Origin of the sequence: Georgenia ruanii (genome assembly GCF_009193175.1) — a bacterium.
Lineage (GTDB): Bacteria > Actinomycetota > Actinomycetes > Actinomycetales > Actinomycetaceae > Georgenia > Georgenia ruanii.
This window is the reverse complement of the sequence record NZ_VUKE01000028.1, coordinates 1-46,300: the sequence shown is the minus strand read 5'-3', so window position 1 is coordinate 46,300 and position 46,300 is coordinate 1. Positions and strand designations below refer to the sequence as shown.

Annotated in this window: 38 protein-coding genes and 2 pseudogenes; 29 read left to right on the top strand and 11 right to left on the bottom strand. The window is 74.3% G+C overall.

Annotated elements, in window-relative coordinates; all coding sequences use genetic code 11:
• From GD880_RS19315 to GD880_RS19305, 3 genes are all read left to right on the top strand, one after another.
• Positions 1–1,148 (top strand): Re/Si-specific NAD(P)(+) transhydrogenase subunit alpha (locus GD880_RS19315; protein ID WP_152233232.1); only part of this gene is annotated, 1,148 nt, incomplete at its 5' end.
• Between the two features lie 3 nt (positions 1,149–1,151).
• Positions 1,152–2,600: a Re/Si-specific NAD(P)(+) transhydrogenase subunit beta gene (pntB, locus tag GD880_RS19310; RefSeq protein ID WP_152233231.1), complete on the top strand. Its 1,449-nt coding sequence runs from the start codon at positions 1,152–1,154 to the stop codon at positions 2,598–2,600.
• 62 nt (positions 2,601–2,662) lie between these two features.
• The gene (locus GD880_RS19305; protein WP_152233230.1) at positions 2,663–2,896 is read left to right on the top strand and encodes a FeoA domain-containing protein; all 234 of its coding nucleotides are present in this window, start codon (positions 2,663–2,665) and stop codon (positions 2,894–2,896) included.
• A 134-nt stretch (positions 2,897–3,030) separates the two neighbouring features.
• Here the strand turns inward: GD880_RS19305 and GD880_RS19300 are convergent, their stop codons facing one another.
• A complete protein-coding gene (locus GD880_RS19300) occupies positions 3,031–3,957 on the bottom strand; it encodes a LysR family transcriptional regulator (protein ID WP_152233229.1) in 927 nt (308 codons plus the stop codon).
• 99 nt (positions 3,958–4,056) lie between these two features.
• On the opposite strand from GD880_RS19300, the gene GD880_RS19295 reads away from it, so the two are divergent.
• The 8 genes and pseudogenes from GD880_RS19295 (at position 4,057) to GD880_RS19255 (ending at position 16,120) form a co-directional block, all read left to right on the top strand.
• Entirely contained in the window at positions 4,057–5,229 is a 1,173-nt protein-coding gene (locus tag GD880_RS19295) for an NAD(P)/FAD-dependent oxidoreductase (RefSeq protein WP_152233228.1), read from the top strand.
• 74 nt (positions 5,230–5,303) lie between these two features.
• Complete coding sequence (hglS, locus tag GD880_RS19290; protein WP_152233242.1) at positions 5,304–6,611, top strand: 2-oxoadipate dioxygenase/decarboxylase; 1,308 nt, start codon at positions 5,304–5,306, stop codon at positions 6,609–6,611.
• Complete coding sequence (gene amaB / locus GD880_RS19285) at positions 6,608–8,140, top strand: L-piperidine-6-carboxylate dehydrogenase (RefSeq protein ID WP_152233227.1); 1,533 nt, start codon at positions 6,608–6,610, stop codon at positions 8,138–8,140. Before hglS ends, amaB begins: the two co-directional genes overlap by 4 nt.
• A gap of 16 nt (positions 8,141–8,156) precedes the next feature.
• Complete coding sequence (locus tag GD880_RS19280) at positions 8,157–9,290, top strand: Glu/Leu/Phe/Val family dehydrogenase (protein WP_152233226.1); 1,134 nt, start codon at positions 8,157–8,159, stop codon at positions 9,288–9,290.
• A gap of 107 nt (positions 9,291–9,397) precedes the next feature.
• A complete protein-coding gene (locus tag GD880_RS19275; protein WP_452176759.1) occupies positions 9,398–10,372 on the top strand; it encodes an ornithine cyclodeaminase family protein in 975 nt (324 codons plus the stop codon).
• Between the two features lie 220 nt (positions 10,373–10,592).
• A pseudogene (locus tag GD880_RS19270) lies at positions 10,593–11,765 on the top strand (pyridoxal phosphate-dependent aminotransferase).
• 105 nt (positions 11,766–11,870) lie between these two features.
• Positions 11,871–14,837, top strand: a complete 2,967-nt coding sequence (locus GD880_RS19260; protein ID WP_152233223.1) for an FAD-binding and (Fe-S)-binding domain-containing protein — start codon at positions 11,871–11,873, stop codon at positions 14,835–14,837.
• Positions 14,838–14,947: 110 nt separating this feature from the next.
• On the top strand, positions 14,948–16,120 hold the full coding sequence (locus tag GD880_RS19255; protein ID WP_152233222.1) for a restriction system modified-DNA reader domain-containing protein: 1,173 nt from the start codon (positions 14,948–14,950) through the stop codon (positions 16,118–16,120).
• Between the two features lie 87 nt (positions 16,121–16,207).
• Here GD880_RS19255 and GD880_RS19250 read toward each other — a convergent pair whose 3' ends face one another.
• The 3 genes from GD880_RS19250 to GD880_RS19240 form a co-directional block, all read right to left on the bottom strand.
• Positions 16,208–17,347, bottom strand: coding sequence for an alpha/beta hydrolase (locus GD880_RS19250; protein WP_152233221.1), 1,140 nt, complete (start codon positions 17,345–17,347; stop codon positions 16,208–16,210).
• 101 nt (positions 17,348–17,448) lie between these two features.
• The gene (gene metX, locus GD880_RS19245; protein ID WP_152233240.1) at positions 17,449–18,588 is read right to left on the bottom strand and encodes a homoserine O-acetyltransferase MetX; all 1,140 of its coding nucleotides are present in this window, start codon (positions 18,586–18,588) and stop codon (positions 17,449–17,451) included.
• A 194-nt stretch (positions 18,589–18,782) separates the two neighbouring features.
• Positions 18,783–20,123, bottom strand: coding sequence for a bifunctional o-acetylhomoserine/o-acetylserine sulfhydrylase (locus GD880_RS19240; RefSeq protein WP_152233220.1), 1,341 nt, complete (start codon positions 20,121–20,123; stop codon positions 18,783–18,785).
• Between the two features lie 403 nt (positions 20,124–20,526).
• Between GD880_RS19240 and GD880_RS19235 the strand changes: the two genes are divergently transcribed.
• A complete protein-coding gene (locus GD880_RS19235) occupies positions 20,527–21,906 on the top strand; it encodes a C40 family peptidase (protein ID WP_152233219.1) in 1,380 nt (459 codons plus the stop codon).
• Positions 21,907–22,007: 101 nt separating this feature from the next.
• Here GD880_RS19235 and GD880_RS19230 read toward each other — a convergent pair whose 3' ends face one another.
• Entirely contained in the window at positions 22,008–22,529 is a 522-nt protein-coding gene (locus GD880_RS19230; protein WP_152233218.1) for an inorganic diphosphatase, read from the bottom strand.
• A 153-nt stretch (positions 22,530–22,682) separates the two neighbouring features.
• On the opposite strand from GD880_RS19230, the gene dacB reads away from it, so the two are divergent.
• The 17 genes and pseudogenes from dacB to GD880_RS19150 all read left to right on the top strand — a co-directional run bounded on the left by dacB (position 22,683) and on the right by GD880_RS19150 (position 40,323).
• The gene (dacB, locus tag GD880_RS19225; protein WP_152233217.1) at positions 22,683–24,053 is read left to right on the top strand and encodes a D-alanyl-D-alanine carboxypeptidase/D-alanyl-D-alanine endopeptidase; all 1,371 of its coding nucleotides are present in this window, start codon (positions 22,683–22,685) and stop codon (positions 24,051–24,053) included.
• A gap of 17 nt (positions 24,054–24,070) precedes the next feature.
• Positions 24,071–25,132: a zinc-dependent metalloprotease gene (locus GD880_RS19220; protein ID WP_152233216.1), complete on the top strand. Its 1,062-nt coding sequence runs from the start codon at positions 24,071–24,073 to the stop codon at positions 25,130–25,132.
• A gap of 94 nt (positions 25,133–25,226) precedes the next feature.
• Positions 25,227–26,279, top strand: coding sequence for a tRNA lysidine(34) synthetase TilS (tilS, locus tag GD880_RS19215; protein WP_152233215.1), 1,053 nt, complete (start codon positions 25,227–25,229; stop codon positions 26,277–26,279).
• A gap of 10 nt (positions 26,280–26,289) precedes the next feature.
• Positions 26,290–26,844, top strand: a complete 555-nt coding sequence (gene hpt, locus GD880_RS19210) for a hypoxanthine phosphoribosyltransferase (protein ID WP_152233214.1) — start codon at positions 26,290–26,292, stop codon at positions 26,842–26,844.
• A gap of 164 nt (positions 26,845–27,008) precedes the next feature.
• Positions 27,009–29,060: an ATP-dependent zinc metalloprotease FtsH gene (ftsH, locus tag GD880_RS19205; protein ID WP_152233213.1), complete on the top strand. Its 2,052-nt coding sequence runs from the start codon at positions 27,009–27,011 to the stop codon at positions 29,058–29,060.
• Positions 29,061–29,161: 101 nt separating this feature from the next.
• Positions 29,162–29,737 carry a GTP cyclohydrolase I FolE gene (folE, locus tag GD880_RS19200; protein ID WP_152233239.1) on the top strand — a complete coding sequence of 192 codons (576 nt, stop codon included), beginning with the start codon at positions 29,162–29,164 and terminating at the stop codon, positions 29,735–29,737.
• Positions 29,738–29,843: 106 nt separating this feature from the next.
• A complete protein-coding gene (folP, locus tag GD880_RS19195; RefSeq protein WP_452176758.1) occupies positions 29,844–30,710 on the top strand; it encodes a dihydropteroate synthase in 867 nt (288 codons plus the stop codon).
• Positions 30,707–31,105 carry a dihydroneopterin aldolase gene (gene folB / locus GD880_RS19190; RefSeq protein WP_226909836.1) on the top strand — a complete coding sequence of 133 codons (399 nt, stop codon included), beginning with the start codon at positions 30,707–30,709 and terminating at the stop codon, positions 31,103–31,105. Before folP ends, folB begins: the two co-directional genes overlap by 4 nt.
• Positions 31,102–31,695: a 2-amino-4-hydroxy-6-hydroxymethyldihydropteridine diphosphokinase gene (gene folK / locus GD880_RS19185; protein ID WP_152233212.1), complete on the top strand. Its 594-nt coding sequence runs from the start codon at positions 31,102–31,104 to the stop codon at positions 31,693–31,695. The genes folB and folK overlap by 4 nt, the downstream gene beginning before the upstream one ends.
• A complete protein-coding gene (locus tag GD880_RS19180) occupies positions 31,695–32,180 on the top strand; it encodes a DUF3180 domain-containing protein (protein ID WP_152233211.1) in 486 nt (161 codons plus the stop codon). Before folK ends, GD880_RS19180 begins: the two co-directional genes overlap by 1 nt.
• Positions 32,181–32,402: 222 nt before the next feature.
• A complete protein-coding gene (locus GD880_RS19175; RefSeq protein ID WP_152233210.1) occupies positions 32,403–32,924 on the top strand; it encodes a PH domain-containing protein in 522 nt (173 codons plus the stop codon).
• 5 nt (positions 32,925–32,929) lie between these two features.
• A complete protein-coding gene (locus GD880_RS19170; RefSeq protein WP_152233236.1) occupies positions 32,930–34,519 on the top strand; it encodes a PH domain-containing protein in 1,590 nt (529 codons plus the stop codon).
• 16 nt (positions 34,520–34,535) lie between these two features.
• Positions 34,536–35,429, top strand: a pseudogene (locus tag GD880_RS21280) (Rossmann-like and DUF2520 domain-containing protein); the annotation flags it as partial.
• 207 nt (positions 35,430–35,636) lie between these two features.
• On the top strand, positions 35,637–36,407 hold the full coding sequence (panC, locus tag GD880_RS21275) for a pantoate--beta-alanine ligase (protein WP_452176760.1): 771 nt from the start codon (positions 35,637–35,639) through the stop codon (positions 36,405–36,407).
• Entirely contained in the window at positions 36,407–36,913 is a 507-nt protein-coding gene (gene panD, locus GD880_RS19160; protein ID WP_226909835.1) for an aspartate 1-decarboxylase, read from the top strand. Before panC ends, panD begins: the two co-directional genes overlap by 1 nt.
• A 194-nt stretch (positions 36,914–37,107) precedes the next feature.
• Complete coding sequence (lysS, locus tag GD880_RS19155) at positions 37,108–38,655, top strand: lysine--tRNA ligase (protein WP_152233208.1); 1,548 nt, start codon at positions 37,108–37,110, stop codon at positions 38,653–38,655.
• 162 nt (positions 38,656–38,817) lie between these two features.
• On the top strand, positions 38,818–40,323 hold the full coding sequence (locus GD880_RS19150; protein ID WP_152233207.1) for an MFS transporter: 1,506 nt from the start codon (positions 38,818–38,820) through the stop codon (positions 40,321–40,323).
• 144 nt (positions 40,324–40,467) lie between these two features.
• Here the strand turns inward: GD880_RS19150 and GD880_RS19145 are convergent, their stop codons facing one another.
• The 6 genes from GD880_RS19145 to GD880_RS19120 all read right to left on the bottom strand — a co-directional run.
• Positions 40,468–41,163, bottom strand: a complete 696-nt coding sequence (locus tag GD880_RS19145) for a uridine kinase family protein (RefSeq protein WP_226909834.1) — start codon at positions 41,161–41,163, stop codon at positions 40,468–40,470.
• Between the two features lie 312 nt (positions 41,164–41,475).
• Complete coding sequence (locus tag GD880_RS19140; protein ID WP_152233206.1) at positions 41,476–42,318, bottom strand: SMP-30/gluconolactonase/LRE family protein; 843 nt, start codon at positions 42,316–42,318, stop codon at positions 41,476–41,478.
• A gap of 71 nt (positions 42,319–42,389) precedes the next feature.
• Complete coding sequence (locus GD880_RS19135) at positions 42,390–42,791, bottom strand: CBS domain-containing protein (protein ID WP_152233205.1); 402 nt, start codon at positions 42,789–42,791, stop codon at positions 42,390–42,392.
• A gap of 168 nt (positions 42,792–42,959) precedes the next feature.
• The gene (gene glpK, locus GD880_RS19130) at positions 42,960–44,483 is read right to left on the bottom strand and encodes a glycerol kinase GlpK (RefSeq protein WP_152233204.1); all 1,524 of its coding nucleotides are present in this window, start codon (positions 44,481–44,483) and stop codon (positions 42,960–42,962) included.
• A gap of 107 nt (positions 44,484–44,590) precedes the next feature.
• On the bottom strand, positions 44,591–45,328 hold the full coding sequence (locus GD880_RS19125) for an MIP/aquaporin family protein (RefSeq protein WP_152233233.1): 738 nt from the start codon (positions 45,326–45,328) through the stop codon (positions 44,591–44,593).
• Between the two features lie 318 nt (positions 45,329–45,646).
• Positions 45,647–46,300: glycerol-3-phosphate dehydrogenase C-terminal domain-containing protein (locus GD880_RS19120; protein WP_319593280.1), on the bottom strand; the 654-nt coding region annotated here is incomplete at its 5' end.

Sequence of the window (46,300 nt, the reverse complement as noted above, 5' to 3'; positions counted from 1 at the left end):
CGAACGTCGCGGGCTACCGGGCGGTGATCGAGGCGGCGCACGAGTTCGGCCGGCTGTTCACGGGCCAGGTCACCGCGGCGGGCAAGGTCCCGCCGGCGCGGGTGTTCGTGGTCGGCGCGGGGGTGGCTGGCCTGGCCGCGATCGGGGCGGCCGGGGCGCTCGGCGCCGTCGTGCGCGCCTTTGACGTGCGCCCGGAGGTGGCCGAGCAGGTGGAGTCGATGGGCGCGCAGTTCGTGACCGTCGAAGATCCGGCGATGGAGGCCGCAGCGTCGTCCGACGGCTACGCGAGGGAGATGACCGCCGCGCAGGCGGCGGCCACGGCCGCGATGTACGACACGGAGGCCCGGGCCGCCGACATCGTCATCACCACCGCGCTGATCCCGGGCCGCCCCGCGCCGCGGCTGATCACCGCCGAGACGGTGGCGGGCATGCGGCCGGGGTCGGTGATCGTCGACATGGCGGCGGCCTCCGGCGGCAACGTCGAGACGACCGTGGCCGACGAGCGGGTCGTGACCGAGAACCAGGTGACGATCCTGGGCTACACCGACCTCGCGGGCCGGCTCGCCGCCCAGACCAGCCAGCTCTACGGCACCAACGTCGTCAACCTGGTCAAGCTGCTCACCCCGGGCAAGGACGGCCGGCTCGTCCTGGACCTCGGCGACGTGGTCCAGCGGGGCATCACCGTCACCCGCGACGGGGAGTCCATGTGGCCGCCCCCGCCGGTCCAGGTCTCCGCCGCCCCCGCCGCCCCCGCCGCGCCGCCGGTCACCGGGATCGCGCCGGCGGCCCCCACACCGCCGCCGGACCCCAGGCGCCGGCTGTACGGCGCGGGGTTGGCGGCCGTGGCCTTCGCCGCCCTGGCGACCGCGTCCCCGCCGGCCTTCCTGAGCCACTTCACGGTGTTCGCCCTGGCGGTGGTGGTGGGTTACTACGTGATCTCCAAGGTCCACCACGCCCTGCACACCCCGCTGATGAGCGAGACCAACGCCATCTCCGGGATCATCGTCGTCGGCGGGATCCTCCAGGTCGGCAGCGACAACCCGGTCGTCGCGGCGCTCGCGGTCGTCGCGGTGCTGGTGGCCTCGATCAACATCTTCGGCGGCTTCTTCGTGACGCTGCGCATGCTCGACATGTTCCGGAAGGCCTGACCCGTGACCGATCTCCTCGCCTCCGAGCGCCTGGCCGGCCTCGCCCAGGCGGCCTACATCATCGCCGGCGTCCTGTTCATCCTGGCCCTGGCCGGCCTGTCGAAGCACGAGACCGCCAAGCGCGGCAACGTCTTCGGCATGACCGGCATGGCCATCGCCCTGATCGCGACGGTCGTGCTCGCGCTGCGCCAGACCGCGCTGCCCGGCTTCTCATCCTCGGTGCCGCTCACGCTGGTGCTGATCGCCGCCCCGATTGCGGTCGGTGCGGTCATCGGCATCTGGAAGGCGCGCACGGTCGAGATGACCGGCATGCCCGAGCTGATCGCGGTGCTCCACAGCTTCGTCGGCCTGGCCGCGGTGCTGGTGGGCTACAACTCCTTCCTCGGGGAGGTCACCGGCCCGGCCGGCAGCGGGATGGCGACCATCCACGCCGTCGAGGTGTACCTCGGGGTGTTTATCGGGGCCGTCACCCTCACCGGATCTGCCGTGGCCTACCTCAAGCTCAGCGCGAAGATGAGGTCCGCGCCGCTGGTGCTGCCCGGACGGCACTGGCTCAACCTCGCCGTCCTGCTCGTCTCGGCGGGCCTGCTGGTCTGGTTCGTCCTCGACGACGAGGGCGCCGCGCTCGTTCCCCTCGCGGTGATGACGGTGCTCGCGCTGTGGCTCGGCTTCCACCTCGTCGCCGCGATCGGCGGCGGCGACATGCCGGTGGTGGTGTCCATGCTCAACTCCTACTCCGGCTGGGCGGCGGCCGCGGCCGGCTTCATGCTGAGCAACGATCTGCTGATCATCACGGGCTCCCTCGTCGGGTCCTCCGGTGCGATCCTCAGCTACATCATGTGCAAGGCGATGAACCGCTCCTTCGTCAGCGTCATCGCCGGCGGCTTCGGCTCCGACGGCGCCGTCGCCGGCGTGGCACGCGACTACGGCGAGCACCGCGAGGTCCAGGCAGGCGAGGTCGCCCAGCTCCTCGCCGACGCGAAGTCGGTCGTGATCACCCCGGGGTACGGCATGGCGGTCGCCCAGGCGCAGTACCCCGTCGCCGAGATGACCCGCAAGCTGCGGGACAAGGGCGTCGAGGTCCGCTTCGGCATCCACCCGGTCGCCGGCCGCCTGCCCGGGCACATGAACGTCCTGCTCGCCGAGGCCAAGGTGCCCTACGACATCGTCCTGGAGATGGACGAGATCAACGACGACTTCGGCGCCACCGACGTCGTGCTCGTCATCGGCGCCAACGACACCGTCAACCCCGCCGCCCTGGAAGAGCCCGGCTCCCCGATCGCCGGCATGCCGGTCCTGCAGGTCTGGAACGCCAAGGAGGTCATCGTCTTCAAACGCTCCATGGCCACGGGCTACGCCGGCGTCCAGAACCCCCTGTTCTTCAAGGACAACACCCGCATGCTGTTCGGCGACGCCAAGGAACGCGTCGAGGACATCGTCAAGGCCGTCTGACCCCGGGTGAGAGCGGGACCATCGTCCCCCCAAGCCATGCCGGACGTTCCTAGCCTCGATCCATGAGGCTCTCGCAGTGCCGTGAGTGCGCCGAGGTGCGGGTGGTCGGCGTGGCCGGCGGGGCGGCCCTGCCGCCCCTGCTCAGGGTCGGGCTGCGTCCCGGCGTGCGCCTGCGGGTCACCGGCCGCGCCGCCTTCGGCGGGGTGGCGGTGGCCGTGGCCGGGGCCCGGATGGTCCTCGACGCCGCGACCGCCCGCCGGGTCGGCGTCGCGCTGATCCCGCAGCACGTGCGCTGATCAGGACAGCTGGTGCAACCCGCCCCAGCGGGGCACTGCGGTCTCGGGCAGCGCGCACAGGCCGATGGCAGACCGCCCGGCCGGCGTGCCTCCCGGCTCCGAGGCGCGCAGCGCGGTTGATGACCGAAGCAACGTCAAGACCGGTGACCGATGACAGGCACGGCCTGCGCGGCGACCTTTCTGATCACCTCGGTGACGGCGGCCACGGACCGTCGGGCGGATCCACCCTCGGGCTGCACCAGCACCAGGTGCCGCTCGACGCGCGCCTCGAGCTCGCTCAGGCACAGGGCGTCGGCCCGGGTGAGCCGCAGCATGAGCGGCGTCGCCAGCGCCACCCCGAGCCCCTGAGCCACCAGGGCCAGCGAGGTTGCGGTGTCGTTGACCTCGTGAACGGCCCGCGGCTCGAAACCGGCCTGCCGGCATGCGGAGCGGACGGCCAGGCCGAAGTGGGTGTGGGCGGGCGGGAGGATCCAGTCCAGGTCGGCGGCGTCGGAGAGCGCGACCCGTTTCGGCAGCGTGGCCGGACGTGCCGTCACCAGCGAGAACGTCTCCCGCTGGACCAGCTCGAGCGCCGTACCGCGCTCACGGGGGATGAGCGCGCTGGGATAGTCCAGGCCGAGGCCGAGGTCCACGTCGCCGCGAGCGACGGTGGACGTGATGTCGTCCACGGCGATCTCGTAGCTCTCCAGCGCCACGTCCGGAAGGCGGCTGGCGAGCTGCTCGACGATCGCGGGGAGCAAGCTCGCCGCCACGGTCGCGAACATCCCTAGGCGCACGGTGCCGGCGACCTTTCCGGACGTGTCATTGACCTGCTGGAGCGCCACGCGTTGGTCTTCGAGGAGGCGAGCGGCACGGGTGGCGAGGAGAAGGCCCGCGTCCGTCGGCACGACGTTACGGCCTCGTCGCGTCAGCAGCGCAGCGCCGACGGCGGACTCGAGCGTGGCGAGATGCTGCGACACGGCCCCGGTGCTGTAACCGAGCTTCTCCGCGGCCGCTGTCATCGTGCCGCGTTCGACCAGCGCGCAAAGCGATCGGAGCGCGGGCCACGGCAAGTCCACCATCCAGATAACTTAGACGATTCCGTCGACAAACTATCCATAGATCTTAATAGCGCTCACTCTGCAGAATGGGGGCCGCCGGAGGTTCGACGAAGGAGTCGCATGGCAGACACGGCGCATCAGCGGGGACCCCTGCCTCCTCACGCGGAGGTGGTGATCGTCGGTGGCGGCGTCATCGGCTCCTCTGTGGCGTTCCACCTCGCCGAGGCAGGGGTGGGCGTGCTGCTCCTCGAGCGCGATGCGCTCGCGTCGGGCAGCTCGGGCAAACCCATCGGTGGCGTGCGCGCCCAGTTCTCCGACCCCCTCAACGTTGCGCTCGGCGCAAGGAGCCTGACCCGTTACGCCGACTTCGCCAGCCGGCCGGGCGGCGACATCGGGCTGCGCCGGGTGGGATATCTCTTTCTCCTGCCGACCGACGCCGACGTCGAGCTTTTCAGGCACAGCGTGGCGATGCAGAACGCCCAGGGTGTGCCCAGCCGGATCATCGACATGGACGAGGCGCTGCGGCTTTGCCCCTATATCGACCGTTCGAGGTATGCGGCGGCCGCCTATTCTCCGGAGGACGGCTGGGCGTACCCGGAACGCGTGGTCGCCGGCTATGTCACCGCTGCGCAGCGGCTCGGCGCCCAGGTGCGCACCGGATGCGCCGTGGAGGAGATCGTCGTCGCGAACGGCGGCATCACCGCTGTCGTCACCTCGCGCGGCACGGTGTCGACCGGCGCCGTGGTCTGCTCGACCGGCGCATGGTCCGAGCGGATCGGCCAGATGGTCGGCGTCGACCTGCCGGTGGTGCCCGTGCGGCGCCAGATCGCCTTCAGCCCGCCACTCTCGCCCCGGCCGCCCGTCATCCCGTTCACCATCGACTTCGGCACCACCCTCTACTTCCACAACGCCGGCGAGGGCCTGCTCATGGGGATCGCCGACCCGGCGCAGGCGGTCGGCTTCGAGCGCGGATACGACGAGACCTGGCTCCCCCTGCTCCACGACTCCGCAGCCCGCTGCTGCCCGTCCCTCGCCGACATGGAGGTCGAGCGCGGCTGGGCTGGTCTCTACGAGATGACCCCGGACCACAACGCCCTCCTCGGAGAGGCCGCGTCGGTCGACCGCTTCCTGTACGCCACCGGCTTCTCCGGCCACGGGTTCGTCCAGGCGCCGGCGGTGGGTGAGGTGGTCCGCGACCTCTACACCGGCCGCGCTCCGTTCGTCGACGTCTCACCCTTCAGTGCCGATCGCTTCAGCCGCAGTGCCGCCGTGTCCGAAGCCAACATCATCTGACCGAGGAGGACTGTCCCGTGGTCGACGTCCCGCCGTGGCAGCTGCGTGCTGCCTTCGCCCGCAGCCTCTCCGACATGTACGGCACGGAGGTGCCCGCCTACACCACCCTGCTCGACGTCTCCCACCAGGTGAACGCCGACGTCGTCGCCCGGCTCGGCGCGGACGCCGAGCGCCTGGGCAGCATCGGCCGGGTCACCGCTGAGAGGCACGGCGCCATACGCGTGGGTACGCCCAGGGAGATGGCCCAGCTCGCGCGGATCTTCGGCGCCATGGGGATGTATCCCGTGGGCTTCTACGACCTGCGAGAGGCGGCGAGCAGCGCGGTCCCGGTCATCTCGACGGCCTTCCGTCCGATCGACGCCGAGGAGCTCGCGCTCAACCCGTTCCGGGTGTTCACGTCGATGCTGGCCCCGTCCGACCGCCGCTTCTTCTCCCCCGACCTCCAGCGTCGGCTGGAGACCTTCCTCGGCAAGCGCGAGCTCTTCCCGCCCGAGCTGCTCCGGCTCGCCGACCGTGCTGAGGCCGACGGGGGCCTGAGCGGCGCGGACGCCGAGCGCTTCCTCGAGCTGGCCACGGCATCCTTCGAGCTGTCGGCCGAGCCCGTGGACCGCGCCTGGTACGACGAGCTGGAGGCCGTCTCCGCCGTGGCCGCGGACATCGGCGGAGTCACTACCACGCACATCAACCACCTCACCCCGCGGGTGCTGGACATCGACGACCTCTACGCCCGCATGGAGCAGCGGGGCATCCGGATGATCGACGACATCCAGGGGCCCCCGCGCTGGGAGGGTCCCGACGTGCTGCTGCGCCAGACGTCCTTCCGGGCGCTGGAAGAGCCGCGCACGTTCCGGATGCCGGACGGTTCCGTCGAGATGGGATCGCTCCGGGTGCGTTTCGGCGAGGTGGAGGCGCGCGGCATCGCACTCACGCGGAAGGGCCGCGCGCTCTACGACGACGCCGTCGCTGCGGCGGACGAGCGCTCACGCGGGCTGAGCGCAGCGGAGCGACAGGACACCGCCCGCGAGGTCTGGCGCCGAGCGTTCCCCACGAGCGAGGCCGTCCTCGCCGCCCAGGGGCTCGCCTACTTCACCTACCGGGCCGACGGCGAGGACGTCGTCGCCGAGCCCATCGTCTACGAGGACTTCCTGCCGCGCTCCGCGGCGGGAATCTTCCAGTCCAACCTCACAGCAGAGGGTTCCAAGGACACCAGCCAGGAGGGCGCCGCGTTCGACGCTGACTGGATGGCCGGCGCGCTCGAGCGCGACCTGCACGACCCCTTCGAGCTCTACGCCAGGCAGAGCGAGGCGTCGCTGCGTGAGGTCGCCCAGCAGCACGGCACCACACCGGATGAGATCGTCTCGAACCTGGAGGTCCGAGCATGACCACGACATCGATCACCCACGACCTCGCTGCCACGGCGCTGGCGGCGCTCGAGCGCATCGGCGCGTCCGTCCCGACCGCCGGTGACGGCCCCACGCTGCACGCCCGGTCGCCCCTGACAGGGCAGAACCTGCTCGAGCTTCCCGCGGCCAGCGTGGCGGACGTCGACAGCGCCGTCCGTGCGGCCCACCGGGCGTTCCTCACCTGGCGCTCGGTGCCGGCACCGGTGCGGGGGGGGCTGGTCAAGCGGCTCGGCCAGCTGCTCACCGACCACAAGGCCGACCTGGCCGAGCTCATCACCATCGAGGCCGGCAAGATCACCTCCGAGGCGCTCGGCGAGGTCCAGGAGATGATCGACATCTGCGACCTCGCCGTCGGGCTCTCCCGCCAGATCGGCGGTCGCACCATGCCGTCCGAGCGTCCCGGGCACCGGCTCATGGAGACCTGGCACCCGCTCGGTGTCGTCGGCGTCATCAGTGCCTTCAACTTCCCGGCCGCCGTGTGGTCCTGGAACACCGCGGTCGCGCTCGTGTGCGGCGACCCGGTGGTCTGGAAGCCGTCAGAGATGACACCGCTGGTCTCGATCGCGTCCGCGGCGCTCCTGGACCGTGCCATCGCCGACAGCGACGCGCCCCGTGACCTCCACCGCCTCGTCCTGGGCGCGCGTGACGTGGGCGAGGCGCTCGTCCAGCACCGGCACGTGGCCTTGGTCTCGGCGACGGGCTCCGAGCGGATGGGAGCGCAGGTCGGTCCCCTCGTCGCGGCCCGCAACGGCCGCTACCTGCTCGAGCTGGGCGGCAACAACGCCGCCGTCGTCGCGCCGACGGCGGACCTGGACCTCGCCGTGCGAGGCATCGTGTTCGCCGCTGTCGGGACCGCCGGGCAGAGGTGCACCACGATGCGTCGGCTCATCGTCCACGAGGACATCGTCGATGACGTCGTCGCCCGCCTGGCGACGGCGTATCGCGGCTTGCCCGTCGGTGACCCTCGGGCCGAGGGCACCCTCGTCGGGCCGCTCATCAACGCCGCCTCGCGAGACAGGATGCGTGCCGCGCTCGAACGGGCGGTGGACGACGGTGGCACGGTCGTCGTGGGAGGCGAGACGGTCGAGGTGCCGGCGGCCCCCGGGGCCGTCTACGTGAGCCCGGCCCTGGTGCGCATGCCGCACCAGAGCGCGCTCGTCACGGAGGAGACCTTCGCGCCGATCCTGTACGTGATGACCTATCGGACGCTGGACGAGGCGATCGAGATCCACAACGGCGTGCCGCAGGGCCTGTCGTCGTCGATCTTCACGAGGGACCAGCGCGAGGCGGAGCGGTTCCTCTCCGAGGCGGGGTCCGACTGCGGGATCGTCAACGTCAACATCGGCACCTCCGGGGCTGAGATCGGCGGCGCGTTCGGCGGCGAGAAGTCCACCGGCGGCGGGCGGGAGTCCGGTTCCGATGCCTGGCGTGCCTACATGCGCCGCGCGACGAACACCGTCAACTACTCCGACGAGCTGCCCCTCGCGCAGGGCGTCAACTTTGCCTGACTCGAGAGGGAGATCCGTGTTCGAGCTGATGGACGAGTGGGGCCCCGAGAAGGTGGTCTGCGTCTCCGACCGCCGCACCGGGATGCAGGGCGTCCTGGTCATCGACAACACCGCACGGGGTATGGGCAAGGGCGGCACCCGCATGGCCCCGGACGTCACCGTGCAGGAAGTCGCCCGCCTGGCCCGCACCATGACCTGGAAGTGGGCGGCGCTCAACCTGTTCTTCGGAGGCGCCCAGGCGGGGATCCGGTACGACCCGGCCTCGGCGTCCAAGCCGGACGCACTGCGGGCCTTCGCCCGCGCGCTGTCCAACGAGGTACCGGCCGAGTACGTCTTCGGTCTCGACATGGGGCTGACTGAGCAGGACGCCGCCATCCTGCTCGATGAGACCCGCACCCGCAGCGCTGCGGTCGGCACGCCGGAGGCGCTCGGCGGGCTGGCCTACGACCGGCTCGGGGTCACCGGCTTCGGCGTCGCCGAGGCAGCCGACGCCGCCGCCGAGGCGCTCGGTATCACGCTGCGCGACGCACGCGTCGTCGTCCAGGGCTTCGGGGCGGTCGGTGCGCACGCGGCCCGGCGGCTCGCCGACCTCGGCGCCACGGTCGTGGCCGTGTCCTCGGCGCGGGGCGTCCTGCACGAGCCGGACGGTCTCGATGTGGACCGGCTTCTGCGCCTGCGGGACGAGCACGGTGACGACTGCGTCCTGGCATACGGCACGTCCGTCGGCGCGCTCGGCAGCGAGCTTCTCCTGCCCTGCGAGGTGCTGATCCCCGCAGCGACGCAGGACGTCATCGATGCCGACGTCGCCGGCAGGATCTCCGCCCGGCTCGTGGTGGAGGGTGCCAACATGCCGACCGACGCCGCGGCACAGGAGGTGCTCCGCGCCCGGGGCGTCGCCGTCGTTCCCGACTTCATCGCCAACGGCGGGGGCGCCGTCGCGGCGGGATTCGCCATGGACGCGCGGCACTCGCCGTTCCCCGTGCAACCGGAGCCCGTCTTCGAGGCCGTGTCCCGCTCGATCCGGGCGAACACGGCGGAGATCCTGGGCCGGACGCTCGCCGGCACGCGCACGTCGCACGCGGTCGCGCGTGAACTTGCCCAGGAGCGAGTCCGTCAGGCGACGAAGCTGCGCACCGGCCTCCTGGTCTGAGAGGGAACGGTCACCGGTGCCCGCCCGTCTGCCGCCATCCATAATTCGCTGACAGAAATGTCCCATTCCTTGAATGATTCCGTCTGACAATGTTGTCGAGAAATGGAATGTCAATGAGACCTGCAGCTGCCGCAAGAGACGGCGCGACAAGCGTTCGCATGTACTCGTCGGCCGACATGGCCGCGAGCGCCTCTGTGGTGGACGCGGTAGACGCGCTCGGCGCCGCTCTCCGGCTGGGCCTGGATCCTGAGTCGGACGCGCCGCGTTCCCGCGTGCGGACCGAGACCGGCGACCTGCTCGTCATGCCCTCGGCCATGGCCGAGGCCTCCGGGGTCAAGCTGCTGACACTGACCCACGACAACCCCGCTCGGGGCCTCCCGGTGATCCAGGGGGTCTACGTGCTGTTCGAGGGGGCGGACCAGTCCCCGGTCGCGCTCCTGGACGGCATCGCGCTGACGAACCTGCGCACGTCTGCGGTCTCCGCGCTGGCCGTCCGACATCTCACCCCCGAGGGCGCGGCACCGGCGAGTCTCACCATCTTCGGCACCGGGCCGCAGGCGCGGGCACACCTCGGAGCGATGGCAGCTGTGCGGCAACTTGCCCGGGTCACCGTGGTCGGCCGAGATCCCGAGGCCCTGGAGTGGTTCGTCCGGGAGGGCGAGGTCCGCGAGCTGCCGCTCGACACGAAGCTCGCCGGTGAGGGCGACCCCGTCGCCGAGGCCGACCTCATCTGCTGCTGCACGAACGCGCGCGAACCGCTCTTCGACGGCGCGGCCGTCCGGGACGACGCCGTGGTCGTGGCCATGGGCGCCCACACGCCCGACGCCCGGGAGGTCGACTCCCGACTGGTCACACGCTCGACCGTCGTCGTCGAGTCCCGAAGCAGTGCCCTGCGCGAGGCCGGTGACGTGGTCCTGGCCATCGCCGAGGGGGCCATGAGCGAGGAAGCCCTGATGACCTTGCGCGAGCTCGTGACCGCACCCGCGGAGCTACCGCGACGTCCCCGGCTCTTCAAGAGCACGGGGATGCCGTGGGAGGACCTCGTCGTCGCCAACCAGATCCACCGTGGAGGGCATCGGTGACCGAGACCTGCCGACCGGCCGAGGCAGACGTGGAGTCCTACGACCATGTGCCCGTCGACGAACCGCGACGTCCGGACGACAAGCCCGCCGCCCGGCCAGAGAACCTCGGCGAGGCCATCCACGGCGTGCGGGTGCTCGACCAGCTCTCGGTGGCGGCCGGACACGGCCCGTCCCGGCCGAGGACGACAGGAGGAACACGTTGCTCGAGTCGACCGCGCGCATGTCGTCCATGGCGCTGAGCTACCCGCGCTCGCAGATCCGTGCGATGTTCGACCTCACGGCTGTTCGTCCCGATGTGGTGTCGCTCGCGATCGGCGAACCGAGCTTCCACACGCCCGCATACGTTCGTCGGGCCGCGATCGAATCCGTCCAGGCGGGGGAGACCCGGTACGACGCGAGCGCCGGCATCGCGGGGCTGAGGAACGCCGTCGCCGAGACCTACTCGGCACGGTGGGGGCTGCCGGTCGAGCACCGGAACGTGATGATCACCGGTGGCGCGATGCAGGCCTTGCAGCTGTCCTTGCTGCTCATGGTCGAGCCCGGCAGCGAGGTCCTCGTGCCGGACCCGTGCTTCCCCAACTACCTGGGGCAGGTCCACGCCGTCGGAGCGCGGGCAGTACCGGTCCCCGTGCGAAAGGAAGAGGGCTTTCGTCTGCGCGCCGCGGACGTGGCTGAACGCATCACCGACCGGACGAGCGCGATCGTCCTCAACTCGCCCTCGAACCCGCTCGGCACGGTCATGGATGACGACGACGTCCTCGCGATGGTCGACCTCGCCCGCCTTCACGGCTTCACCGTGATCTCGGACGAGGTCTACGAACAGATCCTCTTCGACGGCCGCAGGCACGTCTCCGCGGCCACTCTCGCCGGCGACCTCGACCACGTCATCGTGGTCAGCTCGCTGTCGAAGAGCCACGCGATGACGGGTTGGCGGCTGGGATGGGCTATCGCCGCCCCACCTGTGGTGGCAGTGATGGCCGAGATCCAGGAGGGCACCCTCGCGAACCTGCCGGTCCCGATCCAGCGCGCGGGCATCGCAGCGCTGACCGGGCCGCAGGACGAGCTCCGCGAGATGGTCGACGCCTACCAGCGGCGCCGCGACCTGGTCGTGGCGACGCTCCGCGACATCCCCGGCGTGACGTGCGAGCAACCGGCCGGAGCCTTCTAGGCACTGCCGGACTTCTCTGCCTATTCCGCCAGCTCGGCCTCCCTGGCGCTCGACCTGCTGGAGCACGGTGGCGTCGCGGTCACCCCGGGCTCCGCGTTCGGCCAGGGTGGGGAGGGGCACCTGCGGCTGGCCTTCGCGGGTGCGGACGCAGAGATCGCCGAGGCCCTCTCGCGGCTGCACACCTACATCCTGCGCCGCGGCCCGGACCTCAGCGCCCGCGCATGACTCCTCGCGGTGCGCGTCGGCGGGGCTCCCTCATGGTCGCGTCGGTGGCGCCTGCCCCCGGCGAGCAGTTGTGTGCATCAACATCCGTGCTGGGAGACTGCAGGCGTGACTGCGCTGACAACGACTGACGTCACCGCGGCCCTTCGGGCCGCCGTCGACGGCGAGGTGGACGACTCCGACCGGCGCCGGGCCGAGTACTCCACCGACGCGTCGAACTACCGGGTGCCGCCCCGGGTGGTCGTCGCCCCCCGCGACGGCGACGACGCCCTGGCCGCGCTCGACGTCGCCCGCCGCCTCGAGGTCCCGGTCACCGCCCGCGGCGCCGGCACCTCGGTGGCGGGCAACGCCGTCGGCACCGGCGTGGTGCTGGACTTCTCCCGGCACATGAACCAGATCGTCGCGCTCGACCCCGAGGCGCGCACCGCCGTCGTCCAGCCGGGCGTGGTGCTGTCGAGCCTGCAGGCGGTGGCCGCCCCGCACGGGCTGCGCTTCGGCCCCGACCCCTCCACCCAGAACCGCGCCACTCTCGGCGGGATGATCGGCAACAACGCCTGCGGCCCGCACGCGGTGGCCTACGGGCGCACCGCCGACAACGTCACCGCCCTCGACGTGGTGGACGGAACCGGCCGCCGCTTCACCGCCGGCGCCGGCAGCCTCGAGCCCGTCCCCGGCCTGGACGCCCTGGTCCGCGCCCACCTCGCCACCATCCGCACCGCGCTGGGCCGCTTCGGCCGGCAGGTCTCCGGCTACTCCCTCGAGCACCTGCTGCCCGAGCACGGCACCGACCTGGCCAAGATGCTCGTGGGCACCGAGGGCACCCTCGTGACCATCCTGCAGGCCACCGTCAACCTCGTCCCGGTGCCGACGGCGCCGGTGGTGGTGGCCCTGGGCTACCCCGACATGCCCACCGCCGCCGACGCCGTCCCCGCGCTGCTGGCCCACAACCCGCTGGCCGTCGAGGGCCTGGACGCCCAGCTCGTCGACGTGGTGCGCCGCCACCACGGCCCCGCCGCGGTGCCCGAGCTGCCCGCCGGCGGCGGCTGGCTGCTGGTCGAGGTCGGCGCCGCCGAGGGCGAGACCGACGCCGACGTGCTCGCCCGCGCCCGGGCCCTGGCCGCCGACGCCGGCACCGACGCCGTCCGGGTCGTCCCGGCCGGCGCGCAGGCCGCCGCGCTGTGGCGCATCCGCGCCGACGGCGCCGGCCTGGGCGGGCGCACCCCGGCGAACGCGCCGGCGTGGCCGGGCTGGGAGGACGCCGCCGTCCCGCCCGAGAAGCTCGGCGACTACCTGCGCGACTTCACCGCCCTCATGCGCGAGCGCAACGTCGACGGGCTGCTCTACGGGCACTTCGGCGACGGCTGCGTGCACGTGCGCCTGGACCTGCCGCTGGAGACCCGCGCCGGCATCGGCCCCTCGCGGGACTTCCTCGAGGCCTCCGCCGACCTGGTGGCCGCCTACGGCGGGTCCCTCTCCGGCGAGCACGGCGACGGCCGGGCCCGCTCGGAGCTGCTGGCCCGGATGTACGCCCCGGAGGTCCTCGACCTGTTCGGGAAGGTCAAGGCCCTCTTCGACCCCGAGAACCACCTCAACCCCGGCGTCGTCGTCGACCCCGCCCCGCTCGACGCCGACCTGCGCCGGCCCCACGCCCGGCGCACCCCCGCCCGCGGCGGCTTCGCCTTCACCGAGGACGGCGGGGACTTCGCCACCGCGGTGCACCGGTGCACCGGGGTGGGCAAGTGCCGCGCCGACACCTCGAGCTCGGGCGGCTTCATGTGCCCGAGCTACCGGGCCACCAAGGACGAGAAGGACGTCACCCGCGGCCGCGCCCGGGTGCTGCAGGAGCTGACCAACGGCTCCCTCGTGCGGGACTGGAACTCCCCGGCCGTCATCGACTCCCTCGACCTGTGCCTGTCGTGCAAGGCCTGCTCGGCCGACTGCCCCGCCGGGGTGGACATGGCCAAGTACAAGTCCGAGGTCCTCTACCGCGGCTACCAGGGCAAGCTCCGCCCGCGCAACCACTACCTCCTCGGCCAGCTGCCGCGCTGGACCCGGATGCTCACCGCCGTCCCACCCCTGGCCAAGCTCGCCAACACCGTCCTCAAAGCCCGGCCGCTGGAGCAGGCCGTGCTCTGGGCCGGCGGCATGGACACCCGCCGCCACGTCGTCACCTTCGCCGAGGAGCGCTTCTCCACCTGGTGGAAGGACCGGGACGACGGCGCAGCCCGGCCCGGCGGGACGCCCTCGGCTCACGCCGACGCGGCGGCCCAGCCGGCGCCCGCCGCGCCGGCGGATGCCGCGGCCGTCGCACCGGCCCCTGCCGCGGGCCGCACCTCGCGCGACCCCGACGCGCCGCGCTTCGTGGTGCTGTGGGCGGACACCTTCTCCGAGACGCTCGACACCGCCGGGGCGCGGGCCGCCGTCGGTGTCCTCGAGAGCGCCGGCTACACCGTGATCGTCCCTGAGGACCCCGCCTGCTGCGGCCTGACCTGGATCTCCACCGGCCAGCTCGACGGCGCCCGCAGACGCCTGCGCGACCTACTCGCCGTCCTGGCCCCGTACGCGGCCAACGGCATCCCGGTGATCGGGGTCGAGCCGAGCTGCACCGCCGTGCTGCGCTCGGACCTGCTCGACCTGCTCCCCGAGGACCCGCGCGCGCCCATGCTGGCCGGGCAGACCTACACCCTCGCCGAGCTGCTCACCGCCCCGGCCCCGGTCGGGCCCGGGCCGGACTGGCAGCCGCCATCCCTCGAGGGTGTCGAGGTGGTCGCCCAGCCGCACTGCCACCACCACTCCGTCATGGGCTGGGACGCCGACGCCGCGCTGCTGGCCCGGGCCGGCGCGCGGGTGACCACGCTGGCCGGCTGCTGCGGCCTGGCGGGGAACTTCGGCATGGAGGCCGGCCACTACGACACCTCCGTCGCCGTCGCCGAGAACGCCCTGCTGCCCGCGCTGCGCGAGGCCGCCCCCGAGACCGTCTACCTCGCCGACGGCTTCTCCTGCCGCACCCAGGCCGAGCAGCTCGCCGGCCGCCACGGCGTCCACCTCGCCCAGCTGCTGGCGGGGGAGCGGTAGGCGCCTGAGGGCGCCGGTCGCCGCAGCACCGCGGCCCCCCGGCTCCGCCCGGGCGTGAGAGGATGGGGACAGCTTCCATCCACTTCCTTGCGAGGTCAGGTCTACGACGCATGCCGTTCTTCGAGTTCGACGAGGGACGCCTCGTCCCCGCGCAGTTCGGACGTCCGGTCGGTGAGGACCTCGAGCCCGATCTTCTCCAGGCCATCCGCGACCAGGTGCTCGAGGTGGTCCAGCGTCCCCTCTTCCCCGTCTCCTGGCACGGGGAGGCGCCGCGCGCCGGCGCCGCGCCGCCAGCCCCGCGGCTGACCGCCATGGACGCCTCCGGGCAGGTCGTCACCGTCGAGGTGGTCGAGCGCCTGGACTCCGCGGCGCTGGTCTCCGCCCTGTCGCTCAGTGCCCGGAACTCCTCGCTCGGCTGGACCCAGCTCGGCGAGCTCTACCCGCGCGGCGTCGGTGCCTTCCGTCGCGACTGGAACGTCTTCCGCGAGTCCATGCCGCCCCGCCCGGCGCCCGGCCCCCGGCTCATCCTCGTCGCCGGCTCGGTCGCCGACGAGGTGCGCCCCGCGCTGGGCTCGCTCACGACCAACGGCGTGGCCGTGCACGAGGTCGCCCTGCGGCAGATGAGCAGCGGGCGTCGGTTCCTCGAGGTCGCCGAGCTGCGTCCGCACGAGATCGTGGAGACGGGCCGGGTGCTGGCCGGCCGGCCGGCCAGCCCGGCGCGGGAGCTCGCGGCCTCGCCGGCCACCGCGACGTCGCCGGCCACCCCGACGTCGCCGGCCTCCCCGGTCGACTCTGCCGGCTCCGCAGCCTCCGCCGCGACCCCGGCCGCGCCCGTCTCGCCGTCCGCGGCCACCCCGCGGACGCCCGGGTCGCCCTCTACCGCCGCCTCGGCGGCCTCGCCGGCGGCCGCCGCCGGCACGCACGCCGCCGCCCGCGAGCCGGTGTCGAACGAGCCGCTCCCGCGCGAGCGCGACGGCGCGGCGGCCGAGGACCTCGCCCGGATCGCCGCCTCCCTGAGCGCCGACACCGTGCTGGCCTGGGTCCAGCTGCGCCGCGGCGTGCGCCACGAGGCCACCCTCACCACCGAGGGCCTGCTCCGCCTGGCCAGCGGCGCCGCCTTCGACGACCCCGACCTCGCCGCCACCGCGGCCTCGGGGCGCGACGACGTCGACGGCTGGCGGGTGTGGCGCTTCGGGGAAGGCGGCCCGAGCCTGGCCGACGCCCGTGCGGAGCTGCTCTCCTCGGCCGGCCGGGTCACGGGCGCGGGACGCCGGAGGGGCTGAGCACCGCCCGCAGCAGGCCCGAGCCCCGAGCCGAGCCCGGGCCCGGGCCTGGTCCCGGCCCGCGCGGCCCCGATCGCCCCGACGCAATCAGGGCGCCGGCTCGCCCACCGGCCGCAGGACGTACGCCCGCGCCCAGCGGCGCAGCTCGGCGTAGATGCGCTCGCGCACCGGGCGCGCGGAGAGCGTGACGTCGTGGATCGCGCCCTCGAACCGGGCCACCGTGACGAGGTCGCCGAGCTGGAGCGCGCGCCGGCGGGTCTGCTCGACGTCGAGCACCACGTCCGCCTCGCGCATCTGCGGCGACCAGCGCGGGCTGAGCAGGGTGCGCCCGGAGGTCATGACCAGCACCGGGCAGCTGATCTGCAGCCCGGCCGCCACCTGGGCGTGCCCGGCCAGCACCGCGGCGAGCCAGCCCGGGCGCACCGGCGCGCTGGGGGAGAGGCGCCACGCCGGCTCGGGGGCCCACCCGGTGATGAACGGGTCGTCCTCCCGCCCCTCGGGCACGGGCCCGTCGGCCTCGGTCCACCCGAGCAGCGTGCGCTGGTAGAAGCCCAGGTCCGTCGTCGGGATGATCGCCTTGGGCTGCAGCTTGGCCAGTCGCCCGACGATCGGCTGGGACACCGCCCGCAGCAGCGCCGAGCCCTGCAGCTCCAGCCAGGGGGAGTTGAGCACGACGGCGCGCAGCGCGCCCGGGTGGCGGTGCGCCCACAGCGCCGCGGTCAGCCCGCCGGTGGAGTGGCCCATGAGGACGACGTCGGTGCCCACCCCGTGCTCGGCGCGCACCACCCGCAGCGCCGCGTGCAGGTCCTCGTCGTAGGTGGACAGGTTCGTCACGTATCCGCGGGTCTGGTGCGGGCGCAGCGACCGGCCGTACTTGCGCAGGTCGACGGCGTAGAACGCGGCGCCCAGGGCGGCAAGCTCCCGGGCCAGCTCGCGCTGGTTGAAGTAGTCGTTCCACCCGTGCAGGTACAGCACCGCGAACGTCGGGGACGACGGCGTGCCCGGCAGCGCGCCCGGGTCGTCCGCCGGCACGTGCCGCACCAGGGTCGCCACCACCTCGCCCTCGTCGTCGTCGAGCAGCGGCAGCGTGCGCGCCTCGAACCCCTGTCCCAGCACGTCCTCGGCCCACCGGTCGGCGGGCGGGGCTGGCGGGAAGACGACGGCGTCCTCGGGCACCGGCTCGCCGGGCACGTGGGGCGCGACGGTCTTGGGGGTCTTGCGGGCCATGGGCTCATCATGCCGTGAGGCGCCGACGGCGGACGGCGGCCGCCCACACGCCCGGCCAGGCCCTCGCCCAGGAGCAGGCCCGCGCCGGCCGGCTCGCCGGGTCAGCGCGCCGGGCGCACCGGTGCCACCGACCGCAGGAACCGGCCCACCAGCGCCGCCACCTGGTCGTGCTCGACGAGGAAGCCGTCGTGGCCGTGGTCGGAGCGCACGTAGGCCACCGGCCCGGCGCCCGGCACGGCGGCGGCGATCCGCTCGGACTCGTCGGGGAAGAAGAGCCGGTCCGAGTCCACCGCGACCACCAGCGTCGCGGCCCGCACCTGCGCCAGCGCCGCCTCCACCCCGCCGCGGTCGCGGCCGACGTCGTGGGTGATCATCGTCTGCGTGAGCGCGACGTAGCTGCCGGCGTCGAAGCGCACGGCGAGCTTGGAGGCGTGGTGGTCGAGGTAGGACTGCACCGCGTAGCGCCCGCCGCTCAGCGGCTCCTCCGCGTGCTGGGGCAGCCGGCCGAAGCGCTCCTCGAGCTCGGCGGGGCTGCGGTAGGTGGTGTGGGCGATCTGCCGGGCCAGGCCCAGCCCGGCGTGCGGACCGTGCCCGGGCGCGGCGTCGTAGTAGTCGCCGCCGCGCCAGTTCGGGTCCAGCCGGATCGCGCCGAGCTGGCTGTGCGCCCAGGCCACCTGCTCCGCGCTGGCCTGCGCGTTGGTGGCGACGACGGCGATCGCGTCCACCCGCTCGGGCGCCATGACGGCCCACTCGAGCACCCGGTGCCCGCCCATGGACGCACCCACGACCAGGGCCCACCGCTCGATGCCGAGCAGGTCGGCGAGCTCGATCTCCGCCGCCACCTGGTCGCGCACCGTCAGCACGGGGAACCGCGAGCCCCACGGGCTGCCGTCCGGGGCAGGGGAGGACGGCCCGGTGGAGCCCTGGCAGCCGCCGAGCACGTTCGGGGCGACCACGAAGTACTTCGTGGTGTCGATGGCCCGGCCCGGCCCCACCACCTGGCCCCACCAGCCCTCGTCGTCGGACTGGTCGCCGGGGTGGGCGGTGACGTGCGCGTCGCCGGTGAGCGCGTGCAGGACCAGGACGGCGTTGTCGCCCGCCTCGTTCAGCTCGCCCCACGTCTCGTACGCCAGGCGCACGTGCGGCAGCCGGCCGCCGGCCTCGAGGGGCAGCGCGCCGATGTCGGCGAAGCGCCGCGGGCCCGGGTCGTCGCCCTCGCGCCAGGCCCCGCTGGCGGGGATGGTGGCGGGGTCGACCTCGCGGCGCGCGTGGCGGCGCGTGAGCGGGGCGGCGGCCGTCGCGCCCGTACGCGTCGCGCCCGCTCCCGGGGCGGCCGTCGCGCCCGTACGCGCCGCGCCCGCTCCCGGGGCGGCCGTACCCGGGGCGGGGGCGGCCCCCCGCGCCGCCCCCGCCGTCCGGCTGTCGTCTGCCACGCTCACGCCCCGGCGGTGGTCGTCTCGGCGGTGAAGGACGCCGCGGCGGCGAGGCCGAGCTCGAGGTCGGCGAGGATGTCGTCGATGTTCTCGATGCCCACCGCCAGGCGCACCAGGCCGGGGTTGACGCCCGCGGCCGCGAGGTCCTCGGGGCTGAGCTGGGAGTGCGTCGTCGACGCGGGGTGGATCACCAGCGAGCGCACGTCGCCGATGTTGGCCACGTTGGAGTGCAGCTGCAGCGCGTCGACGAAGGCCAGCCCGGCCGCATACCCGCCGGCCAGCTCGAAGGCCAGGACCGCGCCGGCGCCCTGGGGGGCGTACTTCTGCGCCCGCTCGTACCACGGCGAGGACGGCAGCGAGGCGTAGGCCACGCGGGTCACCTGCTCCTGCGCCTCGAGGAAGTCGGCCACCTTGCGGGCGTTCTCCACGTGCCGCTCGATCCGCAGCGACAGCGTCTCCAGGCCCTGACCGATGAGGAAGGCGTTGAAGGGGGAGACGGCGGGGCCGAGGTCGCGCAGCAGCTGCACCCGGGCCTTGAGGATGAACGCCGGCGCGCCCAGGTCCTTGTACACGAGGCCGTTGTAGCTCGGGTCCGGGGTGTTGTAGTTCGGGAACTTCGCCGGGTCCGCGGACCAGTCGAACGTGCCGCCGTCGACGATGGCGCCCGCGATCGAGGTGCCGTGCCCGCCGAGGTACTTGGTGGCGGAGTGGATGACGATGTCGGCGCCGTGCTGCAGCGGCTTGATGAGGTATGGCGTGGCGATGGTGTTGTCCACGACGAGCGGGACGCCGAGCTCGTGCGCGACCGCCGCGACGGCCTCGATGTCCAGGACGGCGGCCTTGGGGTTGGCGATCGTCTCGCCGAAGAAGAGCTTGGTGTTCTCCCGGGCGGCGGCGCGCCAGGACTCCGGGTCGTCCGGGTCCTCGACGAAGGTGGTGGTGATGCCGTACTTGCTCAGCGTGTTCTGCAGCAGGTTGTAGGTGCCGCCGTACAGGTTCGGGCTGGCGACGACGTGGTCGCCGGCCTCGGCGATGTTGAGGATCGCGAGGGTCTCCGCCGCCTGGCCGGAGGCCAGCAGCAGGCCGCCCACGCCGCCCTCGAGCGCGGCGATGCGGGTCTCGACCGCCTCCTGGGTGGGGTTGGTGATCCGGGTGTAGATCGGCCCGGTCTCGGCCAGGGCGAAGCGGCCGGCGGCCTGGGCGGCGTCCTCGAAGACGAAGGACGTCGTCTGGTAGATCGGCAGCGCCCGGGCGCCGGTGGCGGCGTCCGGCGTCTGGCCGGCGTGGATCTGCTTGGTCTCGAACGCCCAGGCGTCCTGCGGGTTCGCGGTCTCGTTGCTCACGGTGGCTCCTTGCTCGGGTGGAGCGGGCCAACGAGCCGCGGCTGTGCCAGGTCCCGTCAGCCCGCGAGGGGGCTGGCAGTGACGTGCACGTCCGGGATGGTCGGGCCCTGGCCACGGCCAGCGTGGCCGTCGGGATCAGGGCAGGCCGAACGTGCGCGTCAGCGGCACATTCGACGGAACATGCGGCCGACTCTAGGGGGCCGCGCCGCGACCGGACGAGAGGCGTCTCACAAGGCGAGACCCGGTCGGGGCGGTGCCCGAATCCCGGGACGCGAGCTTCCCCTGTTACTACTGTGACGGCTGTGAAAAGAGGGACGGGTGTTCCGGAAGTGACGGAGTTGCGTTACGGTCGTGCCCGGAACCATGCCCGCGCGCCGCGCGGGCGCACGCACACGGAGGCACGGTGACGCAGTCAACCCGGCACGTCAGACGGCTGGCAGCCTCGGCCGCCGCGGTGGCCCTGGTCACCACCTTGACCGCGGGCGCCGCGGCGGCGGCGCCCGGTGCCGGCACGGACAGGGCGACGACGACGGCGGAGCCGACGGTCGCCTCCCTGGAGATCCAGCTGGCTCGCGTCGCCGCGCAGGCGGAGGAGGCCACCCAGCGCGCCTCGACCGCCAACGAGGAGTACCTGCAGTCCCAGGAGGCCCTCGACGCCGCCACCGCGGCGGCCGCCGACGCGCAGGCCAAGGCGGACGCCGCCGAGGCCCGGCTCGAGCAGGCGCGCGCGGCGCTGGGGCAGGTGGCCCTGGCCTACTACCGGGACGGCGCCACCGGCCTGGCGCAGATCACGCCGTACCTGTCGGCGCAGAACTTCTCCGACGCGATGGCCCGCTCGACGACCCTGGACCGGCTCGGCAGCCGGGCGGGCAGCGAGGTGCAGAGCTTCCAGGCGGTCGAGCAGGTGGCCAAGACCCTGCGCCAGCGCGCCGACACGGCGGTCGCCACCCAGCAGGAGGCCACCACCGCGCTCTCGCAGGCCGCGAACCAGGCCGAGGCCAGCGCCACCGCCGTGCAGTCCCAGCTGGCCCTGTCCACCGAGCGCCGCGACCAGCTCATCGCCGACCTCGCCGCCGAGCGGCAGACGTCCGTCGAGGCCGAGCGGTCCCGGCAGGACCAGCTCGACGCCGAGCGCCGCCAGCGCCAGGAGGCGGCCGCGCTCGCCGCTGCCGAGCGCGCCGCCGCCCAGCCGCAGCCGGCCGGCGGTGGGAGCACGACCCCGAGCCCGGCGCCGAGCCGCACCCCGGCCCCCACGCCGACGCAGGCCCCCGCGCCCAGCCCCGCTCCTGCGCCCAGCCCGGCCCCGGCCCCCGCGCCCAGCCCGGCTCCGGCCCCCAGCCCGGCCCCGGCGCCCAGCCCCGCCCCGAAGCCGGCCCCGGCGCCCGAGCCCCAGCCCGCACCGGCCCCGCCGGTCAAGGCCGGCGCGACGCAGACGGCGATCGCCTGGGCCCGCACCCAGATCGGCAAGCCCTACGGCTGGGGCGCCACGGGACCGGCCGCCTACGACTGCTCGGGCCTGACGATGCGCGCCTACCAGCAGGCCGGCATCTCCTTGCCGCGCACCAGCCGCTCGCAGTACAACGTCGGCACGCGGATCCCGCTGAGCCAGGTCCAGGCGGGCGACCTGGTCTTCTGGTCCAACGACGGCACCGCCGCCGGCATCTACCACGTCGCCATCTTCAGCGGCGGCGGCATGCGTATCCAGGCGCCGTACTCCGGCGCGGCCGTGCAGGAGGTGTCGATGTTCTACACGAACGTCATGCCCTTCGCCGTCCGGCTCTGACCGTCCGCGGCACCCACGCCGCGAAGGCCCGGCCGCCGTCCTCCCGTCGGGGAGGGCGGCGACCGGGCCTTCGCGGTTCGGGGCGAGGGCCTCGCGGCGCGTCAGGCCTCCGACGCGGCGGCGTGCCCGTGGTTGTAGTAGCCGGTCTGCTCGGCCCGCTCGAAGGACTTGCGGATCTCCGCCTCGGCCTCCTCGCGGCCGACCCAGTGCGCGCCCTCGACTGACTTGCCCGGCTCGAGGTCCTTGTAGACCTCGAAGAAGTGCTGGATCTCCAGGCGGTGGAACTCGCTGACGTCGTCGATCTCGGTGCGCCACGAGGCGCGCTGGTCCCCGGCGGGCACGCACAGCACCTTGTCGTCGCCGCCGGCCTCGTCGCGCATGCGGAACATCCCCAGCGCGCGGCACCGGATGAGGCAGCCGGGGAACGTCGGCTCCTCGAGGAGCACCAGGGCGTCCAGGGGGTCGCCGTCCTCGCCGAGGGTGCCCTCGATGAAGCCGTAGTCGTCCGGGTACCGCGTGGAGGTGAACAGCATCCGGTCGAGCCGGATGCGGCCCGTCTCGTGGTCCACCTCGTACTTGTTGCGGTTCCCCTTGGGGATCTCGATCGTGACGTCGAACTCCACGGCTTCCCTTCTTCCGCCCCGCGCGGCGGGTCACGCTCGCGGGGCCGCTGTGACGTGCGCCCGGCCCGCCTGGCCGGGCGCTCCCGGGCACTAGTGTGTCGCACGACGGGGTGATCGTGCTGGCACGACGCCGAGAACGGGACGGGAGGTCGGGTGGCACGTCGAACCCTCGTCGCCGCGCTGGTCGCCGTCCTCGCGCTCGGCGGCTACGGCGTGGCGGACGCCGCGGACGTGGTCCCCGGGCCCCTGACGACCGGCCCGGCGCCTGCCGCTCCCGCGCCCTACCCCGGGATCGCGCTGCCGGCCGGCGCCCTGACCGAGGCCGTGCCCGGGCCGGACGTCGACGCGCCCGTCCCCACCGCCGCCGCGCTGGAGGCCCTCGCCGCCGACCTGCGCGCCACCCCCGGCCTCGGCGGGCTCGGCCTCGTCGTCGCCGACGCCGTCACCGGCACGGTGCTCCTCGACGACGACGGCGCCGTCGCCCGCACCCCCGCCTCGTCCCTGAAGATCCTCACTGCCGCGGCCGCGCTGGACGCGCTCGGCACCACCCGCACCCTCGAGACCCGCGCCGTGCTCGACGGCGACACGGTCGTCCTCGTCGGCGGCGGTGACGTGCTGCTGGCCGCCGGCGCCGGGGACCCGGACGCCGTCGTCGGCCACGCGGGCCTGGCCGACCTCGCCCGGCAGGCGGCCGCGGCGCTGGCCGCCCAGGGCGTGCGCCGCGTCGCCGTCGGCCTGGACGACACCCTCTTCAGCGGGCCGCTGCACGCCCCGGGCGTCTCCGGCATCGACCTCGACTACGTCATGCCGATCCAGCCCCTCGCCGTCGACACCGGCCGCACCGGCGCCGGCTACTCCGCCGACCCGGCCATGGACGCCGCCGGCGCCTTCGCCGCCGCGCTGACCGACGCGGGCGTCACCGTCACCGGCGAGGTGCGCCGCACCCGCGCCCCCGGCGGCGCCGCCCCGCTGGCCGCCGTCGCCTCGGCGCCGAGCGGGCAGGTGGTCCGGCAGATGCTCAAGACCTCCGACAACACCCTCGCCGAGGTCCTCGGCCGGCTGGTGGCCGTCGAGCGCGGCGCCACGGCGGACTTCGAGGGCGCCACGGCCGCCGTGCTCGCCCAGCTCGGCGAGCTCGGGGTGGACACCACCGGCGTCCGCCTCACCGACGTCTCCGGGCTCGGCGCCGCCAACCGGGTCACCGCCACCGCCCTCGTGGACACCCTGCTGACCGCGCTGGAGCCCGCGCGCACCGCGCTGCACGCCCTGGTGCCCTCGCTGCCGGTGGCGCACCTGGACGGCACGCTCGACGACCGCCTGCCGGGCGAGGCGGCCGGGCGGGTGCGCGCCAAGACCGGCACCCTGCTGGCGGCGAGCAGCCTCAGCGGGACCGTGGTCACCGCCGACGGCCGCCTGCTGGTCTTCTCCGTGCTCACCGACGGGCTGAGCGAGGGCGGGACGCTGCAGGGCCGCCAGGCCATCGACGCGTGGGCCGAGCGGCTCGCGGCGTGCGGCTGCGGCTGAGCGGTAACGTGAGGCGCATGAGCAGCGCCGTCGACTGGCAGGTGGCCGTGCGCCGCGCCGGGACCCTCGCCCGGCCGGGCCCCAGCGGCACGCGCGCCGAGCTGCGCGGCCTCATCCAGGTGCTGCGCGACGCGGCCGCCGAGGCCCCGCGGCACGTCGCCCAGATCACCGGCCTGGACGACGCCGCCGCCCGCGCCGGCGCCCTGCCCGTCTACGTCGTCGACCGGCCCCGCTGGGCCGAGGCCAACGTGGCGATGTTCGCCCGGCTGACCGACGGGCTGCTGCCCACCTCCAAGCTGCCCGGCTCGGCCCGCATGGCCGGGGAGGAGATGGGCCTCATGCTCGCCCTCCTCGCCGGGAAGGTGCTGGGCCAGTTCGACCCGTTCACCGGCGACGGCGCGGCGCCGGGCCGGCTGCTGCTCGTGGCCCCCAACGTGCTGAAGATCGAGCGCGAGCTGGACCTGGACGCCATGGACTTCCGGCTGTGGGTGTGCCTGCACGAGCAGACCCACGCGGTGCAGTTCGCCGCGGCGCCCTGGCTCGCCGACCACCTCGCCCACCGCATGCGCGCCCTCGTCGAGGGCATCTCGGACACCACCGACGGCAGCGAGCGGCTCGCCCGGGCCGTCGGCGCCGTCGTCGACACCCTGCGCTCGGTGCTCGCCGGCAGCGCCGACGCCCCGGGCCACGACGTCGGCGGCCCGCTCGTCGAGGCCTTCCTCACCGAGCCCGAGCGGGCCGCGATGGCCGAGGTCGTCGCCGTCATGAGCCTGCTCGAGGGGCACGCCGACGTCGTCATGGACGCCGTCGGCCCCGCCCGGCTGCCCTCGGTGCGCCGCATCCGGGCCGCCTTCGAGAAGCGCCGCGACGGGACCTCCCTGCCCGACGTCGCGCTGCGCCGGCTGCTGGGCATGGACGCCAAGATCGCCCAGTACCGCAACGGGGCGTCGTTCGTGCGCACCGTGATCAACCGGGTCGGCCATCGCGGCCTCAACGCCGTGTGGACCGGGCCCGAGCAGCTGCCGACGGCGGCCGAGATCGCCGAGCCCGAGGCCTGGGTGCGCCGGGTCCACGGCTGATCCGCGGCCCGGCCGCGCCGGGTCCACGGCTGACCGGGGCGGGCGCCGGGACGTCCCGGCCGCCTCCGCCGGGCGCCGGTCTACGCTCGGCCCCATGTCCGCCCCGCACCCCGCCGTCGCCGCGGCCCGGTCGGCGGTGCGGGCCACCCTCGCGGACCTGCCCCCCGGCGCCCGGGTGCTCGTGGCCTGCTCCGGCGGGGCGGACTCCCTCGCGCTCGCGGCCGCCGCCGCCTTCGTCGCCCCGCGGGCCGGCTGGCTCGCCTCGGCCGTCACCGTCGACCACGGCCTCCAGCCCGGCTCGGCCGACGTCGCCCGCCACGCCGCCGCCCGGTGCCGGGCGCTCGGGCTCGCGGCGACCGTCCGCGCCGTCGAGGTGCCCGGCGGCAGCGGCGGGCGCGGCGCCGGCGGCCCGGAGGCGGCCGCCCGCACGGCCCGCTACGCCGCCCTGGCCGCCGCCGCCCGCGAGGCGGAGGCGGCCGCCGTGCTGCTCGGCCACACCCTGGACGACCAGGCCGAGACCGTGCTGCTGGGCCTGGCCCGCGGCTCCGGGGCCCGCTCGCTCGCCGGCATGGCCCCCGCGCGGGGGCCGTGGCGCCGCCCGTTCCTCGCCCTGCGCCGCGCCCAGACCGAGGCGGTGTGCCGCGCGCTGGGCCTGGACTTCGTCCTCGACCCCGGCAACGCCGCCGCCGGGCCCTGGCGCGCCGCCGACGGCACCGCGCTGCGCCGGGCCGCCGTACGCGAGCGCGTCCTGCCCGCCCTGGCCGACGCCCTCGGGCCGGGGGTCGTCCCGGCACTGGGCCGCACCGCCGCCCAGCTGCGCCGCGACGCCGACCTGCTCGACGGCCTCGCCGCCGACCTGCTCGCCCAGGCGCTGGTGGACGGCGCCGCCGTCGTGCTCGACGTCACGGTCCTCGCCGCGGCGCACCCGGCGCTGCGCACCCGCGCCCTGCAGACCGCCGCCCTGCGCTCCGGCGCCGCCCCCGGCGCCCTCGCCGCGGTGCACGTGGAGGCGCTCGACGCCCTCGTGGCCGCCTACCACGGGCAGGGGCCGGTGCAGCTGCCCGGCGGCGTGGTCGCCCGGCGGGCGTGTGGCAGGCTGTCTCTGGGCCCCGCCAGGGGGGCCGCCACAGCCGACGAGACGCAGTGAAGGAGCGCACGTGGACGCGCAGGACATGGGCAGCGACCTCGAGAAGGTGCTCCTGAGCCAGGAGCAGATCGAGGACCGGCTGGTGCAGATGGCGGCGGAGATCGACGCCGACTACGCCGGCAAGGACCTGCTCCTCGTCGGGGTGCTGCGCGGGGCCGTCATGGTGATGGCCGACCTGTCCCGCCGCCTCCACCTGCCCGTGCAGATGGACTGGATGGCCGTCTCCTCCTACGGCTCGGGCACGAAGTCCTCCGGCGTGGTGCGCATCCTCAAGGACCTCGACACCGACCTGCACGGCCGCCACGTCCTCATCGTCGAGGACATCATCGACTCCGGCCTGACCCTGTCCTGGCTGCTGTCCAACCTGCGCTCGCGCGGCCCGGCCTCGGTGGAGATCGCCGCCCTGCTGCGCAAGCCCGAGGCCGCCAAGGTGCCGGTGGACGTGCGCTACGTCGGCTTCGACATCCCCACCGAGTTCGTCGTCGGCTACGGCCTGGACTACGCCGAGCGCTACCGCAACCTGCCCTTCGTCGGCACCCTCGCCCCGCACGTCTACGGCGGCTGACCCGAGCCGCGACCGCCGGAACACCACGGCCCGCGCGGCCGTTGTTGCAGGGAGCAAGCCCTGCGCGAACATTCCGGTAGCGCCCGGCCGCTGGCCGGGTTTGTCAGATACCGTCGGGCGATGACCGTGCGACCAGGAGGGACCGGGCGAGCAGCCCACACTCGATGAACGCCAAGAACCTGCTGCGAGGCCCACTCATCTGGATCCTCCTGATGATCCTGCTCGTCTCCATGGGGTACTCCCTGCTGGGGCAGGGCGGCACCCAGCGCATCGACACCTCCCAGGGCCTGGAGCTGCTCCACGGCAGCACGGTCCAGCAGGTGGAGATCACCGAGGGCACCCAGCGCGTGCGCATGACGCTGTCGGAGCCGTACAAGGCCCCGGACGGCAACGGCGGCACGGTGGACAAGGGCAAGTCCGTCGAGTTCTTCTACGTCTCCCCCCAGGGCCCCCAGGTGGTCCAGGCGGTCGAGGACGCCGCGCCGTCGCAGGGCTACAACTCGGTGGTGCCCCAGCAGTCCTGGCTGAGTTCGCTGCTGCTCTTCGTGCTGCCGATGATCATCATCTTCGGCGTCTTCTGGTGGCTGTTGTCGCGCTCCGGCGGCGCCGCCGGCGGGATGATGAAGTTCGGCAAGTCCAAGGCCAAGATGGTCACCAAGGAGACCCCGCAGGTCACCTTCGCCGACGTCGCCGGCGAGGACGAGGCCGTCGAGGAGCTCCAGGAGATCAAGGAGTTCCTCGCCGAGCCCGAGAAGTTCCAGGCCGTGGGCGCGAAGATCCCCAAGGGCGTGCTGCTGTACGGCCCGCCCGGCACCGGCAAGACCCTCATCGCCCGCGCCGTCGCCGGCGAGGCCGGGGTGCCGTTCTTCTCCATCTCCGGCTCGGAGTTCGTCGAGATGTTCGTCGGCGTCGGCGCCTCCCGGGTGCGCGACCTGTTCGAGCAGGCCAAGTCCAACGCCCCCGCCATCATCTTCGTCGACGAGATCGACGCCGTCGGCCGCCACCGCGGCGCCGGGCTCGGCGGCGGGCACGACGAGCGCGAGCAGACCCTCAACCAGCTGCTCGTCGAGATGGACGGCTTCGACGTCAAGACCAACGTCATCCTCATCGCCGCCACCAACCGCCCCGACGTCCTCGACCCGGCGCTGCTGCGCCCGGGCCGCTTCGACCGGCAGGTCGCCGTCGAGGCCCCGGACCTGCACGGGCGCGCCGCCATCCTCGAGGTGCACGCCAAGGGCAAGCCCATGGCGCCCGGGGTGGACCTGGGCATGGTCGCCAAGCGGACCCCCGGCTTCACCGGCGCGGACCTGGCCAACGTCCTCAACGAGGCCGCCCTGCTCACCGCCCGCTCCGGCGCCCAGCTCATCGACGACCGCGCCCTCGACGAGGCCATCGACCGCGTGATCGCCGGCCCGCAGAAGCGCACCCGGGTGATGAACGAGAAGGAGCAGAAGGTCACCGCCTACCACGAGGGCGGGCACGCCTTGGCGGCGGCGGCGCTGCGCTACACCGACCCGGTGACCAAGGTGACGATCCTGCCGCGCGGGCGGGCGCTGGGCTACACGATGGTCATGCCCACCGAGGACAAGTACTCCACCTCCCGCAACGAGCTGCTCGACCAGCTCGCCTACGCCATGGGCGGCCGGGTGGCGGAGGAGATCGTCTTCCACGACCCGACCACCGGCGCGTCCAACGACATCGAGAAGGCCACCGCCATCGCCCGGAAGATGGTCGTCGAGTACGGCATGAGCGACCGGGTCGGCGCCATCAAGCTGGGCACCACCCAGGGCGAGCCGTTCCTCGGCCGGGACTACGGCCACCAGCGCGACTACTCCGAGGACGTCGCCCGGATCGTCGACGAGGAGGTGCGCCGGCTCATCGAGGCCGCGCACGACGAGGCCTGGGAGATCCTCACCCAGTACCGCCACGTCCTCGACGACCTCGTGCTCAAGCTCCTCGAGAAGGAGACGCTCAACGAGGCCGAGCTGGCCGCGATCTTCGCCCCCGTGATCAAGCGGCCGGCGCGACCCATCTGGCTCTCCTCCGAGGAGCGCCAGGTCAGCGACATCCCGCCGGTGCTCACGCCGGCCGAGCGGGCCCGCGGGGAGCACATGCTGCCCCAGGACCAGTCCGCCGCGGCGGGGGAGACCCCGCTCGACGGCGTGGGCCAGGTGCCCGAGGGCGGCCGGGTCGGCGGCGCCGCCGAGGGCCTGTGAGCGTGCAGGGCCCCGGCACGGGCATCGCCGGCTCCGCCGAGACCCCCGCGGACGACCTCAGCGTCAGCGATGCCGCGCCGATCGCCGACGGCGGGCGCGCGGTGCGGCCCTACGACACCGACGGCGTGCGCCGGGCGGTGCGCGACCTGCTCGTCGCCGTGGGGGAGGACCCGGACCGCGACGGGCTGGTGGGCACCCCCGACCGGGTCGCCCGCGCCCTGCGGGAGATGTTCGCCGGGCTGGGCGAGGACCCCGCCGACCACCTCGACGCGGTGTTCGACATCGGGCACGAGGAGATGGTCATCGTGCGCGACATCCCGCTGTACTCCATGTGCGAGCACCACCTGCTGCCCTTCCACGGGGTCGCGCACGTCGGCTACATCCCGGCCCCGGACGGGCGGGTCACCGGGCTGAGCAAGCTCGCCCGGCTCGTCGAGGGCTACGCCCGCCGCCCCCAGGTCCAGGAACGCCTCACCTCCCAGGTGGCCGACGCCCTGGTGCGCCGCCTGGCCCCGCGCGGGGTCCTCGTCGTCGTCGAGGCCGAGCACCTGTGCATGTCCATGCGCGGGGTGCGCAAGCCCGGCGCCCGGACCCTCACCTCCGCGGTGCGTGGGCAGATGCGCAACACGGCCACCCGCGCGGAGGCCATGAGCCTGCTGCTGGGCCACCGCGGCTGAGGGTGCCGTCCCGGCCGACGGTGCTTCCCCCGTCGGCGCCGTCGCCACGGCTGACGGTGCCATCCGCGCTGACGGCGCCGCCGCGCCCCGGCGCTAACCTGGCCGGGTGAGCACTCCAGGAACGTCCGCCGCCCCCAGCCCGCTGCCGGAGGCGCTGCGAGCCCCCGGGCGCACGCTGGTGATGGGGGTCGTCAACGTCACCCCGGACTCCTTCTCCGACGGCGGGCAGTGGTACGACACCGACGTCGCCATCGCCCACGCCCGCCACCTGCTCACCCAGGGCGCGGACATCATCGACGTCGGCGGGGAGTCCACCCGCCCCGGCGCCGCCCCCGTCACGCCGGCCGAGGAGGCCGCCCGGGTGCTGCCCGTCGTCGAGGCGCTGGCCCGGGAGGGCGCCGTCGTCAGCGTCGACACCGTCAACGCCGCCACCGCCGAGGCCGTGGTGGCCGCCGGCGCGCAGATCGTCAACGACGTCTCCGGCGGGCTGGCGGACGCCGCCATGGCGGGAGCCGTCGCCCGCGCCGGGGCCGTGTACGTCATCCAGCACTGGCGCGGCACCCCCGAGACGATGAACTCCCTGGCCGTGTACGACGACGTCGTCGCCGAGGTGTGCGCCGAGCTGCGCGACCGGGTGCACCAGGCCCGGGCCGGCGGCGTGCGCGACCACCAGATCGTCCTCGACCCCGGCCTCGGCTTCGCCAAGAACGCCGAGCACAACTGGACGCTGCTGGCCCACCTCGACGCCCTCACCGCGCTCGGCCACCCCGTGCTGGTCGGCGCCTCCCGCAAACGGTTCCTCTCCGGCGTGGTGCCCCCCGCGCTCGCCGCCGAGCCCCTCGCCCGCGACCACGCCACCACCGCCGTCAGCGCCCTGGCCGCCCAGTCCGGCGCCTGGGCGGTGCGGGTGCACGAGGTCGCCGCGACGGCCGACGCCGTGCGCGTGGCCGCGGCGTGGCGGGCGCACCGGTGAGCGCCGTCCTGGGCCCGGACGGGCACGAGCTCGACCAGATCCGGCTCGTCGGGCTGCGGGCGACCGGCCACCACGGCGTCTACCCCCACGAGCGGGCCGAGGGCCAGCCCTTCCGCGCCGACGTCGTGCTGCACCTGGACACCCGCGCCGCCGCCCGCACCGACGAGCTGGCCGCCACGGTCAGCTACGCCGACGTCGCCGAGGAGGTCACCGCCGTCCTGGGCGGGGAGCCGGTGGACCTGGTGGAGACCCTCGCCGAGCGCGTCGCGCAGGTGGTGCTCGCCCACCCGGGCGTGCGGGCCGTCGACGTGACCGTGCACAAGCCGCGGGCGCCGCTGACCGTGCCCTTCGACGACGTCGCGGTGCGCATCCGCCGGCGGGAGGGCGGGCGGTGAGCGACCTGCTGACCCGCCGGCCCGCCGCGGCCGTGCGGTTCGTGCTCGCCCTCGGCGCCAACCTCGCCGACCCGCTGGCGACGCTGCGGGCCGCCGCCGACGCCCTCGAGCACGTCCCGGACCTTGAGGGCGTGCGCGTCTCGCAGCTGGCCCGCACCGCCCCGGTGCTCGCCCCCGGCCAGGCCGCCCAGCCGGACTACCTCAACGCCGTCGTCCTGGGGCGCACGACGCTCGCCCCGCTGGCGCTGCTGCGCCTGGCCCAGGACCTCGAGCGGGCGCACCACCGCACCCGCGCCGAGCGGTGGGGGGCCCGCACCCTCGACGTCGACGTCATCGCGGTGGGCGACCTCGTCGTCGCCGACCCCGAGCTGACCCTGCCGCACCCGCGCGCCCACCTTCGCGCCTTCGTGCTCGTGCCCTGGGCCGCGGCCGACCCCGGCGCCGTGCTGCCGGGCCCCGACGGCGGCCCGGTCGCGGCCCTGGCCGAGCGGGCCGCCGACCGGGGCACCGTCCGGTGGCTCGCCGCCGACTGGCGCACCGGCGCGGTGCCCGACGTCTCCGCGCCGACCCCGGCCGAGGGGGCCGGCTGATGGGCCGCACCTCCTGGCAGCTCCTCGTCAGCCTGGCGCTCGGCGCCGGGCTCGTGACCTTCCTCGTGCTCGCCGGCCTGGACGACCGCGGCTTGCTGCCCGTGCCCGTGCCGCTCGTGACCTTCCTGGGGCCCTCCGTGCTCGCCGTCGTGCTGCTGCTGCTCGGGCGCGGCGTGCGCCGCATGGTCAAGCAGCAGCCGACCTCGATGACGCCGCTCGGGGCCGCCCGGGTGGTCATGCTCGCCAAGTCCTGCGCCCTGGTCGGGGCGGCCCTGGTGGGCTACTTCGCCGCCCAGCTGCTGCGCACCCTGGACAACCTCACCGCCCCGCTGCCACGCGAGCAGGCCTGGGCCTCCGGCCTCGCCCTGGTCGGGTGCCTGGCGCTGGTCGGCGTGGCCCTGCTGGTGGAGTGGTGGTGCCGGGTGCCGCCGGACGACCAGGACCCGCACCCGCGCGGCGGGCGGGGCGCCCCGACCGCCGCCTGACCGGCCACGCCGGACGCCTCGCTCGGGCCCTGACCGGCCGAGCCGGACGCCCCGCTCGCGGCGCCCCGGGGCGGTCGCCGACGGCCCGCGGCGCCGCCGCCTCCGCCGTCCGGCGGAGCGCACCGGTCTCGGACCGTCCTGGAGGTGGATGGGGTCGTCGGCCGCATCTGCCAGGATCGGGGGGTGACAGCCGAGTTCCGGCGCGCAGCAAGGAGCGAACCGATGAGCGACTTCCCCGACCACCCCGCCCCGGGCGGCACCGGGGCCGACCCCTTCGACCCGCGGGACGTCGCCTTCCGGCCGGTCTCCGACGGCCTCATCAGGGCCCGGCTGGTCGTCGCGGGCGCCACCCTGCTGCTCCCGCTGGTCGCCGGCGTGGTCCTGGGCGTCGTCGTCGGCGGCTGGACCTGGCTCGCCCCGGTCGCGGTCGCGGCGCTGGCGGGCTGGCTGGTGTGGCTCATCCCGCGCCAGGTGCGCGCCATGGGCTACGCGGAGGCCGACGACGACCTGCTCATCCGCACCGGCATCCTCTTCCGGTCGCTGACCGTGGTGCCGTACGGGCGCATGCAGTTCGTCGACGTCAAGGCAGGCCCGCTGGACCGCTGGTGCGGGGTCGCCGAGGTCCAGCTGCACACGGCCTCGGCCCACTCCGACGCCAAGATCGAGGGCCTGCCGCCCGCCGAGGCCGCGCGCCTGCGTGACCGGCTCACCGCGCGTGGCGAGGCGCGGCTGGCGGGGCTGTGACCGCGATGGCCGGCCCCGACCCGAGGCTCACCCCGGCGCCGGGCGGCGAGCCCCCCGCGGCAGGCGGCGGGCCCGGGCGCCCCGAGGCAGGCGGCGGCACGCCGTGGCGGCGCGTCCACAAGATCACCCCGGTCCTCAACGCCTGGAAGGTCGTCGTCGCCGTCCTGGCCTTCGTGGCCTACCAGGCCACCGACCAGATCGGGAACCTGCCCGCCGACGTGTGGGACACGGTGGCGGCCTTCCGGGCCCGGGCGGTGCTCGCCGTCGTCGGCGTCCTCGTCCTCGTCGCGCTCGTCGCGAGCGTGTACTCCATGCTCGCCTGGCGGCGCATGCGCTTCGCCGTCACCGCAGAGTCGGTCGACCTGCACACCGGCATCCTGTTCCGGCAGGAGCGGCACGCCCGCCTCAACCGCGTCCAGGCGGTCGACGTCGTCCAACCGCTCCTGGGCCGCCTGTTCGGGCTGGCGCAGGTGCGCGTGGAGACCGCCGGCGGCGGGGAGTCCAACGTCGTGCTGGGCTATCTGCGCGAGCCGGAGGCCCAGCAGCTGCGCAACGAGATCATGGCCCGCGCCGCCGGGGTGGAGGTCGCCCCGGCCGCCGCCGGCGCCGAGCCGACCGTGGTGCCCGCCGCCCCCGAGCGCGAGCTGCTGCAGGTGCCGCCCGGCCGGATCGTCGGCTCGCTGCTCCTGTCCGGCTCGACGATCTTCTTCGTCCTGGTCGTGGCGGGCCTGGCCGCCCTGGTGGTGGTCGCCGGCTCGTTCGCCCCGGTCTTCGGGCTCATCCCGATGATCCTCGGCCTCGGCGGCTTCGTGTGGGGCCGCTTCGCCGGCGAGTTCGGCTTCCGCGCCGCCATCTCGCCCGACGGCATCCGGCTGCGGCACGGCCTGCTCGAGACCCGCACCCAGACCGTCCCGCCCGGGCGCGTGCAGGCCGTCGTGCTCAAGCAGGGCCTGCTGTGGCGCCGGCGGGGCTGGTGGCGGGTGGAGGTCAACGTCGCCGGGTACGGCGAGCACACGCCCGGCCAGAACGGCCGCCCCGCCGAGACGGTGCTCCTGCCGGTGGGCAGCCGGGGCGAGGCCCTCACCGCGCTGTGGCTCGTCCTTCCCGACCTCGGCGTCGACGACCCCCAGGCCGTCCTCGACGCCGCCCTCGAGGGCGAGGGGGACGCCGCCGGGTTCCTCACCAGCCCCGCCCGGGCCCGCACGCTCGACCCCCTGGTGTGGCGCCGCAGCGGCCTGCGCATCACCCGCACCGCGCTGCTGGTGCGCCGCGGCCGGCTCACCCGCCAGCTCGACGTCGTCCCGCACGAGCGCACCCAGTCCCTCGCCCTCAAGCAGGGGCCGCTGGAGCGCCGCTTCGGGCTGGCGGGGCTGCACGCCCACTCCGTCCCCGGGCCGGTCGTGCCGGTGGCGCACCACCTGGACGCCCAGGTGGCGGGGCGGGTGCTCCTCGAGCAGGCCCAGCGGGCCCGCACCGCCCGCGCCCACGAGGGCCCCGAGGAGTGGCTGCGCCGCGTGGACGAGGCCGGCGCCGACGCCGCCGGGCACGTCGCGGGGGAGGCCGGGACCGAGACCGGCGCCGCGCCCCTGCGATGATGGCCGGGTGAGCTCAGCACCCGCGACACGTCCCTCCGCCCCCCGTCCCGGCCGCCTGGGGGTCGGCGTGGTGGGCGCCGGCCGGGTCGGCGCCGTCCTCGCCAGCGCCCTGCGCGCCGCAGGCCACGCCGTCGTCGGCGCCACCGCCGTCTCGGAGGAGAGCCGCGACCGGGTGGAGGCGCTGCTGCCCGGCGTGCCCGTGCTCACCGTGGACGAGATCGTCGAGCGCGCCGAGCTGGTCCTCCTGACCGTCCCCGACGACGTGCTCCCCGGCCTGGTCGCCGGGCTCGCCGAGCTCGGCCGGTGGCAGGGCGGCCAGCTCGTCGTGCACACCTCCGGCCGCTACGGCACCGAGGTGCTCGCCCCGGCCCGGGCCGCCGGGGCCATCCCGCTGGCCATCCACCCGGCCATGACCTTCACCGGCACGAGCCTGGACCTGGGCCGCCTGACCGGCTGCCCCTTCGCCGTCACCGCCGCCGCGCCGGTGCTGCCCATCGCCCAGGCCCTGGTCGTCGAGATCGGCGGCGAGCCGTTCGTCCTCGACGAGGCCCGCCGGCCGGTCTACCACGCCGCCCTCGCCCACGGCGGCAACCACCTCGTCACCCTCGTCGCCCAGGCCGAGCGGGCCCTGGCCGACGCCGGCATCGAGGAGCCGGGGGCGCTGCTCACGCCGCTGCTCTCCGCCGCCCTCGACGGCGCCCTGCGCGGCGGGGAGCAGGGCCTGACCGGCCCGGTGGTCCGCGGGGACGTCGGCACCGTCCGGGCGCACCTGGAGGCCCTGGCCCGGCTCGACGGCGAGGACCTGGACATCCTCGACGGCTACCGCCACCTGGCCGGCGCCACCACCCGCCGGGCGCTGGCCGCCGGGAAGATCACCGAGCCGGTCGCGGTCGCGCTGCTCGACGCCCTCGCGGAGCCGGCGGCCACGGCCGGAGAGCCCGGGGCCACGCCCGCCCGCGCCGGGGCCACGCCCCCCACCGGTGCCGTCCCGGCGCCCGCGGGCGCGGCGGCGAGCGCCGACGCGAGCGCGGCGACCCCCCTCGAGCCCGTCCTCGCCCGCACCCGTGCCGAGCTCGCCGCGGCCCTGCGCTCCCTGGGCGGCACCCGCGCCCTGGTGATGACCATGGGGGCGCTGCACGACGGGCACCTCTCCCTCGTCCAGGAGGCGCAGGCCCGCGCCGACCACGTCGTCGTCTCCATCTACGTCAACCCCCTGCAGTTCGGCCCCGGCGAGGACTTCGAGGCCTACCCCCGCGACCTCGAGGCCGACCTGGCCCTGCTCGTCCGCGCCGGCGTCGACGTCGTCTTCGCGCCCACCGACGCCGAGGCGTACCCCGCCGAGCCGCTCGTGCGCGTCGACCCCGGCCCGGTCGCCACGGTGCTCGAGGGCCGCACCCGGCCCGGCCACTTCGCCGGCGTGCTGCAGATCGTGTGCAAGGTGCTCAACCTCGTGCGCCCGGACGTGGCCGTCTTCGGGCAGAAGGACGCCCAGCAGCTGGCGCTCGTGCGGACGATGGTCCGCGACCTCGACCTCGGGGCGGAGATCGTCGGCGCGCCGATCCGCCGCGAGCCCGACGGCCTGGCGATGTCCAGCCGCAACGCCTACCTCGGCCCGGTCGAGCACGAGCGCGCCCTGGCCCTCTCCCGGGCGCTGCGCACGGGCGCCGCGGCCGCCGAGGCGGGAGCTGCGGCCGTTGTCACAGCCGCCCGGGCGGTCCTCGACGCGGCCGAGGGCGTCGACCTCGACTATCTTGCACTGGTCGATCCGGACACGTTCCTGCCATTGGACGCCGCCGCCACCGGCCCCGGCCTGCTGGCCGTCGCCGCCCGCGTGGGCAGCACCCGGCTGATCGACAACACGACCGTCCAGCTAGGACCGAGGCACTGATGACCCCCACCGCACCGTCGAGCCTGGTGCGCCCCATGATGATCGGGAAGATCCACCGGGCCACCATCACCGAGGCGGACCTGCACTACGTCGGCTCGATCACCGTCGACGCCGACCTGCTCGACGCCGCGGACCTGCTGCCCGGCCAGCAGGTCGACGTCGTCGACGTCACCAACGGCGCGCGGCTGACCACCTACGTCATCCCCGGCGAGCGCGGCAGCGGCATGCTGTGCATCAACGGCGCCGCCGCGCACCTGGTCCACGCCGGGGACCTCGTCATCGTCATCGCCTACGGCATGCTCAGCGACGCCGACGCGCGCACCTACACCCCGCGCGTGGTGTTCGTCGACGATCGCAACCGCATCGTCGACGTCGGCGGGGAGCCGGGCGGGGTGCCCGACACCGACGCCGGTCAGGCCCGGCACATCGAGCCCAGCGGCATCACCATCGCCGAGTACCGCACCTCCGCCCCACCGGCGCCGGGCCACCCCGAGTTCGACATCTGACCGCGGCCACGCCGCCACTCTGACCGCGGCCACGCCGCCACTCTGACCGGCGGCCACGCCGCCACTCTTGCTGCGACCGGAATGGCGTTCTGGCGGCGACCGGAATGCCGTTCTGGCTACGCGGTCAGGTGTGACGTGCGACCTCACGCGGACCCGGGGTCGGGTCGCTCCCGCCGGACGGCTACCCTTGTCCGGTGACTGAGCAGACCACCGAGCAGGCGGGGGGCCTCCAGGCCCCGGAGGAGACCGACCACCTCCCGGAGCAGGTGCGCGTGCGCGCGGACAAGCGCCAGCGGCTGCTCGACTCCGGCGTCGACCCCTACCCGGTGACCCTGCCGATCACCACCACCATCGCCGACGTGCGCACGCGCTACGACGCCCTGGAGGCCGGCGAGGAGACCACCGACGACGTCGGCGTGGCCGGCCGCGTCATGTACCTGCGCAACACCGGCAAGCTCTGCTTCGTCACCCTGCAGGACGGCGAGGGCAACCGGCTGCAGGCCATGCTCTCCCGCGCCGCGGTCGGCGAGGAGGCCCTGACCGCGTTCAAGACCGACGTCGACCTCGGCGACCACCTCTTCGTCCACGGCCACGTGGGCAAGTCCCGTCGCGGCGAGCTGAGCGTCTTCGCCGACGCCTGGCAGATGGCCGCCAAGGCGCTGCGCCCGCTGCCCAAGACGTACGAGAACGAGGCCGGCGAGCAGGTGGCGCTGTCCGAGGAGGGGCGGGTGCGCCGTCGCCACCTCGACCTCATCATGCGCCCGGCGGCCCGGCAGATGCTGCGCACCCGCTCGGCGGTGGTGCGCTCGCTGCGCCGCTCCCTCGACGGGCGCGGCTTCCTCGAGATCGAGACGCCGATGCTGCAGGTCCAGCCCGGCGGCGCGGCGGCCCGGCCGTTCGTCACGCACATGAACGCCTACGACGTCGACCTGTACATGCGCATCGCGCCCGAGCTCTACCTCAAGCGCGCGGTGGTCGGCGGCGTGGAGAAGGTCTTCGAGATCAACCGCAACTTCCGCAACGAGGGCGCCGACTCCACGCACTCGCCGGAGTTCTCCATGCTCGAGGCCTACGAGGCCTACGGCTCCTACGACACCATGGCCGCGCTGACCCGCGAGATCATCCAGCGCGCCGCCGTCGAGGCCTTCGGCGGCACCACCGTCACCCTCGACGACGGCAGCGAGTACGACCTCGGCGGCGAGTGGGCGCAGATCACCTTGTTCGGGTCCCTGTCGGAGGCGCTGGGCGAGGAGATCACCCCGGCCACCCCCGAGGCTACGCTGCGCGCGCACGCCGAGCGGCTCGGCATCGAGGTCCTCCCGCACTACACCCACGGCAAGATCGTCGAGGAGCTGTGGGAGCACCTGGTCTCCCACGACCTCCACGCGCCCACCTTCGTCCGCGACTTCCCGGTCGACACCTCCCCCCTCACCCGCGCGCATCGCTCCAAGCCGGGCGAGGTGGAGAAGTGGGACCTCTACGTGCGCGGCTTCGAGCTCGCGACGGCCTACTCCGAGCTCGTGGACCCGGTGGTCCAGCGCGAGCGGTTCGCGACCCAGGCGCTGGCCGCCGCCAAGGGCGACCCGGAGGCCATGGTCCTCGACGAGGACTTCCTCGAGGCCATGGAGCAGGGCATGCCGCCCGCCGGTGGCATGGGCATGGGCATCGACCGGCTCCTCATGGCCCTCACCGGCCGGGGCATCCGCGAGACCATCACCTTCCCGCTCGTCAAGCCGCGCTGAGCCCCGACGGCGGCCCCGGTCCCGTCCGGCGCCGCCGCGGGGGATGGCGTCCGTGCCCCCAGGGCGGGCGCCCCTCGCCATGGCGCCACCGCTGGACGGGTGCGACGGCGTCACCGGGCCTACCCTCGCTGCGAGCGCACGTCGCGCCGGGGAGGACCAGCCATGACGACCGCGGCAGCCGTGCCCAGGACGGCCCAGGAGTTCAAGGGCAACGACAAGCTGCTCACGGGCATCGTCCTGGCCGTCCTGACCTTCTGGATGTTCGCGGGCACGGTGGGCACCATCGCCCGTGCGATGCTCGCCGACATCAACGGCGGCCCGATCGACCAGGTCGCCCACCCGAACGTCAGCCTCGACCAGATGAACCTCGCCGTCTCCATCACGGCGTTGTTCTCCGGGCTGTTCATCGTGTTCATGGGCGGCCTCGCCGACCGGATCGGTCGGGTGCGCGTCACCCAGGCCGGCAACGTGCTCGCCATCGTCGGCTCGGCGTTCGTCATCCTCGCCAGCGGCGGTGTCGCGCTGCCCCTGCTCCTCGCCGGCCGGGCGATCCAGGGCCTCGCGGCGGCGTGCATCATGCCCGCCACCATGGCGTTGGTGAAGTCCTACTGGGACGGAGCCGGCCGCCAGCGCGCCGTGTCGATGTGGTCGATCGGGTCGTGGGGCGGCGCCGGCGTCGCCGCGCTCTTCGGCGGCTTCGTGGCCGCCACCTTCAACTGGCGGCTCATCTTCTACGCCTCGATCGTCATCTCCGTCGTGGCCATCGCCCTCGTGTGGGGGACGCCGGAGAGCAAGGCCGAGGTCGGCACGCACCGGCGGTTCGACGTGCCGGGGCTGATCATCTTCATGATCGCCGTCCTGGCTCTGATGATCCTGTTGATCTTCGGTCGGCAGCTGGGCTGGACCCGGCCGCTCACCCTGGGGCTCGCCGCCGTCGCGGTCGTCGGGCTGGTGGTCTTCGTCCTCTACGAGCGGAGACAGGAGAACCCGTTCATCGACTTCGCCCTGTTCCGGAACGTCACCTTCACCGGAGCGACGATCTCGAACTTCGTCCTCAACGCCACCATCGGCATGCTCATCGTGAGCCAGCAGATGCTGCAGATCGCCCGGCCCGAGCTGTTCGACCCCTGGAAGGCCGGCCTGCTGACGCTCGGCTACGCCGTGACGATCATCGCCTTCATCCGGGTGGGCGAGCGCCTCCTGCGCGCGTTCGGCCCGCGCAAGCCGATGGTCTGGGGCGCGACGATCGTCGCGGTGTCGTGCGCCCTGCTCACCCCGACGAACGTCCTCATCGGGCCGTACACCGTCCTCGCCGTCATCGCCTACTCCCTGTTCGGCCTCGGGCTCGCCTTCTACGCCACCCCGTCCACCGACGCGGCGCTGTCCAACCTGCCGGAGGCGCAGGCCGGCTCCGGTGCCGGCATCTACAAGATGGCCTCCTCCCTGGGCGGCGCGATCGGGGCGGCGATGTCGCTGGCGATCTTCACCGCCTTCCTCGGCGGCGGCGTGACGATCGTCGGAGAGCTCCTGCAGACCCAGGGCATCCAGGCGAACGCGGCCGTGCGCCAGGCCGGCCTGGTGGCCTTCATGTTCAACGTCATCCTCGCGCTGATCGCGATCATCTCCGTCACGGTCACCATCCCCAAGGGCCGGAAGTACCACGACTGAGGTGCGCGCCACCGCCGGCACGGGCGCGGGCGGCGGCCAGCAGGTCCGCCGCGCGGGTGCTGGCGGCCAGCAGGTCCGCCGCGCGGGTGCTGGCGGCCAGCAGGTCGGCTGCGCGGGTGCGGGCGTCAGGGCGCACTGCCCGCGCTAGCGTCCGGCGACCAGGGCCTCGATGGCCCGCTCGGCCTCGTCGATGCGCACCTTGCGGGCGCCCTTGGCGGTGAGGTCGGCGATCATCGCCGGCTCGTTGCGGAAGTGGTTCAGGCCCCGGCGCACCAGCGTCAGGGGCGGCTTGCGAGCCTCTCCGAGGTCGCGGGTGAGGCGGAAGAAGAAGGTCTGCGCCCGCGGCCGCCACAGGCACAGGGCGTCGGCCAGGATCTCCTCCTCCCGGCACGCCTCGACCAGCTCGGCGGCGAAGATGCCCTCGGCGATGAACACCGGGAACCCGTCGAGGGACAGGTGGGTGGTGCCGGTGCGGCGGTTGCTGGGGATGTCGTACACGGGCAGGTCGGCGTGCCCGGTGCTGCACAGCTCCTCCAGCGTCGCCAGCGCCCCGGCGCGGTCCCAGGACAGCGGGCTGTCCCAGTCGACGATGCCGTAGCGGCGCGGCAGCCCGGGGTGGTCCCCGTCGTGGTAGAAGTCGTCGAGGGCCACCACCGGCACCCCGAGGCGCCGGGTCAGGCGCGTCTTGCCCGAGCCGGAGGGGCCGGTGAGCAGCACCACCCGCGCGGTGGGGCGCCGGGCGCCGGGCGGCAGGTCGAACAGGCCCTCCTGGGCGAGGCCGGCGAGCGCCTCCGACGCGTCGTCGTCGGGCTGGTCCGTGCCGTCAGCGCCCTGGCTCATGCGACGTCCTCCTCAGGCCGGGCGCCGCGCCCTGCGGGCCCAGACAAGGATAGGCAACCTCTCCGTCCGCCTGCCGGGACCCGCGCCGCGGGACGACGCCGAGCCGCGCCCAGGGTGGACCCCCGCTGAGGGCGGACCCCCCGTCGCTGGGGGAGTCGCGGCCCCTCCGCCGCGGGGAGCGGGACGCGGGCGCCGCGAGTAGCGGGGTGCCTTCCGACAGGTCCTGCGGCGGGGCTCGGCGCCGAAGGAGCCCAACGGCGGGAGGGCCAGTCCGGTCGCAGCCGGACGGCCATCCCGGTCGCGGGCAGGGGGTCAGCCGGCGTAGGTGAGCACCGGCTTGCCGGGCACGTCGGCCCGCAGCCGGAAGACGGCGCCCGCCTCGGGCTCGGGGTCCTGGAGGCCGTCGCGGGAGGTGGTGATGTACAGGTCCCGCCCGTCCGCGCCGCCGAGGGTGCACGCCGTGACCAGGCGCAGCGGCAGGTCCACCTCGGTGAGGATCTCGGCCTCGGGGGAGTACAGGCGGACCTTGCCCACGCGGTTCATCGCCACCCAGATGTTGCCCGCCGAGTCCACGCACAGCCCGTCCGGGCGCCCGCCGTCGCCGTGGTGGAACAGGCGCCGGTCGGTCAGCTCGCCGTCGACGACGTCGAAGACGTCCGTGCCGCCGGTCTGGGTGTCGTTGTAGTAGGCGCGGGTGCCGTCCGGGGAGAAGTCGATGCCGTTGGAGGTGGTCACCGACGGCAGCACGACCGAGACGTCGCCGGCCGGGGTGATGCGGTAGAGCTTGGCCGCCCCGGGGGTCTTGTCGTAGGGCATCGAGCCGGCGTAGAGGTTGCCGGCCGGGTCGCAGCCGCCCTCGTTCATCCGCACGCCCGGGTCCGACCACATCTCGGGGCGGGAGGTGGGCGCCTCGTCGGGCCCGTCGGCCAGGGCGATGCCGCGCTCGATGCCGACGACGTACCCGCCGCCCCTGCGGGGCCGCACGAACGCGGCGACCTCGCCCACGTGGAGCCGGTCGACCGTGCCGTCGGCGCGCAGGGTGAGCAGGTCGCCGGCGAGCATGTCCACCCACCGCAACCCGCCCCAGGTGTCCGACCACACCGGCCCCTCGCCGTGGTAGCACAGGGGGGCGGTGATCTGCTCGAGGGTGCTCATGGGGTCAGTCTGGCCGATGGTGCGCCAGTACGCCGACCGGCGGTCGCAGGGGAGGTGACGGCCGCCACCCGCTAGCCCAGCGCGGCGACCAGCACCGCCGTGACGTCGCGCATCGACACCATGCCCACCGCCTGACCGTCCTCGAGCACCGGCACGTGGCGCACCCGCGCGGCGATCATCCGCCGTGCGACGTCGATCAGCCGGTCGGCGGGTGCGGCGGAGACGAACTCGGCCGTGAACATGTCCTCGGCCAGCAGGTGGTCGGGGTGGGCGCCGTCGGCGAGATGGGTGACGACGTCGCGCTCGGAGACGATGCCGGCCAGGTGCCCGTCGGCCAGCACGGTGACCGCCCCGATCTCGTTGGCCGCCATGGCCTCGGCGATCTCGCGCAAGGTGGCGCCCGCGTCGACCGCGGCCACCGGGCTGCTCATGAGGCCCGAGACCGGCTGCGTCACCGCGCTCGGCAGATCCATCGGTGCTCCTCCCTGCGTGCGGCCGCCGAGGCGGGGCTCACCGGCGTGGGGCTGGCCCGCCCGGGTCCCGCCAGCCTGCGGCCGGCCTGCCCGCGGCCGGCCTGCCCACGGCCGGGCGGTGCGGCGAGCGGCGTGCCGCGGCGGGACGCAGCCCGCCGCGGCACGACCTCAGTGCACGTCCTCGTCGACCCAGTCGAAGGTGCGGGTGACGGCCTTCTTCCACAGCCGGTAGGTGCGCTCGCGCTCGGCCTCGTCCATCTTCGGCGTCCACCGCTTGTCCTCGGCCCAGTTGTCGATGACGTCCTGCTCGCCGCTCCAGTAGCCGACGGCGATGCCGGCGGCGTAGGCCGCGCCCAGGGCGGTGGTCTCGGCGACCTTCGGGCGCACCACGTCCACGCCGAGGATGTCGGCCTGGAACTGCATGAGCGCCTCGTTGGCCACCATGCCGCCGTCGACCTTGAGCTCGGTCAGCTCGACGCCGGAGTCGATCTTCATGGCGTCGTTGACCTCGCGGGTCTGGAAGGCGGTGGCCTCCAGGGCCGCCCGGGCGATGTGCCCCTTGTTGACGTAGCGGGTCAGGCCCACCAGCGCGCCGCGCGCGTCGGACTTCCAGTACGGCGCGAACAGGCCCGAGAACGCCGGGACGAAGTAGGCCCCGCCGTTGTCCTCCACCGTCTTGGCCAGGTCCTCGATCTCCGGGGCGGACTTGATGAGGCCGAGGTTGTCGCGCAGCCACTGCACCAGCGCGCCGGTGATGGCGATGGAGCCCTCGAGGGCGTACACCGCGGGCGCGTCGCCGATCTTGTAGCAGACCGTGGTGAGCAGGCCGCTCTTCGAGGGCACCGGCTCGGTGCCCGTGTTGAGCAGCATGAAGTTGCCGGTGCCGTAGGTGTTCTTGGCCATGCCGACCTCGAAGCAGGCCTGGCCGAACGTCGCGGCCTGCTGGTCGCCCAGGATGCCCGCGATCGGCACCCCGGGGACGAAGCCGCCCTCGCGGCCGTGGCCGTAGACCTCCGAGGAGGAGCGGATCTCCGGGAGCATCGACATCGGGATGCCCATGTCCTCCGCGATGTCCTCGTCCCAGCTCAGCGTCTCGAGGTCCATGAGCATGGTCCGCGAGGCGTTGGTGACGTCGGTGACGTGCACGCCGCCGTCGACCCCGCCGGTCATGTTCCACAGCACCCAGGCGTCGGTGTTGCCGAACATGAGGTTGCCGGCCTCGGCCTTCTGCCGGGCGCCGTCGACGTTGTCGAGGATCCACTTGACCTTCGGGCCGGAGAAGTAGGTCGCCAGCGGCAGCCCGACCTTCTTCTTGTACTTGTCCTGGCCCTTGCGCCCGCCGAGCTCCTCGACGATCTTGTCGGTGCGGGTGTCCTGCCACACGATCGCGTTGTAGACGGGCTCGCCCGTCGTCTTGTCCCACACCACCGTGGTCTCGCGCTGGTTGGTGATGCCGACCGCCGCGATGTTGCGGTGGGTGATGTTCGCCCGGGTCAGCGCCAGGCCGACGACCTCGCGGACGTTGGTCCAGATCTCCTTCGGGTTGTGCTCGACCCAGCCGGCGCGCGGGAAGATCTGCTCGTGCTCCATCTGCCCGGTGGAGACGATCTGACCGCTGTGGTCGAAGACGATCGCCCGGGAGCTCGTGGTGCCCTGGTCGATCGCGAGGACGTACTTCTGCTCTTCAGCCATGGTGTTCCTTCCACGTCATGGTGCTCACGGACCGGGCGTCGTGCCCGGGAGGGGGAGGACGCCGGCGGCCCGCGGCACCAGTGCCGCGGCCGACGACGCAGAGGGGCCTACAGGACGGCCTTGCCCAGCAGACCGGCGATGACCCCGCCGACGATGGGGCCCACGACCGGGACCCAGGCGTAGGACCAGTCGCCGCCGCCCTTGCCGCGGAACGGCACGACGGCGTGGGCGATGCGGGGGCCGAGGTCACGGGCGGGGTTGATGGCGTACCCGGTGGGGCCGCCGAGGCTCAGGCCGATGCCGACGACCAGGAGGGCGACGGCGAGCGGGCCGAGGCCGGCCGGGGTCTTGCCGAACATGAGGATGACGAAGACCAGCACGAACGTGCCGATCAGCTCGGTCATGAAGTTCCAGCCGTAGCTGCGGATGGCCGGGCCGGTGGAGAACACGGCGAGCTTGCTCCCCGGGTCCGCCTCCTCGTCGAAGTGAGTCTTGTAGGCGGCCCAGGCGATGACACCACCGATGAACGCGCCGACCATCTCGCCGGCGATGTAGACGAGCGCGGTGGGGAAGCTCGGGGGGACGGCCGCGGTGGTGTCGGTCGCGCCGACGAAGTCGGAGCCGTTGGCCAGCAGGCCGAGGGTGACCGCGGGGTTGAGGTGCGCCCCGCTGCGGAACGCCACGTACACACCGGCGAAGACCGCGATGCCCCACCCGAAGGTGATGACGATCCAGCCGCTGTTGAAGCCCTTGTTGCGCGGCAGCACCACGTTGGCCACGACGCCGCAACCCAGCAGGGTCAGCATCGCCGTGCCCATGACCTCGGAGAAGAAGATGTCCAGCATGGAGAGTTGTTCCACTGTGCACTCACTTTCTGGCGTCGTCGTCGAGCCAGTCCTTGCGCCAGGCGGCGCGTGGGTGGGGCGCCCGGGTGCGGGTATGGCACATGATGCTCGCAACGGGCGGGATCGTCCGGCATTTTGTGGGCGCGACGGCGGCGTGGTGCGCCCGGTCTGTGACACCGCGCCGCCCCGGACGATCCGGCCGGGGCGGGCAAGGGCGGGACGGGACTCCTGCGTTCGGCGGCGGTGGCCTCCTGGGACGGCGGGCGGTCGGGCGACGGCGGGCGGTCGAGGGACCGCGGGCGGTCGAGGACGGCGGCGCTACGGGACGGGCAGCGGGACCAGCGGCCGCACGTCCTCGGCGCGCTGCCGGGCGGCCGCCGCGGCGGCGTCGGTGCTCTCCTGCTCGGCGGCGCGGATGGCGGCGGCGCGCCGGCGGTAGGAGTCGACCTCGGCGGCGGCGGTGGTCGCGTCCCAGCCGAGCAGGGGCGCGGCGATGTCGGCGATCTCCTCGGCGGCGGTCGCGCCGCGGTCGCGCATCTCGTAGTCGAGGCGCACGCGGTGGGTGAGGATGTCCTCGAGGTGCAGGGCGCCCTCGTGGGTGACGGCGAAGGCGACCTCGGCGCGCAGGTAGGCGTCGGCGTGCTCGAGGGGGCGGCCGAGGTCGGGGTCGGCGTCGATCATCTCGAGGAGGGTGCCGATCTCCGAGCCGTAGCGGTTCAGGAGGTGGTCGACCCGGGCGGCGGTCCAGCCGCGGTCCCGGGCGATTGCGGCGCGGCGCCGCTGGGCGGCGCGCAGCCCCTCGGCGCCGACCAGCGGGGTGCTGGCGGTGATCGAGGGAAGGGCCCTGGCGCGCTCGCCGAGGGCGAAGTCGACGGCGTCCTCGGCCATGACGCGGTAGGTGGTGAGCTTGCCGCCGGCGATGACGGTCAGGCCGGGGGCGGCCTCGGTGACGGTGTGCTCGCGGGAGACCTT

Bases quoted from the DNA above. Each gene is read 5' to 3' on its own strand.
- GD880_RS19150 (WP_152233207.1), top strand. From the start codon at position 38,818: ATGACGACCGCGGCAGCCGTGCCCAGGACGGCCCAGGAGTTCAAGGGC.
- GD880_RS19170 (WP_152233236.1), top strand. From the start codon at position 32,930: ATGGCCGGCCCCGACCCGAGGCTCACCCCGGCGCCGGGCGGCGAGCCC.
- GD880_RS19300 (WP_152233229.1), bottom strand. From the start codon at position 3,957: ATGGTGGACTTGCCGTGGCCCGCGCTCCGATCGCTTTGCGCGCTGGTC.
- GD880_RS19125 (WP_152233233.1), bottom strand. From the start codon at position 45,328: ATGCTGGACATCTTCTTCTCCGAGGTCATGGGCACGGCGATGCTGACC.
- ftsH (WP_152233213.1), top strand. From the start codon at position 27,009: ATGAACGCCAAGAACCTGCTGCGAGGCCCACTCATCTGGATCCTCCTG.
- GD880_RS19135 (WP_152233205.1), bottom strand. From the start codon at position 42,791: ATGGATCTGCCGAGCGCGGTGACGCAGCCGGTCTCGGGCCTCATGAGC.
- panD (WP_226909835.1), top strand. From the start codon at position 36,407: ATGACCCCCACCGCACCGTCGAGCCTGGTGCGCCCCATGATGATCGGG.
- GD880_RS19180 (WP_152233211.1), top strand. From the start codon at position 31,695: ATGGGCCGCACCTCCTGGCAGCTCCTCGTCAGCCTGGCGCTCGGCGCC.
- GD880_RS19220 (WP_152233216.1), top strand. From the start codon at position 24,071: ATGAGCAGCGCCGTCGACTGGCAGGTGGCCGTGCGCCGCGCCGGGACC.
- GD880_RS19140 (WP_152233206.1), bottom strand. From the start codon at position 42,318: ATGAGCACCCTCGAGCAGATCACCGCCCCCCTGTGCTACCACGGCGAG.
- GD880_RS19275 (WP_452176759.1), top strand. From the start codon at position 9,398: ATGTCAATGAGACCTGCAGCTGCCGCAAGAGACGGCGCGACAAGCGTT.
- GD880_RS19145 (WP_226909834.1), bottom strand. From the start codon at position 41,163: ATGAGCCAGGGCGCTGACGGCACGGACCAGCCCGACGACGACGCGTCG.
- GD880_RS19255 (WP_152233222.1), top strand. From the start codon at position 14,948: ATGCCGTTCTTCGAGTTCGACGAGGGACGCCTCGTCCCCGCGCAGTTC.
- tilS (WP_152233215.1), top strand. From the start codon at position 25,227: ATGTCCGCCCCGCACCCCGCCGTCGCCGCGGCCCGGTCGGCGGTGCGG.
- hglS (WP_152233242.1), top strand. From the start codon at position 5,304: ATGTACGGCACGGAGGTGCCCGCCTACACCACCCTGCTCGACGTCTCC.
- GD880_RS19250 (WP_152233221.1), bottom strand. From the start codon at position 17,347: ATGGCCCGCAAGACCCCCAAGACCGTCGCGCCCCACGTGCCCGGCGAG.
- GD880_RS19295 (WP_152233228.1), top strand. From the start codon at position 4,057: ATGGCAGACACGGCGCATCAGCGGGGACCCCTGCCTCCTCACGCGGAG.
- amaB (WP_152233227.1), top strand. From the start codon at position 6,608: ATGACCACGACATCGATCACCCACGACCTCGCTGCCACGGCGCTGGCG.
- glpK (WP_152233204.1), bottom strand. From the start codon at position 44,483: ATGGCTGAAGAGCAGAAGTACGTCCTCGCGATCGACCAGGGCACCACG.
- panC (WP_452176760.1), top strand. From the start codon at position 35,637: ATGACCATGGGGGCGCTGCACGACGGGCACCTCTCCCTCGTCCAGGAG.
- GD880_RS19175 (WP_152233210.1), top strand. From the start codon at position 32,403: ATGAGCGACTTCCCCGACCACCCCGCCCCGGGCGGCACCGGGGCCGAC.
- GD880_RS19305 (WP_152233230.1), top strand. From the start codon at position 2,663: ATGAGGCTCTCGCAGTGCCGTGAGTGCGCCGAGGTGCGGGTGGTCGGC.